General features: G+C 55.6%; 53 protein-coding genes and 1 tRNA gene (1 of these 54 cut by a window edge). 30 read left to right on the forward strand and 24 right to left on the reverse strand.

Features of this window, described 5'->3' with window-relative positions:
• Window positions 1–182: 182 nt before the first annotated feature.
• The 6 genes from cas2 to cas3g form a co-directional block, all read right to left on the reverse strand.
• On the reverse strand, window positions 183–500 hold the full coding sequence (gene cas2 / locus B5D61_RS17345; protein ID WP_078814696.1) for a CRISPR-associated endonuclease Cas2: 318 nt from the start codon (window positions 498–500) through the stop codon (window positions 183–185).
• 39 nt (window positions 501–539) lie between these two features.
• A complete protein-coding gene (cas4g/cas1g, locus tag B5D61_RS17350) occupies window positions 540–2,747 on the reverse strand; it encodes a CRISPR-associated endonuclease Cas4g/Cas1g (protein WP_425440072.1) in 2,208 nt (735 codons plus the stop codon).
• 329 nt (window positions 2,748–3,076) lie between these two features.
• Entirely contained in the window at window positions 3,077–4,726 is a 1,650-nt protein-coding gene (gene csb2 / locus B5D61_RS17355; RefSeq protein ID WP_078814698.1) for a type I-G CRISPR-associated protein Csb2, read from the reverse strand.
• Window positions 4,727–4,732: 6 nt separating this feature from the next.
• Entirely contained in the window at window positions 4,733–5,818 is a 1,086-nt protein-coding gene (locus B5D61_RS17360) for a type I-G CRISPR-associated protein Cas7 (protein WP_078814699.1), read from the reverse strand.
• Between the two features lie 29 nt (window positions 5,819–5,847).
• Window positions 5,848–8,616: a type I-G CRISPR-associated protein Cas8g1/Csx17 gene (gene cas8g1, locus B5D61_RS17365; RefSeq protein WP_176159496.1), complete on the reverse strand. Its 2,769-nt coding sequence runs from the start codon at window positions 8,614–8,616 to the stop codon at window positions 5,848–5,850.
• Window positions 8,617–8,621: 5 nt separating this feature from the next.
• Window positions 8,622–11,327, reverse strand: a complete 2,706-nt coding sequence (gene cas3g / locus B5D61_RS17370; RefSeq protein ID WP_078814701.1) for a type I-G CRISPR-associated helicase/endonuclease Cas3g — start codon at window positions 11,325–11,327, stop codon at window positions 8,622–8,624.
• 632 nt (window positions 11,328–11,959) lie between these two features.
• Between cas3g and B5D61_RS17375 the strand changes: the two genes are divergently transcribed.
• The 3 genes from B5D61_RS17375 (at window position 11,960) to rpoN (ending at window position 15,262) form a co-directional block, all read left to right on the forward strand.
• Window positions 11,960–12,035 (forward strand) — tRNA-Ile (locus B5D61_RS17375).
• 70 nt (window positions 12,036–12,105) lie between these two features.
• Entirely contained in the window at window positions 12,106–13,707 is a 1,602-nt protein-coding gene (locus tag B5D61_RS17380) for a hypothetical protein (protein ID WP_139373330.1), read from the forward strand.
• Between the two features lie 130 nt (window positions 13,708–13,837).
• A complete protein-coding gene (rpoN, locus tag B5D61_RS17385; RefSeq protein WP_078814703.1) occupies window positions 13,838–15,262 on the forward strand; it encodes an RNA polymerase factor sigma-54 in 1,425 nt (474 codons plus the stop codon).
• A 21-nt stretch (window positions 15,263–15,283) separates the two neighbouring features.
• Here rpoN and B5D61_RS17390 read toward each other — a convergent pair whose 3' ends face one another.
• Together B5D61_RS17390 and B5D61_RS17395 are read right to left on the reverse strand one after the other, a co-directional pair.
• Entirely contained in the window at window positions 15,284–16,546 is a 1,263-nt protein-coding gene (locus B5D61_RS17390; protein ID WP_245846557.1) for a Glu/Leu/Phe/Val family dehydrogenase, read from the reverse strand.
• Between the two features lie 165 nt (window positions 16,547–16,711).
• A complete protein-coding gene (locus tag B5D61_RS17395; RefSeq protein WP_139373331.1) occupies window positions 16,712–17,917 on the reverse strand; it encodes a hypothetical protein in 1,206 nt (401 codons plus the stop codon).
• A gap of 281 nt (window positions 17,918–18,198) precedes the next feature.
• Here B5D61_RS17395 and B5D61_RS17400 point away from each other — a divergent pair, with 281 nt between their 5' ends.
• Together B5D61_RS17400 and B5D61_RS17405 are read left to right on the forward strand one after the other, a co-directional pair.
• Window positions 18,199–18,852: a TPM domain-containing protein gene (locus B5D61_RS17400; protein WP_139373332.1), complete on the forward strand. Its 654-nt coding sequence runs from the start codon at window positions 18,199–18,201 to the stop codon at window positions 18,850–18,852.
• Window positions 18,849–19,985 (forward strand): hypothetical protein, encoded by a 1,137-nt coding sequence (locus B5D61_RS17405; protein ID WP_078814707.1) that lies wholly within the window; start codon window positions 18,849–18,851, stop codon window positions 19,983–19,985. The genes B5D61_RS17400 and B5D61_RS17405 overlap by 4 nt, the downstream gene beginning before the upstream one ends.
• Before the next feature lie 18 nt (window positions 19,986–20,003).
• On the opposite strand, the gene B5D61_RS17410 is transcribed toward B5D61_RS17405, so the two are convergent.
• The 3 genes from B5D61_RS17410 to B5D61_RS17420 are packed head-to-tail and all read right to left on the reverse strand — an operon-like array spanning window position 20,004 to window position 21,840.
• On the reverse strand, window positions 20,004–20,645 hold the full coding sequence (locus B5D61_RS17410) for a TVP38/TMEM64 family protein (protein WP_078814708.1): 642 nt from the start codon (window positions 20,643–20,645) through the stop codon (window positions 20,004–20,006).
• 6 nt (window positions 20,646–20,651) lie between these two features.
• Entirely contained in the window at window positions 20,652–21,398 is a 747-nt protein-coding gene (gene fabG, locus B5D61_RS17415) for a 3-oxoacyl-[acyl-carrier-protein] reductase (RefSeq protein WP_078814822.1), read from the reverse strand.
• A 58-nt stretch (window positions 21,399–21,456) separates the two neighbouring features.
• Complete coding sequence (locus tag B5D61_RS17420; RefSeq protein ID WP_078814709.1) at window positions 21,457–21,840, reverse strand: hypothetical protein; 384 nt, start codon at window positions 21,838–21,840, stop codon at window positions 21,457–21,459.
• A gap of 130 nt (window positions 21,841–21,970) precedes the next feature.
• On the opposite strand from B5D61_RS17420, the gene B5D61_RS17425 reads away from it, so the two are divergent.
• Window positions 21,971–23,074: an NHL repeat-containing protein gene (locus B5D61_RS17425; protein ID WP_078814710.1), complete on the forward strand. Its 1,104-nt coding sequence runs from the start codon at window positions 21,971–21,973 to the stop codon at window positions 23,072–23,074.
• Between the two features lie 6 nt (window positions 23,075–23,080).
• Here B5D61_RS17425 and B5D61_RS17430 read toward each other — a convergent pair whose 3' ends face one another.
• Entirely contained in the window at window positions 23,081–24,040 is a 960-nt protein-coding gene (locus tag B5D61_RS17430; protein ID WP_078814711.1) for an alpha/beta hydrolase, read from the reverse strand.
• A gap of 568 nt (window positions 24,041–24,608) precedes the next feature.
• Between B5D61_RS17430 and tnpA the strand changes: the two genes are divergently transcribed.
• Window positions 24,609–25,064, forward strand: a complete 456-nt coding sequence (gene tnpA, locus B5D61_RS17435) for an IS200/IS605 family transposase (RefSeq protein ID WP_078814712.1) — start codon at window positions 24,609–24,611, stop codon at window positions 25,062–25,064.
• A gap of 387 nt (window positions 25,065–25,451) precedes the next feature.
• Here tnpA and B5D61_RS17440 read toward each other — a convergent pair whose 3' ends face one another.
• From B5D61_RS17440 to B5D61_RS17450, 3 genes are all read right to left on the reverse strand, one after another.
• A complete protein-coding gene (locus tag B5D61_RS17440) occupies window positions 25,452–26,489 on the reverse strand; it encodes a Gfo/Idh/MocA family protein (RefSeq protein WP_078814713.1) in 1,038 nt (345 codons plus the stop codon).
• A gap of 148 nt (window positions 26,490–26,637) precedes the next feature.
• Window positions 26,638–27,435, reverse strand: a complete 798-nt coding sequence (locus tag B5D61_RS17445) for an ABC transporter permease (RefSeq protein WP_078814714.1) — start codon at window positions 27,433–27,435, stop codon at window positions 26,638–26,640.
• 53 nt (window positions 27,436–27,488) lie between these two features.
• Window positions 27,489–28,244, reverse strand: a complete 756-nt coding sequence (locus B5D61_RS17450) for an ABC transporter ATP-binding protein (protein WP_078814715.1) — start codon at window positions 28,242–28,244, stop codon at window positions 27,489–27,491.
• Between the two features lie 154 nt (window positions 28,245–28,398).
• Here B5D61_RS17450 and B5D61_RS17455 point away from each other — a divergent pair, with 154 nt between their 5' ends.
• A complete protein-coding gene (locus B5D61_RS17455) occupies window positions 28,399–30,450 on the forward strand; it encodes an FAD-dependent oxidoreductase (protein ID WP_078814716.1) in 2,052 nt (683 codons plus the stop codon).
• A gap of 178 nt (window positions 30,451–30,628) precedes the next feature.
• On the opposite strand, the gene B5D61_RS17460 is transcribed toward B5D61_RS17455, so the two are convergent.
• The 5 genes from B5D61_RS17460 to argB form a co-directional block, all read right to left on the reverse strand.
• Window positions 30,629–31,441, reverse strand: coding sequence for a QcrA and Rieske domain-containing protein (locus tag B5D61_RS17460; protein ID WP_078814717.1), 813 nt, complete (start codon window positions 31,439–31,441; stop codon window positions 30,629–30,631).
• A gap of 30 nt (window positions 31,442–31,471) precedes the next feature.
• Window positions 31,472–31,921 carry an acyl-CoA thioesterase gene (locus tag B5D61_RS17465; RefSeq protein WP_078814718.1) on the reverse strand — a complete coding sequence of 150 codons (450 nt, stop codon included), beginning with the start codon at window positions 31,919–31,921 and terminating at the stop codon, window positions 31,472–31,474.
• Window positions 31,922–32,019: 98 nt separating this feature from the next.
• The gene (gene argF / locus B5D61_RS17470) at window positions 32,020–32,919 is read right to left on the reverse strand and encodes an ornithine carbamoyltransferase (protein WP_078814719.1); all 900 of its coding nucleotides are present in this window, start codon (window positions 32,917–32,919) and stop codon (window positions 32,020–32,022) included.
• Between the two features lie 118 nt (window positions 32,920–33,037).
• Entirely contained in the window at window positions 33,038–34,330 is a 1,293-nt protein-coding gene (locus B5D61_RS17475; RefSeq protein WP_078814720.1) for an aspartate aminotransferase family protein, read from the reverse strand.
• A gap of 62 nt (window positions 34,331–34,392) precedes the next feature.
• A complete protein-coding gene (gene argB / locus B5D61_RS17480; RefSeq protein ID WP_078814721.1) occupies window positions 34,393–35,244 on the reverse strand; it encodes an acetylglutamate kinase in 852 nt (283 codons plus the stop codon).
• A 151-nt stretch (window positions 35,245–35,395) separates the two neighbouring features.
• On the opposite strand from argB, the gene B5D61_RS17485 reads away from it, so the two are divergent.
• The 19 genes from B5D61_RS17485 (at window position 35,396) to B5D61_RS17570 (ending at window position 49,976) form a co-directional block, all read left to right on the forward strand.
• Window positions 35,396–35,641, forward strand: coding sequence for a hypothetical protein (locus B5D61_RS17485; RefSeq protein WP_078814722.1), 246 nt, complete (start codon window positions 35,396–35,398; stop codon window positions 35,639–35,641).
• A gap of 25 nt (window positions 35,642–35,666) precedes the next feature.
• Complete coding sequence (locus tag B5D61_RS17490) at window positions 35,667–36,251, forward strand: hypothetical protein (RefSeq protein WP_139373333.1); 585 nt, start codon at window positions 35,667–35,669, stop codon at window positions 36,249–36,251.
• Between the two features lie 179 nt (window positions 36,252–36,430).
• Complete coding sequence (locus B5D61_RS17495; protein WP_078814724.1) at window positions 36,431–37,111, forward strand: SLATT domain-containing protein; 681 nt, start codon at window positions 36,431–36,433, stop codon at window positions 37,109–37,111.
• A 131-nt stretch (window positions 37,112–37,242) separates the two neighbouring features.
• On the forward strand, window positions 37,243–37,806 hold the full coding sequence (locus B5D61_RS17500) for a hypothetical protein (RefSeq protein WP_078814725.1): 564 nt from the start codon (window positions 37,243–37,245) through the stop codon (window positions 37,804–37,806).
• A 172-nt stretch (window positions 37,807–37,978) separates the two neighbouring features.
• Complete coding sequence (locus B5D61_RS17505) at window positions 37,979–38,467, forward strand: hypothetical protein (protein ID WP_078814726.1); 489 nt, start codon at window positions 37,979–37,981, stop codon at window positions 38,465–38,467.
• 41 nt (window positions 38,468–38,508) lie between these two features.
• A complete protein-coding gene (locus tag B5D61_RS26405) occupies window positions 38,509–38,685 on the forward strand; it encodes a hypothetical protein (RefSeq protein WP_176159498.1) in 177 nt (58 codons plus the stop codon).
• Window positions 38,686–38,715: 30 nt separating this feature from the next.
• Window positions 38,716–39,042, forward strand: a complete 327-nt coding sequence (locus B5D61_RS17510) for a hypothetical protein (protein WP_078814727.1) — start codon at window positions 38,716–38,718, stop codon at window positions 39,040–39,042.
• A 175-nt stretch (window positions 39,043–39,217) separates the two neighbouring features.
• The gene (locus B5D61_RS17515) at window positions 39,218–39,760 is read left to right on the forward strand and encodes a hypothetical protein (protein ID WP_078814728.1); all 543 of its coding nucleotides are present in this window, start codon (window positions 39,218–39,220) and stop codon (window positions 39,758–39,760) included.
• A 1,420-nt stretch (window positions 39,761–41,180) separates the two neighbouring features.
• Window positions 41,181–41,996 carry an FRG domain-containing protein gene (locus tag B5D61_RS17520; RefSeq protein ID WP_139373334.1) on the forward strand — a complete coding sequence of 272 codons (816 nt, stop codon included), beginning with the start codon at window positions 41,181–41,183 and terminating at the stop codon, window positions 41,994–41,996.
• Window positions 41,997–42,272: 276 nt separating this feature from the next.
• A complete protein-coding gene (locus tag B5D61_RS17530) occupies window positions 42,273–42,959 on the forward strand; it encodes a hypothetical protein (protein WP_078814730.1) in 687 nt (228 codons plus the stop codon).
• A 175-nt stretch (window positions 42,960–43,134) separates the two neighbouring features.
• Window positions 43,135–43,308: a hypothetical protein gene (locus B5D61_RS26410; RefSeq protein WP_176159499.1), complete on the forward strand. Its 174-nt coding sequence runs from the start codon at window positions 43,135–43,137 to the stop codon at window positions 43,306–43,308.
• Between the two features lie 169 nt (window positions 43,309–43,477).
• Window positions 43,478–44,017, forward strand: coding sequence for a hypothetical protein (locus B5D61_RS17535; RefSeq protein ID WP_139373335.1), 540 nt, complete (start codon window positions 43,478–43,480; stop codon window positions 44,015–44,017).
• A gap of 61 nt (window positions 44,018–44,078) precedes the next feature.
• Window positions 44,079–44,765: a hypothetical protein gene (locus B5D61_RS17540; RefSeq protein WP_078814732.1), complete on the forward strand. Its 687-nt coding sequence runs from the start codon at window positions 44,079–44,081 to the stop codon at window positions 44,763–44,765.
• An 88-nt stretch (window positions 44,766–44,853) separates the two neighbouring features.
• On the forward strand, window positions 44,854–45,390 hold the full coding sequence (locus B5D61_RS17545) for a hypothetical protein (RefSeq protein ID WP_217699009.1): 537 nt from the start codon (window positions 44,854–44,856) through the stop codon (window positions 45,388–45,390).
• Window positions 45,391–46,395: 1,005 nt separating this feature from the next.
• Complete coding sequence (locus B5D61_RS17550) at window positions 46,396–46,797, forward strand: DUF4430 domain-containing protein (RefSeq protein WP_078814734.1); 402 nt, start codon at window positions 46,396–46,398, stop codon at window positions 46,795–46,797.
• Between the two features lie 474 nt (window positions 46,798–47,271).
• Window positions 47,272–47,766, forward strand: coding sequence for a DUF4240 domain-containing protein (locus B5D61_RS17555; RefSeq protein WP_078814735.1), 495 nt, complete (start codon window positions 47,272–47,274; stop codon window positions 47,764–47,766).
• Between the two features lie 140 nt (window positions 47,767–47,906).
• Window positions 47,907–48,341: a hypothetical protein gene (locus B5D61_RS17560; protein WP_078814736.1), complete on the forward strand. Its 435-nt coding sequence runs from the start codon at window positions 47,907–47,909 to the stop codon at window positions 48,339–48,341.
• A 754-nt stretch (window positions 48,342–49,095) separates the two neighbouring features.
• Window positions 49,096–49,542 carry a hypothetical protein gene (locus B5D61_RS17565; RefSeq protein WP_078814737.1) on the forward strand — a complete coding sequence of 149 codons (447 nt, stop codon included), beginning with the start codon at window positions 49,096–49,098 and terminating at the stop codon, window positions 49,540–49,542.
• A 119-nt stretch (window positions 49,543–49,661) separates the two neighbouring features.
• Window positions 49,662–49,976, forward strand: a complete 315-nt coding sequence (locus B5D61_RS17570) for a hypothetical protein (RefSeq protein ID WP_078814738.1) — start codon at window positions 49,662–49,664, stop codon at window positions 49,974–49,976.
• A gap of 469 nt (window positions 49,977–50,445) precedes the next feature.
• On the opposite strand, the gene B5D61_RS17575 is transcribed toward B5D61_RS17570, so the two are convergent.
• Window positions 50,446–51,549, reverse strand: coding sequence for a metallophosphoesterase (locus B5D61_RS17575; RefSeq protein WP_176159500.1), 1,104 nt, complete (start codon window positions 51,547–51,549; stop codon window positions 50,446–50,448).
• Window positions 51,550–51,678: 129 nt separating this feature from the next.
• Here B5D61_RS17575 and B5D61_RS17580 point away from each other — a divergent pair, with 129 nt between their 5' ends.
• The 3 genes from B5D61_RS17580 to B5D61_RS17590 are packed head-to-tail and all read left to right on the forward strand — an operon-like array spanning window position 51,679 to window position 53,287.
• Window positions 51,679–52,290 carry a L,D-transpeptidase family protein gene (locus B5D61_RS17580; RefSeq protein WP_078814740.1) on the forward strand — a complete coding sequence of 204 codons (612 nt, stop codon included), beginning with the start codon at window positions 51,679–51,681 and terminating at the stop codon, window positions 52,288–52,290.
• A gap of 34 nt (window positions 52,291–52,324) precedes the next feature.
• Window positions 52,325–52,678: a rhodanese-like domain-containing protein gene (locus B5D61_RS17585; RefSeq protein WP_078814741.1), complete on the forward strand. Its 354-nt coding sequence runs from the start codon at window positions 52,325–52,327 to the stop codon at window positions 52,676–52,678.
• 30 nt (window positions 52,679–52,708) lie between these two features.
• Window positions 52,709–53,287, forward strand: a complete 579-nt coding sequence (locus B5D61_RS17590; protein WP_176159501.1) for a DUF1802 family protein — start codon at window positions 52,709–52,711, stop codon at window positions 53,285–53,287.
• A gap of 71 nt (window positions 53,288–53,358) precedes the next feature.
• On the opposite strand, the gene B5D61_RS17595 is transcribed toward B5D61_RS17590, so the two are convergent.
• The 3 genes from B5D61_RS17595 to B5D61_RS17605 all read right to left on the reverse strand — a co-directional run.
• Window positions 53,359–54,618, reverse strand: coding sequence for a hybrid sensor histidine kinase/response regulator (locus tag B5D61_RS17595; RefSeq protein WP_078814743.1), 1,260 nt, complete (start codon window positions 54,616–54,618; stop codon window positions 53,359–53,361).
• Entirely contained in the window at window positions 54,615–56,102 is a 1,488-nt protein-coding gene (locus tag B5D61_RS17600) for a sensor histidine kinase (RefSeq protein ID WP_078814744.1), read from the reverse strand. The genes B5D61_RS17595 and B5D61_RS17600 overlap by 4 nt, the downstream gene beginning before the upstream one ends.
• Before the next feature lie 161 nt (window positions 56,103–56,263).
• Window positions 56,264–56,995 carry the 3' portion of a class I SAM-dependent methyltransferase gene (locus B5D61_RS17605; RefSeq protein WP_078814745.1) on the reverse strand. The gene runs 228 nt beyond the window's last position, so 732 of the gene's 960 nt are visible here — the last part of the coding sequence; its start codon lies beyond the right edge, outside the window; the stop codon is at window positions 56,264–56,266.

The following is a 56,995-nucleotide window of genomic DNA, read 5'->3' on the forward strand; positions in this document are numbered from 1 at the left end:
TCAAGCTTTCCAGCATCAATTTGCGAGAGGTTGATAGCGGCTTGGTATGATCCTTGGGAAAAGGATACGGGGGATGGTGCCAATCGGTTGATGATCAACACGCGAGCGAAGCCAGGGGGCAGCGCGGTAACCTGGCGCTCGCGTGATTAAAAATGTCAAAGAGCAGGGAAGACGTGGGTGTTTTACACCACGTAGCAGGGCGCATCAAACCGAGAATAGGGCAGGCCTAGGGATGAGATCACCCGGTCGCCGCGTCCTTCGGCTGGGCCAAGGGAGACAAACAACACCTGATCCTCGTCATGCTTGATGACCTCTTTCAAGGTTCGCTGGAGCTGAACCAGCTCACGCGGGTTCAGATCGCATTCGAACACAGAAAATTGCAGATGGGTCCCATGGTCCTTGCAGATTTTGAAGACCTGCCGAAGCCTCTTGGCATGGGCCACGTCATAACACACCAGATACGTGTGGCGGGAGCTGGAGGTCGAGCTGCGGTCGGACATTGGGAGGCGGGGGCTCAAGGTGAAAAGAACGACCCGCCTTCAGCGCGTCACCATGGGAATATACTCAGGGATCTCACCTGTCAGCCAGCGGGCCAGCAGCCGAGCTTGCAGCTCCAGCACCCGCCGATAGCTCACTTTGTAATCGAACACCGGGTGTGTGATCAGCGAGTTCATCCGCTGCTCATAAGCATGGAAAAAAGCCTTCCGACCATGTTTGGTCAGGTTCACCGACTCACCCGCGCGCACAAAGTGTCCCGGGGTCACCATGCGATTGTTAATGGCCGTCAGCACGGCACTTTCCGCGATCAGCGGACGAAACTCCTCCATCAGATCCAGGGCCAACGCCGGGCGACCGTGACGCGGCTGATGATAAAAGCCCACATAGGGGTCAAACCCCACCGCGAGAGCCGCAATGGTGCAATCCTTGGCTAACAAACTATACGCTAGGGATAGTAATGCATTCACAGGATCCCTCGGCGGGCGGCGATTTCGTTGGGTGAAGTCAAAGGTGAACACCTCCTTTTCCTCCACCCGCCGAGCTTCCGTGGATCGGGAGATTTCCAAGCCCGGAATCTCATCGTCCAGATCCTCCTCACCCACCTTGATCATCCCAGCGAAGTGTTGGAAATAAAGCGCCGCTGCGGCTCCCTCATAGCCTAACAATTCATCCAACCCCCGAGCCCCCGCTACCCGACTGCCGATCTCCTTCATTCCCGTCACCGCCGCTTGCGGGGCCTGCACATGCAGCCGCATCAGCATCGTCCGGTGATTGCGGATCTTCGCCTGCACCATCTTCTTGGCCAGGGTCAGGCATTGGAGCGGATTGGCTGCGGTGGCAAATTGGCGGATGCGCGTATGCACATTCGTCAGGATATGCCCCCGGGTCAGTCCATAAAAATAGCCTCCTTGACTGAAATAGGCCAAGGGGATCTCCTCGCGACACAGTTCCTGGATCGCCTGGGTCGTGATTTGAATATTCCCAAACAACGCCACATGCGTCACGTCACCGAGGCGGATCTCATCGATCACACTGTCCCCGTCCTTGATGATCAGTCGCTCAGATTTGATACCTACGCGATGTCCCTGCGAGTTCAGATACAGCGCTCGTTCGTCATCGCGTGCCGCGATCAGTCGCCGGGGTGGCATCAGGCCTCGGGCTCTACGACTGGCGTCTGCGTTAGGGACAGCCTCAGCCCCGCGCTTCAGCAGTCGGGTTTCATCCGGCAAGCACACGGGCGCCAGGGAGCAGCGCACGCATTTCGGGCTGTGCACCAGCGGGGGCGGGATCACCTCCGAGGCCGCCACCTGCCGCGCTTCCACCAGCTTTTCCTCGATCCACTGTTCCAGCTCCGGCGTCATCAGCAGGGATACGCGTTGTTTCGTGCCCCGGTAATAGATCACCCCCTCATCACAGGCATAACCATTGTCGCGCAGGATCAGGATTTGCAGCCCCAGTTGCATCTTATCCGCATCCCACAGCTCGTTGCGCTCGTCGCCGATCCTGGGCGAGCCCGCTTTGTAATCCACCGGCGTCACCCGGTGCACCACATGCTCGTTCAGCCGCACATGCAGCAGAGCCGGGGCGTCATCGCTTGCCTTGTTCAAACCCTCGCCTTGGGGTGAAACCGACGCCGCAGGGGATGGCGTTGCGGCTTGGGGTGAATCTTGTCCTGCTGCGAGAGAGAAAAGATCCGGCCCCTCATCCCCACCGCTGCGACGGTTTTTGGTTGTCGTCTTCTTGGTTAGGTGGTCTGCGGGTCTCTCGACTTCCTGCGGAGAAGCTGCGTCGCCGCGAAGCGAATCTCCGCGCTCCTCTCGGGCCCAGCCTTCCTGAGGGATCACCGCCATCTCCACCTCGATCACATCCATCTTCGCCACCACGCCCAGCCGTTCTGAACTCATCATCGCAGAGCGGGAATGAATCACCTCCACCTCAGGCTCAGGAGTCGTTGTCGCCGTCGCATCCAGGGCAGGGGAGGCCTTCGTTTCGGAGGATTCCGAGCCAGCCTCACCCCCCGCCATCGCCTCCGCCTGCTCCGTGGCGGCGACCTCTTCGGCATCATCGGTCTCTGGAGTCGCCTTCTTTTTCTTCCTCGCTCGGGGCAGGGAACCGCGTCCGCGATTCACCTTCTCATGGATTGCCGATCCACGCTCCGTATCCGCATTGTCGAGGAAGACCCCCTCGACATGCTCATAATAAAACAGGCGCGGGCAATAGACGAACTCGTTCATCATCCGCGCCTTCATCGGCTCCGCCACTCTTACGGCTTCGGTCGTGCCCCGCTCCTTCCCAGCATCCGCCTCATGGCCGATCCCGCTTTCCTCATCCACCAGCCGCTGTCTGCCAAAGAGGTCCAGCTCCGGATGCTCCACCGGCAGAGGCAGCGGTTCATAGAGGTAATCCGCCTGCCACATCTCGGGCTGATGCGGAAACAGAGCTCGGGCAGTCCGGAAGTCGAGAGCACTCATAAGGGAATCCACCAGTGAGGCCTAACCATCGCCGCTGCCGAGATTCCCGTAAAGCAAAAGATGGTTAAAGTAGGTCAGTTGCGCCGCAACTGACTTTCGAAAGAAGATCAATCCGCAGGAACAAAAAGCCCGAGGCCGAAATGTGAGCTGTGGCCGAAGCTCGGCATGGGCAGAGTCACAGGTTCGTCAAAGGTGAGCTGCATGAAAAAACCGATACGGCGGTGACGGGCTCTGCTTGAATCGCTAGAGTTTTGATGGGTAGCGACTTCGATGGCTTGATCAAAAGGCATTGTCGAGAGGTCATCTCCTTCAGGAGCACGGACGATGTCCCAGGCTGGCATTGGCGGCAGCCTTCCTTGTGGCTCCTCAGTCAGTCCAGCCTGAAATGCGGGTAATCGTTCAATCGTCACCGGCTTGTCCAGTCCGGCTTGCCGAAGGCAGGTAACCAATTGCTGTTCAGGTGTGGCGTTCGCTTTAATCTTCGGATTACTTTTGTCTCCTCGATAGAAATGGAGCGGCGGAACAAACGGGGTTTCACTTCGCCAGATTCGGCTCATCAGTGGCGGGATTGTTTGATCGCCCACGGCCAGCTTGGCATCGGAAGGCGGTTCCATGCCCATCGCTGTGAGAACTGGATTGACGGGGAAGCGGCCATTGCCCCAGTTCAATCGGCGGATGCGAAGAAGCACATCCACTTCTGTACGGGTGAGGCCCATTGGGCACCAAATATGAAGGTCTGTCAGTGAATGATCCTGGGACAGCGGCAGGTAGAAGGCGTGCTGATGACCTTCAGCGACATCCTTACCGAGCAGGGCCGGGCTTTTCACTCCCTGCCCATGGACCTTGCAGAGGTGGTGATTAACTGCGGCTCGGAACAGCTCCGCCAGCGTAACGGTGAACTTGGTGGCAATGGGAACGCGGCATTGCAGAGAAAAGCGCAAGTAGCGGGCAACCTTGGGGCCGTCCGAAGGCTCTGGTTTGTCCGATTTCTTTTCACTTCGAGGCGTTTTTACCACCCAATCCTGAGGCCAGCCTTTCGGCATCTCGTAGGAGATAAGGCAACCACCATCCACCTGCATGTCCGTTGTGAGCATTTGGTTTACTAGGTGAACGGGAGCGTTCTTCGACTCAGTGCCGGAGTTTCTGCGCTGCCATAGGTCGGTGAGTTGAAAGTCAAAAGGATCTGCACAGAAAACGTCACGGCATTTGGGGGCGATACGTCGCTGCGGCTTATTGTCGGCTGAGAGACAGGGTTTGCACCATCCAAAGTCCCTCGGTTCTCTCCAGTCGTCCGTCGAAAGGCTTGCTGCGCAGATGGAATCGGCCCTACCAAAGTAAGATACATGCTTTAATAAAACCGTCAGCAGGTCCCTTTTAGGAGCGTCCAAAATCAGGTCATTCCAACGGAAGCAAATTGGTTGTGTAGTGGCGGCAAAGTGGTTCTCGTGTCGTGTAGTGCCGTAAGTGGCAGTCGCTTTGTCTCTTTTTCCATAGTTTGGCTGATAGTGAACGGTTTGGGCGAAGCTGACTTTGCCGATGCCGATGAGAGGAAGGCGTTGCCCTAGTGTTTCAATCAGTGCCTTCAATTCATCGGAATGAGCAACCCCAGGATGAGAGCGAAACCAAGCCGACGCAAGAGAACGAAGAAGTCGCCAAGGGCTAGGAGGCCATTCAGCCTCCTTCACTCGGCCTGGGTTCTGCCCCCAAGGATGTGCATGATAGCGATCCCAGTGGAGTTTGATCTGGATGGTAAGCATGACCGCTTAGAACTGGAGGGTTAGCGGAGAACGGCCTTTTGGTAAACCGGCTTTGGAGATGAGACTGCTATCATTTGCGAGAGAGGTGGCTGCGATGGCCTCGTATCCGAAGTCGCCTGTGGTAGAAGTGGCACCTTCGATTGAGTATTGTGGTGCAACCTTAGTTTCATTTCGCTTGATGCGCAGCTTGCACTCTGTCCGCAAACTCAGTTCATGTTTGAGCAGATCAAGGAAGGTGGCTACTTTCCAAAGAGAGATAGCAAGCAGTAGTTGGAGCCTGGGTGACTGATATTGGCCGGGTTTATCATCGGCTTCGAGGTGATCGAGACGTAGGGAGGCCAACAGGCCGACATCAATGGAGAATCTGGCTTCGATCTTTTTGGCTGTGATACGGGCTTTCTGGAAAATGGCCTGACCAGAGTCACTATCGACCTGACCGACGTTAAACTTGATGCCGGGGACAGTGACACGATTGCAGTTGAATCCAACAATCGAGGCATTAAGCGCACGGGGCAGGCGAAGTCCTACAAACTTGATTTGCTCGTTGGAAATCTGAAAACCGTGGATAAGGGACATGGGATCGAGTCCCATGACCAAAGGGAACACGTTCGGGATGTTTGCCACAGGCATGGACTTCCCCCCATCCGTCATAGCCAGGCTTGTCTTGATGTGATCTGCGAGAGTGGTTTCATTTCCATCCTGCGAGAACTTTGCTTTCCCTTTCGCGAGGAAGTCGGAAGCGAAACGATGACCATCAATCGTCGACGCCGTTGTAAACTCCCTATTGGTCTCTGCCTTCAAGTAAGGCAATCCATCAAAGGTGTTCTTCAAGCTACCGACGTATTTGTTATCAAAGCACACTTCCTCCAAACGGTTCGCCATGGAGGCTTCGGACTCGATGAGACAAATGAGACCATTCTTGCCGCCTGGATCGGGATACAAGACTGGGCCGAGGTCCGGAAAGCCTGTGGGTTGGATGAGGGAGCCTTCGTTGGAAGGTTCCAGTTCGGCTGTAATGAGTATGCGGCGGCAGCCTGCGGGGACGATGAAGCCTCCAAATTCAAGAAGTGTGGATTCGGTGGGGTTAGACATGGTGGATGTGATTATCGTTTGAGGTGAGTTTAGGCAGAGAAAGGCAGGGTAATAGCGCGGCGGAGCAGCCACTGGTCTTCCCAAGCAAGAGGGATACAGACAGCAGCAGCGAGGCGAGCGGGATCGACGGGTGAGTCTGTGAAGTTTAGGTCGCTTTGACCGAGACGGACGATGTAGCGCCCACTGAGGATTTCTTTTTCCTGGCGGGATTTGGCTCCCCAGGGATTGCTAACACCCCAAATGCCAATCCAGCGCAGCGCCTCGCTGACTGCCAGGGGCAGGCTGCTGGCGGAGCGTTGGCAGAGGTGGAAAATCGGTTGCTGACTGCGGCGTTTCTTCCAACGGGCGCAGTTCTTCCTTGGCCACCCGCATTCCAGTTCAAGTAGGGTGCGCAGGGCAGCGTAAGCTAGATGAAATGCTGGTGATGCTTTTGATTGATTGTCTTCTGCAAGATCAAACGGAGCTTCGTCCGCTGCAGTTTGTGCTTCTTCGATTTCCTTTTGGGCAACCACCTCTGGCTTTTCAAAGTGCCAGCCAATGAGACTGAGCGCTTCGATCCAACTGGTGATGAGGTGATCGTCCAGCTCATGATTCAGAAAGGCCACCACATCCGCCAATCGTGCCTGATGCACCCCATGCAAGGCAGGCTGGTCGTCTTTGAGCGAATCCATGTAACGGCGCTGAAGAACCATGCTGAGGTCGTGGCACAGATCGGAACCTGTCCAGACAGCTTGGTTGCCAGTTTCATCCAACTGCCAACGGCCATAGCTATAAGTGAGCGGAAGCAAGGAACCAAGCATGGGTTGTACTTTGGAGCGCGACCCTTGATCGTGCTGGAGCATCAAGCCAGGAATGGAGGCAATTGCACGAGCAATGCGGAACTCCGCAGCATGAGATTGATTTGGACGATCAAAGTCTGTCAAAAGCTCACGCCACTCGGCCATAGGTAACTTATCGAAGAAAGTGCCGATGCCATGGACCTTGTCGCGGAAGGATTTGGAGATGGCGAGCTGGCGGCAGGCTCTGAAGATTGACACTAGTAGCGCCATGCAATGGTAAGCCGTGGGATCAAGCGCTGCTGTCTCCATTGCTGCATTGATATCGGCTCGCACAGAGTGTGGACCATCCTTTTCGATTTCCCCAGTTTTCTTATTTCGGCTAAAATCAAACTGATCCATGAAACGGCTCTCATCAAATGGCGAGAGGGCGCGGTTTAGCACAGTAGCGGCTTTGTTGTGACTTGCCGCGATGAATCGTCCGGTTGTAATCCAGGGGACTTTACTGCCTTTCATTCTGAATCGGAACTCCTGCCAGCCTGCGAAGCCAGCATCCACCCCCTGAGAGTTCATTGCCCGGACGAATTCTGCGGAAAATCGGGCTTCCTTGCCTGGAAGTCGCGCTTGGGCATCGGTGATGAAACTGGCAAGTTCGTCGAATGTGGTAGGGCGATCCCAGAGCGGAAACCAGAGGGCGGAACTGGTGCCCGTTATTGTATTCTCATCATCCACCATTTCTTCGCCAGAATCGAAGACGAACGGGAAGGCCGCGAATCGCTTGGAGTTGGCCCCGAGTGTACGGGCGGCACCTCCCCGCATGGCGAAGGCTCCTTCAACAGCGAGAACGTAATCAAGCGGATAGATTGGGTAATCTGACTGGACCCACCCTGAACCAATGTTGTAGGATTTGAATGCATCGGGGAAGAAAGGCGAAGCACCATCCCTGGGAGGAGTGTCTTCTGAGGCTAACCCAAAGAGCGAGCCTTTAACATTGTTCTCGGCAGCCACTTTTGCAGCGAGGAAAAAGCCCCAGTAAGCTCTGAAAACTTCGCTATTTCCCGCTTTACCTCGATTCAGAAACAAGGGGCTATCTACGGGCCTTGTTGCAGCTCTTGTTGTGAAAACAGAATCGATGGCTTGTGATGCCGAGGCAGGAACTTTGTCCCTGAATTGCTCAAGTAACGCAGTTCCGTTTGTTTCATCCGCTTGGAAGTCCGCGAAACACTCGCGCCCCAAGTTAAGTGAAGTCAAAGCATCTGGGTGTGATGCTAGCTCGTTCGCCAGCAGAGCCATAACTGCCTTTTTACCTGATTCTTTGATCTGAACGGAATACTTAGCACCCGGCATTGGGGCTAGGCTACTAAGCGCTGCCTCATCCTTGAGGTCGAACGTAAATTCGCTTTTACCCGGAATGAACTTGCTAACGACGGAATCGGTAAATTTGATGCATCGCTCTAATATTGGGCGCTGAACTGACATAGCCTCGAAGAGCTTTGTGCAAGCTGCGTGTGACCATGAAATTTGGATCGCGGTTTTGGGCTTTTTTTGTTTCCCAACAGTGATGCTGATCTCGATGTCATCTGTTGGCTTCAATTCACACTGCGGCAGCTTTAACTCAAAAGCTTTCTCTGGCATGGCTGGCACTTCATCTCCTTCCGGTTTTGGAAAGCCGTGAGCGAGTAGTGCAGCTTTGTTTGCTTGCCAATAATCATGCCATGGTTTGGGGGCACAGCGGAAGATGATGATTTTTTTCTCATCCATGCCTCCACCTGTATTCCAAGGTGAGAACACAGGCGTTGGCTGATAATACTTCTCAAAGAACTCCACCAGTGCGTCCATGGTTGGATACTTTGGTGAACGAAGATAGAAGACGGCGTCATCAGAGTTCCACCAACCTTCCGCATTTGGATCGCGGTGCTCAGGAGCGGCGCATTTGGCGAGTACGCGGAGGATGCCGATGGCCTTGAGATAGTGACCGAGAATGTCGTGGCGGCACCCTGGGAGTGGAATCGAGTCGGACATGGTATTCATGCAGATGGTTTGTCCTTGGCGAGAATGGATGCGCGGATGTCTGCGGCACGGAACAAGGCCTCAAAGTAAGCTAGGCGAAATGGTCCGTAGCGTTCCAGAAGGCGGAGGACGCCACGCGTATAACTTTCATTGCCGTTTACATCCCGACGACCCATCTTGCGGCAATCAGTGAGGAGAGTGAAGGGGCCAAGCGTTTCAGAGCCGATTTCGACGGATTCGAGTACATCAGCATCTTTGATGCCTCGCACAGTCTCGGCATCTTTGGGTTCGGTGCGGTTCTTGGGCAACTCGTCGCGCAGAACTTTTCGCACATGGCCGTGGTGGGCCATGATGAGGTATTCTGCGAGGAGGCTGAGGATGTCTGCATCGCGTGATGGACCGAGACGTTTTTGTTCCGCTTGCCGGAAGGCCAGAGCCGAGGCGACCTCATGGGCCATGCCGGGCTTAAAGCTACGGCGGAGGCGGTTGATCTCACGTTTGAGTTCGCGACCAGTGAACTTGGGTTTTCCATCTGGGTAAACGAGATCGGGGCTATTAGACAAAGAGAACTTGGCTAGCGGGTGTGGTTTACCGGTGGTGTCGATTTTGGCGTCAGTCAGCGCTTCGAGGGCCGCGGTCTTCCATGCCGGGTGGTTCTTGCCGACATCGTGCCAACGGATGCCGCGTTCGCAGGCTTGACGTTCTTCGGACGAAAGAAAGTCTTCAGGTAGTTTACGAAGGATGGCTTCAAAGGCGGCTTGCACCTCCAGGGTGTGTTCTGCGATGCTTTGCCAGCCGTTTTCGAGGCTTGAGAGCATGTCTTCATCAGACAAGCTCGCGCGCGGCTCATAAAGGTCGCTGATAGGCTTGTCTTTATTGAAGACGCCTGTCCAACCATCCTCCACAGAGTATCCACCTGCTTTGCACGGAAGAAGGATTGTCATGCCTGGATATACATCACTGTCCCGCACACTGATCCAGCCCGACTCTTTTCCACGCCAAACCCAGCCTTGATTGAGGATGGCACGGGCCTCTTTAATCTTGCTGATGGAGACAGAACAGAGTTCCTGGCGCTGAAAGTCGGGGCGATAGTTGGAATCTGGCTCTGAACCATCCCATTCTTCATCGCTGCCGAGACGATTGCGCCAGAGAACCTGAAAATCCGTGTCTGCATCCGTGCCACGAACGAAAGGCGACACATCGGTAAACCCAAGGGAAAGGTTGGAGTCTGTATCGAAAAAATCGAGCAGTTCGTGACGCTGTAGCGAGTAGGGGCAGCGCTCAATGGAGGCCTGAACTTGCGATTGGATTTTTTCGATGTTTCGAGGAGAGGCGTCGGCTTTGAGGAGTTTTAGGGCATCGAAGGCGTCCAGAGCCTTTTCCCAAGAATACGGCAGATAAGCTGTGGTGGCTTTACCAATTGCCTCCGCAGACTCCTTTGCATTTCTCTTTGTTCCATCTCTAGGGTTAGGCGCGTCAATGCCGACCACAGTTGCTTGAGGAGTAAAGCCATGCTTTGCCGTATTGCCAAAACCGAACTCCCCGCCTCGGTTTAATCTGCCGAGCCGCTGCACTATGGAGGCCAATGGTGCGATCTCTGTCCACAGCAAGTCACTGGAGAGGTCAACACCCGCTTCAATGACTTGTGTGGCCACCACGATCTGCCCCGCTGGGCATTGAGCAAGGTGCTCTGCGTTCAGGCGTAGCACTTGTTCGCGCCGCTCATTCGGACGGAAGCGGGAGTGCATGAGCAATAAATCTTCTTTGTGGGACTCGCCGAGCACTGATTTGATGGCTGTGTAAACTTTGCTAGCACGATCCACCGTGTTGCAGATGATGAGGCTGCGCCTTGGAATAGCTGATGGGGCCTGTTGTAGCGTTTCCACCATTTCGCGGTGCTTCTGCAGAATGGTTTGAATGAGCTGTGCGTCAGGCTTTTCGCCCTTGCTGCCAAAGTTTTTGGATGGCTCAAGTTTGATGCTTTTAGTTGCCCCCAATCGCTCCGCAACTGGGCCGCTTGTGGCGTCCTTTTCCTCTTTGAGGTCAAAGAAGAAATCCTCTTCTCGGGCTATACCCCGCCATTCGCGAGTTTGTAAGTGTTCAGCGTTACCTGTGGCCGAGGCATACCAAGTGATAGATTGCCCGCCAGGGAACGATCCAAAAAAACCATCATCATTTTTTCGAAAAGCCTCAAGCTGACATGCTGTGCTGAGTCCCGGCCCCATCAACTGCGTCTCATCCAGCACCCAAAGGCAGTCATTGTTCAGCAGCCCAAAGTGCATGGGCCAGCGGTAGCGGCTCATGCCGTAGCCACGATTCAAAGCGCGGCTGAGCAGCATGTCTTGAGTGCCGATGAGGATGGCGTCTTTCTCGGGGTAGAGGTCCCAATCTTCGGTGTCTTCACCCCCCATGAGAATGTGCAAACCGACTTGACCCGTTAGGCCAAGGTTCGTCAGCCACTTTTGGGCTTCATCGCGGGTTTGCTCCACCAGCGTGCGCATGGGCAGGCAATAGACGAGGCGGCGGGGCCAGCTTGGGTTTTTGTTGTGAACGCGATTCCAAAGCCAAGCCAATATGACGGCGGCGGTTTTGCCTAAACCCGTGGGGACGGAGATCAGGCGGGATTCGCAGGGCAGGGAAGCGAGGCACTCTTGGTAATCGTAGCGCTGACGATCAACGCCGCTCGCTCTGGAGAAAAAGGTGGAGAAGGTTTCTGGCATCATCCGGTGTCCCTCTTGAAATGGCAATTTGCAGTGTTTGCTTGCAAAGTGTTCAAAAGAACGTTCTTGAACTCAAGTATTTTTTCACATCCTTTTCCATAAGGTTTTTCATTCTTGATAGGAAAAGCACGGGGATTGCCTGAGAAGATTGGGGCTTAGCTGTTTTTTGAGGCGTTTGGGGGCCCGTGGGGTAGGGTCTTGTTCATCTGCGAGGAATTTGATTTCTCGGGTCGAAGATGAGGGGGAAATCGAAAAATGAGCGGATGTGATCTGTCTTAGGAGGGGGATGGGGGGAGATCGGGGCGCTCTGCTGGCACCTTCACCAGGGGGGCTGGTGAGCGGGGGATAGGGGTGTTTGTGCGCTTCGAGCGGGTTTCTCAAAGAGCTCACGCTCAAGCAGTTAAGCAGGTCTGTGAGCCAAGAAGACGGAAAATGAAAAACATCACAGAACTCAACAAGACGATACCAAAGAGCGGGTGGAGTGAAGTGTCGGTGATGGGGGGCGTCTGGAGATGGCTAAACTTGGAGGGGCTTTTGAAACCCCCTTGCATAATGATGCTAGAGATGGTTTCTCTTGGCTTCAGAAGATCCGTTTTGTAAGAAGGGGGAAGAGTTTAGGCCATTCCTTTCAAAAAGCGCTTGTAGCTCAACGGTTAGAGCAGGGGACTCATAATCCCTTGGTTCTCGGTTCGAATCCGGGCGGGCGCACCAAACAAAAGGAGGGCTTCTAAGGAAAGCGGATGCTGGAAAGGCGAGGATTATGCGTCATAATCTCCGCTGAATGGTCAATGGTGTCGTTAGTCTGCGCTGCCCGGCATGTAGCCGCCCCTTCATCTCGCTGCCGCAGCGGGCTGAGGCGCTGGTGACGTGCCCGCATTGTGCGCGGAGCGCTCCGATGGTGACGTATGCGCCTGCTGCAGGCCCTCCGGGGCGGTCTGCGGCCAGTGTGCCCATTCAAAAACGAGTCATTCCCGCGAAGCCGACATTTCCTGCGCCGTCCGCAGGCCCTGGCATGGGAATTGCCGATCCGCCCAAGGCTTGGCCACCTGCGCCCGAGCAGCCGCCCCAATTTTCTCCGCAGACGCATCCTCTGTATCCACCGGCACCGGTGGCGCCCATCTGGCCTACAGCTCCGACCCTGCTTGTGCCGTCGTCTTTTGGTGTGGGAGCCTCGGAGACAGGGCCGATCTCTGCGCCTGCGGCTCACTGGATTCCTGGGGCGGTCGTTCCTGCTCCGGCGAGTCTGGCTCCGATGCCTGAGCATGCGCCTTGGCCGACTCCGGTGGAGCAACCTCATCCTTTGGCGGCTCTGCGCCAGGGGGCGACTCAGGTGCCTGGAAGCCGTCCCGAAGCATTGGTCTCGCCCCCCGGCGGGCACGATGGTAATCCGATGGCCTCCGAGCGTTTTGACTCTGAGGAATCGGGGTGGAGCCCGGCACGAGATGAGCGGAATGTGCCCTTGGGGTTATTTTTGCTGCTGGTAATGGCGGGCTTGGGTTGGCTGGCATGGCAGATGGCTCGTCCGGGAATGGTGGCCGAGTTTGCGGCACCTCGACCTCCGGCTTTGCAGGGAGCGGCTCTGCCTGCGGTGACACCTGACACACCCACCGCAGGAAAGTATGAGGTAGAACCCCCAACGGCTTTGAGTGCGCCGAATCCCCCTCAGCAATCGGAGGAGGCCAAAGCGGAGACGAGATCTACTGCTCCGGTGCTGGATCTTGTGGCGGCCAAGAGCGCTGCGGCGGAGCTTTTAGAAAAGCTTTTTCGTGCAGGAACTCTCGATGAGCGTCTCAAGCGGGTGGCGGAGGGTGAGGATCACCGTGCGCAAATCGCCGAATTTTTTCAGGGGCGTTCGGTGACTTTGAAGTCTCTGGGGCCGGCGGCGGTGGTGCCACGTTCATTGCCTGGACAAGAGCTGGTGCCGCTGATGGATGTGAAAACGAACCTGAATGCTGAATCAGGGGCGCGGTTGCAACTCGTGGCTCAGACGGACGGCTCTTTTCTATTGGGCTGGACGCTGTTTGAGGAAACGCATGAGAAGGGCTTCGAGAAATTTTTAGCCTCCAGGTCAGACGAACCCGTGTGGCTGTCAGTACTGGTGAAAAGGACGCATGGGGTGGAATTGACTGAAGCGGTCCGACAGGAACACTTCTGTGTCGCTCTCGAAGGAAGTGAAGCGGACGCGAGCCGTTGCCTCGCGGTGGTGCCCCTCGAGACTCCGCTGGCGCGGTTCTTTGAGAGGGAGGTGGAATGGGGGGAGGTGTATGTCTCGCGCCTATTATTGCAACACAGGGAGGTTGTGGGGAAAAGGGAAGTCGTGATTCTGGATTGCGAAGGAGCGGTGACGGGAGCGATTTTTCCCAGCGGACCTGCACGCCCGTAATCCTCCTGCTTTCTGCAAGATAGCGTGCCATTTTCTTTTTTTGTTCGGGTTTGGGTGAGAAAATGAGCGTTTGGCCTGATATCTGCTTGATAGTGTGGTGCGCCAATGAAAGGGGTGCCGCCAACCAACCATGGCTGATCAAGGACTTTACCAAACTCAAACGCAGAAGCTCGCTATCGGGCCTCAGATGCAGCAGAGCCTGCAGATTCTTCAGGCTCCCACGCTTGAGCTTCGGCAGATCATCCAGCAAGAGATCGAGATTAACCCCGTCTTAGAGCTTGAGGCTCCCGAGGTCTCTCTGGAGGATGCCGTGCCGGATGATCCTGACGATCGCGATTCAGGGGATCGTGATGAGTTGGATGCGCTGTCTCAGATGGATGAGGAGTGGCGTGAGTATTGGGCGCAAAGCCGGATGCAGACGGCCAATCGCAGCGCCGATGATCAAGAACGTTGGCAGTTCCTGATGGACTCGATCGTGGCTCCTACGACCTTGCAGGAGCATCTGGTTTCACAACTGCGCACGGCTGAGATTGAAGATCCGCTTCTGGTCAAGAATGTGGAGTTCTTGATCGGCAGCCTCGATGACCGCGGTTTCTTAAATTCATCGGTCGAAGACATGAGCCTCATGCATGGTGTGCCGATTGACGATCTGCATGCGGCCAAGGCCGTGTTGATGTCGTTTGACCCTGTGGGGGTCGGCTCGGATGATTTGCGGGAGTGTCTCCTGGTTCAGCTCGAAAGATTGGGCAAAAAGCACAGCTTGGCACATCGCCTCGTGGATCAGTATCTGGAGGATCTGGCCAACAAACGCTATCCGATCTTGGCAAGGAAACTCGGGGTGCCGCTCGAGCAGGTCTCACGTGCAGCCGATTTCATCAGCACACTGGACCCGCGTCCGGCCTCAAGGTTTAATCCCAGCAGCAACAATTACGTCAGCCCTGACATCATCGTCGAGCGCCAGGGCAGCGAGTGGGTGCCGGTCATGAACAACGATGACCTGCCGAGCCTGCGTCTGAGCAATGCTTACAAGGACCTTCTCGGGCAAGCGAGCAGCAGCGGTGAGGTGCGAAACTACATCCGCGATAAGATTCGCAGTGGTAAATTCCTGATTCGCTCCATCCATCAGCGTCAGCAGACGATCCATAAGATTGCGACACAGATTCTCGCCCATCAGCGTGAGTTTTTGGAGAAGGGGACAAGCTTTCTCCGCCCTCTCAACATGGCTCAAGTGGCCGATGAGGTCGGCGTGCATGAGACCACGGTCAGTCGTGCGATTTCAGGCAAATACATGGCGACGCCGCACGGTGTGTATGAGCTGAAGTTTTTCTTCAGCCATGGGGTGAAGACGGAGTCGGGTGAGGACCTTAGCAACACGAGTGTGAAAAATGCGATCGCTGATCTGATCAAGACCGAAGCTAAGGCGAAACCGCTGAGCGATGACAAGCTGGCCAAGCTGTTAGACAAGCAGGGGATCAAGGTGGCGCGCCGCACGGTGGCGAAATACCGTGAGGCGTTGGGCATCCTGCCCAGCCACCTGCGCAAGTCGTTCTCCTGAGGAGTCTTCGTGCGGTTTAGACTACGGATAGAGGCCGCGTGTTTGCTTGGCCTCCCACACGCGTTTGATCCCCAGGCTAAGCGCGGCGAAGCGCATGGAGACGCCGCGTTTTTTATGGAGTTGGAAGGTCTGGCCAAAGGCCTGCTCCAGAATGCGGAAGAGTTTGTCCAGCACCTCTCCCTCACCCCAGAAGAAGCTCTGGAGATCCTGCACCCATTCGAAGTAAGAGACGATGACGCCCCCGCTGTTGCAGAGAATGTCGGGAATGATGAAGATGTCAGGGCGTTGGCTGAGGATGACATCCGCTTCAGGCGTGGTGGGGCCGTTGGCACCTTCAGCCAGAATTCGGCATTGGATCCTAGCGGCATTTTCACCTGTGATTTGGCGCTCCAAAGCTGCGGGGATGAGAATGTCGCAGGGCAGCAGCAGTAGCTCGGCATTACTGACGGAAGTGGCCTCAGGGAACCCGACGACCGTTTTGTTTTTCGCCACATACTCATTGAGCGCCATCAGATCGAGCCCTTGTGGATTGTGAATGCCGCCGAAGGCATCGCTGACCGCAGTGATCTTGACGCCTTGCTTAGCCAGGGAGATGGCGGCAACAGAGCCCACATTTCCATAACCTTGAATCACGGCAGTCGCCCCGTCGGCAGGTATGCCGAGGGTGTCCATGGCGCGTGAGACGAGATAAGCGACACCTCGGCCGGTGGACTCGCGTCGGCCAAGGGAGCCGCCAAGTCCGACGGGCTTACCGGTGACTATACCAGGCACACAGTGACCCACCTGGAGCGAGTAGGTGTCCATGATCCAGGCCATGACTTGCTCATTGGTGCCCATATCCGGCGCAGGCACATCCAGTTGAGGGCCGATGAAGGGGATCAACTCCTGTGTATAACGGCGGGTGAGCCTTTCCAGCTCGCCTACGGAGAGTTTGCCTGGATCACAGCACACGCCGCCTTTAGCTCCACCATAGGGCAAACCGGTGAGGGCACATTTCCAACTCATCCACATGGAGAGGGCCGCGACTTCACCCAGGGTGACATCAGGATGAAAACGTATGCCGCCTTTGGTTGGGCCAAGCGTGAGGTGATGCTGCACGCGATAGCCCGTGAAAACTTGAGTGCTGCCATCGTCCATGCGGACGGGGATGGAAACGGTGAGGGCGCGTCGTGGGAGTTTGAGGCGATCTCGTAGATTGTCAGGGATGTCTAGAAAGTCAGCAACCAGATCAAATTGCTGGCAGGCCATGTGGAAAACGGGCGAATCGTAAACTGAGGGTATCATGACGTTATCATTTAACTAACGACTGTGCCCGTTGCCAAGGTCATTGATGGATGGCTTCGAGTGACTGGCAGTATGCAAAAAGTGAAAGAGCTCGATTAAAGGACAAAAAAAATGCGGGACTTTTCAGGCCCGCATTTTTTAAATACCTAGGATCAATAGGAATGACTATTCCGGCATGGATTGAGGAGAAGGCTCCGTCGTATCCGGCGGGTCATCATCGTTGTTATTTCCGCCCGGCCCAGCGAGACCCGCTCCGCTAGCACTCGGGGCACCGATCGTGACTCCATTGATGGTGGCGCCTTCGCCCTCGGCATTGTCGCCATTCACTTCGACGGTGGTACCGTTAGCACCTGGGCCAGCGCCTTCACCAGTGACGGTGACATTGCCGTTGGCATCCACGGAGATGACGAGGTTGGTTTGGCCATCGGACTCGACGGTGTAAACGGTGTTGCCGTTAGCATCCTTGGTGCTGGTCACGGTGACGCCACCGCCGCTGAAGGTGACCGATGCAGCACCTGTGATGGAAACGGAGTAGGCACTGAAACCTGGAGGGTTGAAGTCTGGCTCCCAGCGCAGAGCGATGTAACGGGACTTCACTGCTTTGCTAGGCTTGGCTTTCAGGAAACCAGAACCGGAGGAGTCTTCAGCACGTGCAACAGGCTCGCTGCTATCGAACACGGTGGGGTCGAAAGCAAGGCGTCCGCGCCAGTCTTCCTTCTCAGGCAGTGAGTCGAAAGCATACACGCTAAAACGCACCGGACGAGGGGAGTGAACGGAACCAAACTCATTCAGCGTGCGGACCTGACCCAGGTCATAAACGGCTGTGCGGTATTTCTCGTCGGACTCAGGGAATTCGAGCAGGTTGTTCTTCACGGCCTCGTTATTGGAGCCGAAAAGTTCGGGGCTGATGTAAAGCAAACGACCGCCACCGATGCCTGCAGCAAAGTTGACGGGAGCACCGGTGCCGTCCGAGTTTTGACTGACGGTGTAATTGGCGTCCGTGGTCGAACCGATGGCCTGGAAGCTGCGGATGACACCGCCGCGAACCAAGTCGAACTGCATGCGGAGATAACGGCCTTGAGCAGCACCGCCACTGAGCTTGATCATACGATCAGAGGCCGAAAACACAGCGTTATCGACAGGACTCCAGGCATTGCCATCGGTGCTGGTGGAGAGGGCTACTTTACCTTCGATGCCATCGCTGACGAAAGAGACGTCTTTGACCACGGACTGCTTGGCGAACTTCAAGACGGCTTCGCTCTTGCCCGCAGGAAGGTTCACAGGCTTGACGGGGTCACTCAGCAACAGGGCGTTGGCTGGATTCAGGCCTTTGGAATCATAGACGGTCGTTCCAGAAAGAAGGCCTGCCATGCTGACGGGCTTTTCATCCACAGAGGGCAGCCGGCTCCATTTGGCATGGCTCTGCAACGTCAAGGAAGCTAGTGCAACCAGAGTGAATAAGTGAGTTTGTCTCATGATAAGCAACGCTAAAGGTGGGGGGGTCAATAAAGCTTAACGCATTTATCGGACCAGAATATCAAACGATTTGAACCACAGTGGCGGAAGGGTGTAAACACTTTTTTCGTAAACAGATCGATTCAAGGGTCCAAGAATTGGATTGTCATCCTTGAATTTTAGTGTTTATTAAAAATATGAATTGTCCTCATTGCTCAGCCGTTTTGGCGTCTGATGCGGGCGAATGCCGAAACTGTGGTTTTAGCGTTCGGAGCATTCGTGCTTTGCTGGGGGCGGAATGGGTCCGGCTGGAGCGCCTGACGGATAATGGTAACTGCCTCAGCCTTAAAGAGCAGCGCCATCTGGAAATCATTCTCGACGAATTTGAGCGCACTTTTCCGCAGTGCTTCTTTGCCGTTTACCTTGGCGCTCTGCCACCCACGATCTCGGCTCGTGATCTGGGCTTCTGGCTGATCAATCACGGGGCCTTTCACACGCGTGAGATGGCCAAGAGGAATGACTTCGGCTGCGCCTTGGTTATTGACGATAGTCGTGAAACCTTGGCTTTGACGGTCGGATACGCTCTGGAAGGACATTTGAGCGAGGCTGAGCTTCAACGCATCCTTAAACAGTCCTGCATGCTTTTGGAAGGCCGTCATTTTGGCGCGGCGATTGAGCGTGTGGTCGAGCTGACTCAGCAAACGTTGAGCAAGGCGGCTCAACCGCGCCCTGAAACGGCGCCCAACAATTTAGGGCGGGTCAATGCGGATCTCGGGGAGATTGGCTTGCAGCCTCTACGGGCGGCGCATCGTCCTGCGCGCCAGGACGTCTCGCGAGGGCATCCGTCATGAATTCGATCCTCCAACGCACAAAGCTGCTGCCAATCTTCGTGATGGCATGCGTCTGCAGGGTCGGGGCGGATGAAGAGCCGCCTCTGCCGACCTGGGATTTTCCGCTTCGTGCGGATCAACCGCAGGAGGCGGGGCGGAATTTTTCGAACCTTCTTCCTGAAGGCTCAGAGTTGGAGTCTTCCAGTGAGTTTTATCTGGGCATGCCGGGAGCGCTGAAGTCACCGCCTCTACTGCTGGAGGATTCTGAGTTCAGTTCCAACGACCTCAATCTATTTCTCCATGGGGGCTTGCTCAATGTGCCAAGCGCGCCGAGCCAAGCCACAACCACACCGACGTCGCATCTGGCGTTACGTGAGATCCCCGAGGGCATGTTGGCTGCGTTGAAGTCGGGACCGCGCAATGAGTACTTTGTGGATCCGCAATCGTTGGTGACCGAGGTGCCTGCGGAAGATGTGCGCAGGCTTCTGGAGTTTCATGCATCTGAGGCGCGCATCATTTTGTATGTGGTGGCCATGGATCATCACCAGCAAGTCACCGACATTCGGCCTTTTCAGGAATGGATGGGGCGGTTGCGGCAGGATGCTCAGCATGAGGTTTGCTTGGCCCTTTACCCTGTGGGAGAACCTTGGCGGACTCGGTTCTTGGTCACTCAGGCGGTGAGTGATCACGCCTCTTTGAATGGTCTGACGGAGATGGCCGAGGATTGCATTGAAGATGCTCTCCGGGTGCAAGACCCTGATGCCCAACTTCAGCGCTTTGTGGTGCGTTTATCCACGCGCCTTTTTTGGTTGGAGAAGGGGCTTCCCGTTTTGGTATCAAATTCCGTCGATCAGGAAAAGACCGAGGTGCAGGAAGTGGGGAGAGCGGTGCCGTTACCCGCTCCCGCTGCGGATCTAGGCGATTTCAAATCCACGCTACAGAGTTTAAACTTGCCTTCCCAAAATGTGATGGGGCTTGGCGGAGTCGGTCTTCTTGCCGTTATGGGATTGTGGATGGCTCGGAAGCGTGCCCGACGTAAGCTCCCCCGAAAGGTGGTGTGGATGCTGCCCGAAGTGGAAGTGACCCCGCGACTTGGCGGAGCGTTTTCAGGCGGTGCCGGAGCGGCTGTGCAATACCGTCGATCCAGGAACTGAGTTGTGGGCAAAGCCGATTTACTTCAGCCAGCGGCGCGAGAGGGACCAAAGCAGCACGGGCAGAAGAGCGCTCAGGGCAATGGCCGCTCCAGGGCTGGCGTGACCGAGATGACCGATGGCCGCAAAAGCAAACCCGAGGGGAAGTGAGCCGCAGGCCAGCGATAGAACAAAAACGCTCCAGCGCATTTTCACCAGTCCCGCAAGACAAGAGATCGCTTCAGGTAAAACGGGCATCCAACGCGAGACCGTGACGACGATGCCGCCCCGGCGGGCAAAAAACGCGGCACCGCGCTCAAGTGCGTCCTCTCCTGCGATTTTCAAAGCGGCCGACCGCCCAAGCCAGCGGCAGAGGCCGTAGGCGACGATGCCTGAGGCAAAGGAACCTGCTGCCGCGATGAGGCCTCCCAGCAGCCAGCCATACATCCACCCGAGGGCGGACATGACCACCGTGCTGGGAATGGGGAGCGCGATGTCAGCGATCAGGAGGCCGATACCAGCCAGCCACGCCCAGGGGCCAAAGCTCTCCATCCACTGGCGAGCCCCTTCAAGGGTCAGCACCGCATCGAACTTCTCGCCCCAGATCATGAAAGGCACGATGATGCCTGCCAGGAGGAGACTGAGAAGCCCGATGAAAGCCCAGGTGCTGCGTCGTGAGGCCATGCGTGATTACATCACCATACCGCCATCCACGGCGAGGACCTGTCCCGTGATGTAGCGGGCTTCACCGCTGGCCAGGAAGGTCGCTGCGGCAGCGATGTCGTCGGCTTGGCCGAAGTCTCCGAGCGGGATTTTTTCCAGCACCGCCGTCTTCACTTTTTCATCCAAGACGCCGGTCATATCGGTCGTGATGAAACCGGGGGCGATGACGTTGGCGGTGACACCGCGGCCTGCAAATTCACGGGCGAGGGACTTGGTGAAGCCGATCAGGCCGGCTTTCGAAGCGGCGTAGTTGGCTTGGCCTGCATTGCCGATGAGCCCGATCACGGAGGCGACGTTGATGATACGCGCGCCTTTCTGCTTCAGCAGGCTGCGCTGGAAGGCTTTCACCATGTTGAAGGCCCCTTTGAGGTTGGTATCCACCACGAAGTCCCAATCCTCTTCACTCATGCGCAGGAGCAAGCCATCTTTGGTCACACCCGCGTTGTTCACCAGGATGTCCACGTGGTCGAAGTCGGCCAAGATCGTCTTGCCCAGTTCAGCAGTGGCGGTGCCATTGGCCACATCCACCGCGTAGCCCTTAGCGGCACCCGGGAATTGGGCGTTGATGGCTTCAGCGGCGGCTTGAGAATTCGCTTCGGTGCGGCTGATGATGGCGACCTTAGCGCCTTCGGAGGCGAATTTTTCAGCGATGGCTTTGCCGATGCCACGTCCGGCACCGGTGACGACTGCGACTTTGTCTTGGAGTTTACCCATGGCGGCATCATGCCGAAGGCGGGCTTTCTGGCAAGGGCGGACCTGATCCTGATCTTCGCTACACGCCATCGAAGATGCTGCCGATGACTGCACCCATGCCTTCCAGGGCCGCCTCCATCAGTTCGGCCGTGGAGGTGGCATCCAGACCTTTGACGATCTCGGCCAGCGTGCGGCGCACCCCCACGACGGCAAAGAAAAAGAAGAGAACCGCCAAGGTGGCTAAGCCCCAGCCAACAGCGGACTCCGATGGGTCAAAACTCAGATAACTGCCGTAGGCCGCAGCGGCTGAAAAACCGCCTAAAGTCCAGCGCCAGAGGGCAGGCAAGAGTTGGACCTTCACTTTGAGCAATTCTTCCTCCCCCAGAGGATGGCCTGCTTTCAAGGCGGCTTTGATGCCTGCTTTTTCAATGCGGGGAAGAAGCTTTTCGGCCTTGGGTGTCATGCGCAGGATTCAACCCACAAGTCTGGAGGCTGCCCATTCCAAAATCAGGTGCTCGTTTCCAACCGTGAGTTGGATTCAACATGAGATCAGCATTCCCTCTCGGAATCATCCACGCTAGAAAACGAACACCATGAATACCCGCCGCCACTTTCTCGCAGGACTCACCACGGCTGCTGCCGCCACTTTCACGGAGACTTTGCGTGCGGCACCGGATCCGAAGAAGGATGTCGTGATCGGGCACGGTCAGCATCGCTATCGCGTGATCAAAGACTGGGTGGCGCCGGGGCAGGGCAGGCATCATCCCATTTTAAACTGCCATGAAATGGTGCAGGTGAAGGACGGGCGCTTGTTCATGATCGGTGATCACTGGGACAATCAGATGCTGGTCTTCAAGCCCGATGGCACCATCGTGGAATCTTGGGGCAGTGTCTGGCCGGGAGGCCATGGGTTGACGCTGAGCCGAGAGAACGGAGAGGAGTTTTTGTTCGTGACCGACAGCGGTTTGTGGAAAAGTGGGGGTGGTGGTTATCGGCAGACGGGGCGGGTCTGTAAGATCGACCTCGCGGGGCGCGAAATCTTTAGCATCAGCCATCCCATGAGCGTGGGGGCCTATGAGCCCGACATGTTCTTTAACCCCACCGAAACGGCTGTCGCACCGAATGGCGATATCTATGTGGTGGATGGTTACGGGTCTAACTATGTGTTGCGTTATGATCGAAATGGTAAGTTCATCTCCCGCTTTGGTGGGAAGGATGGCGTCCCAGAGCAAGAGCGACTCAACAACGCGCATGGCATCGAGATCGATACTCGCAAAGGGGCTGATCAAGCGACGGTGCTGGTGACCTCGCGTGCGGATCATTGCTTCCGCCGTTTCACGCTGGAAGGGAAGTATCTGGAGACGTTGCCAGTGCCTGGTTGCAAGGTGTGTCGCCCTGTCATTTCAGGACAAGAACTCTATGCAGGGGTGTGCTGGTCGCTCGATCCGGTGCGCAGCAAGCTCCCGCAGAACCCTTCGGGTTTTACCGTGATTCTTGATCTGGATGGGAAGGTCATCAGTGCTCCAGGTGGAACCGAGCCTGTGTATGAAGCGGGGCAACTCAAAGCACTCACTCAGGCTCAGCCTGTGATCGATCACGGGCATGATGTCTGCGTGCTGGAAAACGGTGACCTGATCGTCTGCCAGTGGAACGCGTTTCAGACCTACCCGATCAAGCTGGAACGCATTGCCAGTTAGGTGGACTCAGCGGGAAGCGGACATTTTGATCTGCTTCACGTAGTCCAGCACATTCTCCTGGGTCAGGGTCGGTGGGCCGCTGATCCAGCCCAGAGAGGCGAGAAACTTCTCCATCTCCCTGACGGTATCGAAAAAGCGCTCTCGGGATTTGTTCAGACCAAAAAAGCCGTGGCCTTCACCTGGATAGATCACGGCCTCCATGCGCACACCGACGGCGTGGCACATGTCCTGGAATTCCTTGACCTTGTCGGGTTTCAAAATGCCGTCTTCGGAGCCGACCAGGATGAGGCCAGGCGGATCATCTGGGGTAGCCGCTTTCCATGGCGAGATCGGAGCTAGCTTAGCCCTGATTTCAGGGGTGAGTGTTGCGCGTTCTTGGCCATGCAGCAGCGCTGGATTGAAGAGCAGGAGTGCATTGGGCTTCGGAGATACTTTGAGGTCGTCTGATGGGTCATCAGCACCGTCCACCATCCCGACATAGGCGGCTAAGTGACCTCCCGCCGAGCCTCCTCCGGCGGCGATGCGATTCGGATCAATCCCCAGCTCACTCGCATGCGCGCGCACCCAGCGCATGGCCGAGCGCGCATCTGCGGCGGCTTTCAGCGGAATCTCTCCATCTTGCTGGATCAGCCGGTATTGCACCTGCACCACCACCATCCCACGGGTGGTCAGATGATGACCCTGATAATTGAATTGGGAAGCATTGCCCGCTTTCCATCCTCCGCCGTGGAAAAAGACGGCGGCGGGGCGTTTGTCTGAAGCCTGCCAATCCTGAGGCTTCATCACATAGAGGTGGAGATCTTTGCCTTCGATCGTTTTGTAAATCAACGACTCTCCCAGTGGCTGCTGCGGGCCCTTGCTGGCTGCGGCTGCCTTACGCTTGGGTTTCACATTCGAACTATCCTGTGCGGTGAGCCACGGTATCGCGCAGGCCAGCATCGCAAGGCAGAGAAAGGGGCGTTTCATGGTTGGAATGACTGTGAGTGACGGCAGCTGATGCCGTGTATGATAGGGAACGCGATTTTTTAGATCGAATTTCTTCGATTGGGGCAGCTCGTTTGGGAGGGTATCGAGCCGACAAAAACAAGCCTCGTGGTGCGAACCCCACGTGGTTTGGTGAAACGCTTCTCGTTAGCGATTAGTCCAGCTCAGCAATCGTCACCGGTTTGCCGCCCAGTTCAGTGCTCTTGTCGGAGGCGAAGATGACTTCAAAGCTGCGCAGGGATTCATTAAAGCTGGTGAGAGGCATGTCTTTGCCTCGGTCTAACGCGCCAAAGTAAGATGGCCAATTTGAGAGGGTATCCTCCTCGCATGCAGTCTGCGGCTTGTTTTGTGACGCGTTTGTTAGCTGGAACGATACGCCAAAGCCGCAGAGCGGCGACCGTGTCTTAGCCCGGCCTTTTAAGGCCGGGATGTGGTGCGTATCCTCTTGCCTTCTCGTGCATGTCGCAGAGCGACATCCGAACCGGCCGTTGTTTAAGGTGAACGCCATTGCACTCTCGCGAAAGTCAGGATAAGGCTCCAGCCGCATCCTATGGCCGATTCATTTCACAGCCTGACGTATCATCTGATCTGGAGCACCAAGAATCGGACGGCTTGTTTATCAGAGATGCTGCAACCTCGTCTGTGGGAATACCTCGCTGGAATCGCCCATCAGAAGAAAATGCAACCGCTGTGCGTTGGTGGTTGGTTCGATCATGTCCATGCGCTGGTTCGCTTGCCGCCCAATTTGGATGTGAGTAAGGCGATTCAATGGCTCAAAGGCCCTTCTTCCAAGTGGCTTCATGAAACCTTTCCACACGAGCTGGGTGCCTTTGAATGGCAAGATGGTTATGGCGCTTTTTCTGTCAGCCAATCGCAGGTTGGAGAGGTGTTCGAGTATATCAAGAACCAGAGACAGCATCATCGAACCAAAACCTTTCAAGAAGAGTTCGTCGCGTTTTTGGAACGTCATGGGATCGAGTGGAAGCCTGAGTATATTTGGGGGTAACAGGGACCTGATCCAGAGGGTGAGATCGTTGATTGGAGATATGGCGAGGGGTTCGGATGTCGCTCTGCGACATGACGAGGAAAACACGATTTCGTGTGCACAGACCCGGCCTTGAAAGGCCGGGCTAAGACACGGGTTGCCGCTCTGCGGCGCGGTCGATCGACAACCGAGACAAGAAAGAAAAACCCTCGTGAAGCGAACCTCACGAAGGCTTTGAGGATAGGGTGAACGAAGCCAGGCAGCGTTCGGGTCGTAACCCAGCTCGGATACGGGTTGCCGCTCTGCGGCGCCGCTTACGCACAACCCCATACGCAGAAAAGCCCCATGAGATCAGCGTCTCATGAGGCCTGCGGGAATCGAGTCGGAGCTCGTTCCTGAATTTTCTGTTTAGTCCAGCTCAGCAATCGTCACCGGTTTGCCACCGAGCTCAGCGCTCTTATCGGAGGCGAAGATGACTTCAAAGCTGCGCAGGGATTCATTGAAGCTGGTGAGAGGCATGTCCTTGCCCTGGTCAAGAGCGTCGAAGAAGGCTTGGAACTGGTTCTGATAGGGGTGATCATTCACGTCTCCAGAATCGAGCATGTGCATGGACAGGCTGCCCCAGGCTTTTTTGTCGGACTTCAGCTTGTTGGAATGGATCTTATTGTCCAGCAGGCTGCCCTGACTGCCCACGAGATGAGTGTGGAAGTAGTAGGGCTGCAGGCAGTCCACCACGGCGGCGGTTTTACCCACAGCCCCGTTTTTGAACTTCACCAGAGTGACGCTGGTGGTGTCATACTCATAGGGGGCGAAGATCTCGCTCTTGGACTTCGTGCTGAAGCTGGTGACGCTTTCCACTTCACCGGGCATGACCATGAGCAGGGCATCCAGAGCATGGCAGCCGGCGGTGAGAAGGGCGCTGCCGCCGTCTTTCTTACCGATGTTCCAGCGGAACTGACCATACCAAGGGCCGATGCCGTGGTAGTAGTCCACTTCGCCATAGTGAAGATCACCGAGCAGGCCTTGATCGAGGATGGCTTTGGTGGATTGGAATTGGCCCGAGAAGCGGCACTCGAAGCACACGCAGCCCTTCACGCCATTGGCGTTGGCCGCGGCGACGATCTCCCGCACTTCTTGCAGGGAGTTGGCCATGGGTTTTTCCAGGATGATGTGTTTTTTGGCATTCGCCGCAGCCACGGCCTGGTTGCGGTGCTGGCTGGGGTAGCTGGTGATGTCCACCACATGGATGTCAGGGTCAGACATCATGGCATCCAGGTTCTGGTAAGCTTTGATTTCACCCCCATGCTTGGCGCTGAGTTCTGCGCTGTCCAGCGGACGAGAGGAGTAGATGGCGGTGACCTGGGCCTGCTGGGTTGCATTGATCGCGTCAATGTGCGCAGTGGCTGCCCAGCCGTATCCGATGATGCCGACGTTGTATTTTTTCATGAGAGGGGGAATTGCACTCGGAAGTGCGGGGTGAAGTCAATCAATACCCATGCCATAGCCCCAGACTTTCACGCGTGATTCATCACGGGTGCCGGGAATTGATACTTCTGTGAGAAAGCCGGGGATTGGCGGTGAAAAAATCGGCGGACTACTGAGTGGCAAATTTGGTCAGCAGGCCACGCTTCCGGGTCAGGCGCAGGATCCAGAGGAAAAGACCACCAGCTGCGGCTAGGTAGACCAAATTCAGCGTAAAGGCCTGGACTAGCAGGGTTAGGTTCATTGTGCCAGTCCACATCACCTCGCGCATGCCCTCAAAAATGTAAGTGGCCGGGAATGCCCAAGCAATGGGTTGAGACCATGTGGGCATATCGGCCACGGGATAAAACACGGCCACCGCTGGCTGAATGAAAAACGGCACGGCCCAGGCCAGGGATTCGGCGGCCTGTCCCCAGCGCAGAATGAGGGCGGTAGAGATCATACCAAGTGCCCAGCCAAAGAGCATGAGGTTGAGGAAGAACGGCACCAACCACCATTCCAGCACAAAGACATTGAAGGCATAACCAAACCAGGCAATGGATCCCAACACGACACCGGTGACCAAAATACGCAGCACGCCTACGGCAAAGGTCGCCGCAAGATACTCCGAGGTGCGCACTGGGGCGACGAATACGTTGAGAAGATTGCGTGTCCAGACGTCCTCCAGAAAGGAGATGGCGACCCCTTGTTGAGCACGGAACATGATGTCCCATAGGATCATTGCGCCTAACAAGAAAAGGATATCATTGCCAAACTGATGGCTGCTGTTGCGCTGAAGGAATAGGGTTAAATTTCCCCAGACGAGTAGATCCACGACAGGCCAGAAGACCATCTCCACGAGACGCACGGGGTTGCGCGTGTAGAGAAAAATGTAGCGGAGCACCAAGGCCCAAATAACTCTCAAGTTCATATCGATTCAGCTTCCTGTTAATCCTGAAAATCTTGCCGTGTGGTCTGATGTGGTCACGCCTCCAGATCCCCACTGCGGGCGATCTTGATGAAGACATCCTCCAGCGATGTTTCGGAGAACTTCTGCACGATCTGATCGGGTGTGCCTTCGGCGACGATCTTGCCTTTGTGCAGGAAGATCACGCGGTCACAGACTTCCTCGATGTCGCGCATGTTGTGGCTGGTGTAGAGGATGCCGATGTCGCGGTCACTCTGCACCTTGCGCACGACCTTGCGCACCTTGTCGGCGATGTCCGGGTCCAGGCTTGCTGTGGGTTCATCCAGCATCAGCAATTCGGGATCGTTGAGGAAAGCCTTGCACAAATTCACACGGGTGGATTCACCGGCGGAAAGCTGGCCTGTGACGCGGTTTCTCAGATGACTGACTTCCAGCATCTCCAGCAGATCATTGATTTTCTGCTTGGGGTTCTTCACGCCGTAGATCTGGGCAAAGACGATGAGATTTTGCCAGACTTTGAGGTTTCCAGGCAGCGCGACATAAGCCGAGGAAAAGTTGGTCTTCTTGAGAATCTCGATGCGATGCTTTTGCAGAGGCTTGCCGAAGGCAAACAAATCACCGGAGGTGGGAAGGGTGAGGCCCAGCAGGCAATTCATGGCCGTGGTCTTGCCCGCGCCATTGGCTCCCAGCAGGCCTAGGATCTCTCCCCGGTGCAGCTTGAAGGAAAAACGGTCCAGGGCCTTCACTCCGTCGAATTCACGGGTGAGATCGCGGGCTTCCAAAATGACTTCGCGCGTGTCGGTGGCTGACATGGGGCGCGCAGATTGGCGGAGAAAGTGGGAAATGCAAGGGCTGGCCCTGACCTGTGAGGGTGACAAAGGAACTCCCGCTCTTTTATTTTGTCCAAAACCTGTCGCCCGTGGCCTTATGGCCCAACAACCTCATTCCTGACCCAACCGACCCACCATGAAAAGACTCTGGCTCCTTCTCGCCGCCTTCGTGGCGCCTTTACACGCCGCCACGGAATCCGATGTCATCGTTTATGGCGCGACACCTGGGGGCTTCTGTGCTGCGATTGCAGCGGCTCGTGAAGGGGCATCCGTGATTTTGCTGGAGCCGACGGATCATGTCGGGGGCGTTAATACCGGTGGTTTGAGCTTCAGCGACTCCAATCAGACGGTGCGCAGCACGGTGATGGGCCTCTTTGATGAATGGCATAGCCGGGTCGAAAAGGACTATCAAGCACGAGGGATCGAGCTGCCGTATAAGGTCAGCGTCAAAGATCAGAGCAAGTGGACCTATGAACCCAGCGTGGCCATGCGCATCACGCAGCAAATGCTGGATGAAGCCAAGGTGCAGGTGCTGACCCAGCGAGTGCTGAAGAGCACCGTGAAGGAAGGCGCACGCATCACCTCGGTGCAGACGACGAATGGCGAGTTCAAGGCGCGGGTGTTTGTCGATGCCACCTATGAAGGGGACCTGATGGCGGCTGCCGGGGTGAGCTGGACCATAGGACGCGAGGGGAAAAAAGCGTATGGGGAGTCCTACGCTGGGAAACAGTATCCCAAGACAAAGATGCCTATCAACGGCTTCGATGCCGAGGGTAAGCTGCTGCCTTTGCTGACCACCGATGATGCGGGCCCTGAAGAGGATGGCGATCAAAACGTCATGGTTTACAGCTTCCGTCTCTGCGTGACCAAGGAGGCAGCTAACCGTGTGCCTTTCCCTCAGCCTGCGAACTATGATCCCGCTCGTTTCGAGGCGGTGCGTCGTTATTTTGCTGTTGAAAAGCGCCCGCACATCCTTTGGGACCTTTACGAACTGCCTAACAAAAAATTTGATGCGAATAATGGCATCGGTAAACAGTTCTCCATGGGCTTGGTCGGTGCCTGCAACGGCTGGAGTGAGGCCGATGAAGCCGGACGTGCGAAGATCTGGGAGGAGCACAAACAATACACGCTGGAACTCTACCACTTCCTGACCACCGATCCTGCGGTGCCGGAGCATCTGCGCCAGGAGCTGGGCGAGTATGGTTTGTGCAAAGATGAGTTCCCCGCCTATGACCACTGGTCCCCGCAGCTTTATGTGCGTGAAGGTCGCCGTATGAAGGGCCTGTATGTGCTGTCTCAGAGAGACATCTTGGAGCAGCCGGAAAAGGAGGATCCGATTGTGATTTCTTCCTTCCCGATCGATTCCCACGACTGCCAGCGTGTGGCGTTGAAAGACGGCGGGGTGATCAATGAGGGCACCATCATGCCCGTGCGTATTCCTGGTCGCCGACATGGTTATGCCTATCAGGTGCCGTATCGCAGCATCCTGCCTGAGGCCAAGGAATGTGATAACCTGCTGGTGCCTGTGGCGCTCTCCTGCACGCATGTGGCCATCTCCTCCATTCGTGTGGAGCCGACCTGGATGATTCTGGGCCAGAGTGCAGGCATCGCGGCCGCTCTTGCCGCCAAGCAAGACACCACTGTGCAGGCTCTGCCTTATCCAGCGCTCAAGGAGCGTTTGTTGGCTCAGAAGCAGGTGCTGGATCTCCCGATGCTGCCTGAACTGCCACCGGAGCCGAAAGGTCCGGTGAGCATCGCTCCAGCCTCTTTGCCCGGGCTTGTTTTGGATGATGCCCAAGCCGAGTTGGTGGGAAGCTGGAGCAGCTCATCAGGCTTTAAGCCCTACATCGGCACGGGTTACATGCATGATAACCAAGTGGGCAATGGACGATCGAAAGCGATCTTCCGCTTCAAGGCACCTCAAGCGGGCGACTATGAAGTGCGCATGGCTTACTCAGCCCACGCGACACGGGCTCAAAAAGTGCCTGTTCTCATTGTGAGTGGTGGCAAAGAAACGACACTGCTGGCGGATCAAACGCAGCCGCTGCCCAGTGGTGAAGCCTTCCGCAGCATCGGACGCGTGACTCTTTCCCAGGAAGGGGAGAGTACGATTACGGTGAGCAATGCAGGCACGGAGGGATTTGTGATCATGGATGCTCTGCAACTGCTACCTGTGCTGAAGCCCTAAGGTGAGGCTGGCAGGAAGCTCTCAGAGGCTGTCTGAAAAGTCCCACGCAAGGAGCGTGACTTGCCAAAGTCACGGCTTAGGAAATGTCACGTTCTTCCTTTACACCGCGTCCCACGGCACTTGGCAAGTGCCGCTCCTTGAAATTGGACGTGCTGTCAGACTATTTTCAGACAGCCTCTCAGTAAACCTGCACGAGCAACTCCACGAGGTAAAACCCACGTTTCGCTGTCGAGGCCACCCACAAATGACGGGTGGCATCGGCACTTTGAATCACTTGAGACGTATTGATGGCGCCATTGGCTGTCGTGGAGAACATCACGGATGTGGGAGCGGTCTTCAGATCAGGAGTGTAGCTGAGTTTATAAATGCCTCCTTTTCGTGCAGGGAAGCTGAGGCGGAGACGCTTGTTGTTACCGCTGAATGACGCCAGTGTGACTTGGTTGACCTTGAGGTTTAAATTCGGAATCTCAATGTGCAGGTCCCCGTTTGCATACGTTGTGTTGTAGGTCGGCAGGTCTTCTTGGTTATCCATGGCGCCGGTAATGACTCGGCCTTGGATGTCATAAACGGACCCGTGGCAAAGGCATTCAATGGAGGGGACGCTGGCATTGGGATTGTAAGCTTCCACCGTGCAGCCTTCGTGAGTGCAATGCGCACTGACGACATGAAAAACATTCCCCGGAGCCCGGGTGACGAGGATCACCCCATCGGGCACACTCTCCCCAAAAATCGAGAAGCGCATGGAGCCATAGCTGTTTTGCAGCGCCGCATAGCTGCCGATCTTGAGCGTGATGATATTGCTGGAGGCTGTGGTTGGCGAGATATCCGCCAAGAGCTGGCCCTTCCATGCCGACCCGAGAGCCACGGCAGACCCTAAGGCAAAGCGTTTGACCCATTCACGCCGAGACAACAATTCCAGCGATGGGGGTGAACGCTCAGGCTTGGTCGCGTTGCAGGGCCGGAGGCAGGTGCGGCAGGGGGAAGATGACATTCACCCTGGATCATGCCGAAAGCGCAGCGCTTAGTCGAGCTTTAACAACTCTGGCGGAGCGACACTGATGCGCTGGCGAATGCGTTCGGGGATGGGCACCGCTTTCAGTTTGCCATGCTCATCTCGGCGGACGCTGGCAGCGACGAGTTGACCCACGGCGCTCAGCTCGCCGTTCTGTTTCCAGAAGCGGATGAGATAACGAATCGTCTTGCTGCGAATCTCCACCACGAGAAGCTCCATGGTGAATTCTTCTTCAAAGACCAGCGGGGCTTTGAAATCGCAGGAGACATGCACACGAGGCCAGCCGACACGCTCCTCGACGGGGATCTCGGCGGCTTTGTCCCAGATGGACATGCCTAAGGCCCGGAAGAAGTCATGCTCCACCCGCTCCATGTAGCGGAAGAAGTTGGAGAAATGAACGATGCCCGCCATGTCCGTATCGGCGAACTGAACTCGGTCGGTAAAGGTATGGCGGTGCATGAAATGAAAGTAGCCCAGTTGCGCTGCAACTGTTCGATGGAGAGGAGTGACGCAGAATGATGAAATGAAAGCCAGTTGCGGCGCAACTGGCCTACAATTTACGCTTCAGCCACGGCCACCAGCACGGCTTTCTGGGCATGCAGGCGGTTCTCGGCTTGGTCGAAGATGACAGGAGCCTGAAACTCGAGCACTTCTTCGGTGATCTCCTTGCCGCGATAGGCAGGCAGGCAGTGCATGACGATGGCCTCTGGCTTGGCGTGCTTCATCAGCTCGGCATTGATCTGCCAGGGGCGCAGGGTTTCGATGCGGCCAGCGGCTTCTTCTTCCTTGCCCATGCTCACCCAGACATCGGTGTAGATGGCGTCAATGCCTTCCACCGAGACCTTGGGATCATCCGTGATGGTCACGGTGTTGCCAGGGATCTTGGCCATGAAATCCGCCGCAGGCTGGAACTCTTTTGGTGCCCCGATGACCAGCTCAAAACCCAGTCGGGCACTGGCCCAGATCCAGGAGCGAGCGACGTTGCAGTCGCCATCGCCGAGGAAGCTGACGCGCTTGCCTTTCCAGCTTCCAAAACGCTCGTTGATCGTCTGGAGGTCGGCCAGGATCTGGCAAGGATGCTCATCGTCGGTCAGGGCGTTGATGGTGGGGATGCCGCTGTATTCGGCAAAGTCCACGACATCCTGCTGAGCGAAGGTGCGGATGATGGCTCCATCAATCATGCGGCCCAGCACACGCGCGGTGTCCTTGATCGGCTCTCCACGGCCTAACTGAATGTCGGCACTGGAGAGGAACATGACCTGACCACCGAGCTCGCGCACACCGACCTCGAAGCTCACCCGAGTGCGGGTGGAAGACTTGGAGAAAATCAGGGCCCATTGCTGTCCGGCTAACACCTGAGGAGACGATTTGCGGTTCTTCTTCAGGACGGCGGCTTGTTCGAGCAAATGTTCGATTTCGGCTCCACTGAGCTGCTCGATGGAAAGGAGATGTTTCATGGGGAAAGGGGAGTTTCTTTGAACAGAATTAACAAGATGACAGGATTAACAGGAAGTTCAGATTAGGATGATCGGATGTTGGAAAATCCCGTGAATCCTGAAATCGTGTCAATCCTGTCTAACCAAGGGTTGTCAGCTGATCGAGGGTCGTTTGGAAGATGCCGAGGGCTTCGGTGGCGTGGGCTTCCGTGAGGTTCATCGGCGGCAGCCAGCGCACGACTTTCGGCCCGGCAGGCACGACGAGGAGACCGGCATCCAGCATGGCTTTGGCCACATAGATGGAGGCGATCTTGCCAGAGTCTTTGACGGCTGCCTTCTGCATGAGGGCCTCCTCATTCAGCTCAAAGCCGATCATCATGCCAAAGGCGCGGATGTCCGTGATGAGGGGATGCTTCCAGGAAGCGACTTCACCGGCGATCTGCCTGCCCAGCTTGGCCGAGCGGGCCGGGAGGTCGTCCCGCAGGATGACATTCAGCGTGGCCAGACCCGCCGCGCAGGCCAGGGGACTGCCGCCGTAGGTGGTGCCATGGGTGCCTGGGCCGAGGAGGTCGCAGAGCTTACGGGCGTCATGTTCCGCCAGGGCCCGATCTTGGATCCAGAAGGAACCGAGCGGGTAACCGCTGCCGATGGATTTAGCCCAACTGATGGCATCGGGCTTGATCTCATCCCCAGGGACGATGGAGCGCCAGCCGCAGGTTTCCCCCGTTCTGCCAAAGCCGCACTGCACTTCATCCAGCAGCATCAGCAGGTCATGCTGTTGGCAGAGGGAGTTGACCGTGCGCAGGAAATCCGGCGTCACGGGATTGACGCCGCTCTCGCCTTGCACAGGCTCAAACAGGATGGCCACGGTTTTATCCGTGATGGCCTTCTTCAGCGCTTCAGCATCGTTGAAGGGCACATAGACAAAGCCCGGCACGATGGGGCCGAAGCCGCCATGAATCTTCTCCTGAGCCGTCGCGCTCATCGCGCCGAAGGTGCGGCCATGGAAGCTGCCGGTAAAGGTGATGATCTCATAGCGTGGGCTACCATCCGCCAGGGGCTTGGTGACGCCGTATTTACGGGCCAGCTTGATCATGCCTTCATTGGCCTCGGCGCCGCTGTTGCAGAAGAAGCACTTGCCGGGGATCTTCACCATCTCCTCCACGATCACGCGGGCCAGCTGAGCTTGGCCCTTGATGCAATACCAGTTGGAGACATGGATGAGGGTCTTCGCCTGTTCAGCGATGGCCTCCGCCACTTCCGGGTGGGAGTGTCCCAGGGGGCACACCGCCACACCGCCTGCAAAGTCGAGATACTTCTTACCTTCCGTGTCCCACAGGTAAGGTCCCTCTCCGCGCACCGGCCACACGGGAAACCGCCCGTAGTTAGGCATCACATACTGGTCCAGCCACGCGGGCTCAAAGTCATTCATTCTATCCATCTTGTTAATCCTGAAAAAAGTTGTCTTGGGTCACCCGTGTCGGATCGGCACGATCACAGGTGGATTTCGGTTCCGATCCCCACATCCGTGAAGATCTCCAGAATCAGTGCGTGAGGAATGCGACCGTCGATCAGGTGCACTTTCCCCACGCCACCTCGGAGGGATTCCAGGGAGGAGTCCACTTTCGGGATCATGCCTCCACTGATGATGCCTTCCTTTTTCAGGCCTTCGATCGCCGCCGGGTCCAGGCTGGGGATCAGGGTTTCGTTGTCCTTCGGATCGCGCATCACGCCGCGCACATCGCTCAGGAAAATCAGTTTGGTCGCCTTCATCCGTGTGGCCAGGGCACAGGCGGCGAGGTCAGCATTCACGTTCAGCGTCCTGCCACTCACTTGCTCACGGGCGACGGGGGAGACGACCGGGACGAATTCACCGGCCACCGCCGCTTGGATCAGACCGAGCTTGCAGTCATTCACCTCGCCCACCCAGCCGAGATCGCCCTTCATCTTTTCACCAGTGAAGACCTCCGTGCCGGGCACGCCCACGGCCTTGCCGCCAAAGGCATTGATCTTGTTCACGATCTCGGGGTTGATCACCCGGGCCAGGGTTTCTTCCACGATCTTGATCGTCTCCTCATCGGTGACGCGCATGCCATTGATGAACTTGGCTTCCAGACCGCTGTCCTTCATGGCCTTCGAGATGGCCTTGCCACCGCCGTGCACGATCACAGGATTGATGCCCACGGCTTCCAGGAAAACCACGTCCTTCAGGAAGGTATCCACCACCGCAGGGTCCTCCATGGCGCTGCCGCCGACCTTGATCAGAAAGGTACAGCCTCGGAATCCCTGCATGTAGGGCAAGGCTTCGAGGAGGACATCAGCTTTCTGGATCGGGTTGTCGTTCATTGGCAAAGGGGGAAAGGTGGGAAGGATAGGCACCCACGCGCAGCGTCAAGCACTTCCAGGGAAAATTCCTGAAAAGAATCCGGCTGATTTCGCAATCCTGAGCCGTTGTTTTTCACTCGTCATGCATTCCGCCTTCTGATTGACTGCCACCATGCTCCTGAAAGCTGGCCTCTTTTTGCTCTGCCTCCTCTGGGCGCTGCTCTGCCTGCGCTTCTACACGCTCATCTCGCGTGACAATGTCTGGCAGCGTCGCTTCATCGCGCTTGGAGCGGGGTTGGGCGCGGGACTGATTTACATCCTTGGCAGCATGATCCTCACCCTCCTGCGGACACCCTCTCCCGCAGAAATGGAACGCGAGGTGCAGCAGGTGGAGGATGTCCGCGTGCAGGGGCGGTGAAAGATGGTAAACTATTCTCTCCAAAATGAATCCAGCACATCGGACATGGAACGGCGGTGAATCAGATGACGCAGAGTTGTTAGCGGCGTTACCAGCAGGGCTTAGAGTGATGATCGCTCATCCAGCCGGGTTCATTCTCCGCTATGGAGCGATTCATTTCCGTGGATGCGTTGATCAGCCAGATTGGCACTCGCTTCGGAAGGCTTGGTATGGTGATCATTCATTTCATCGCCTTTATCCCTCCGTTTTCGAGACCGACATTCCTTTCGCGCAGGATCAGATGGGCGACCAGTATTTGCTCCGCAGCGAAGAGGTATTTCGGTTGGACGCTGAGACTGGCAAAGTTGATCGATTTGCTTCGGATCTCGAATCGTTTATGGCTGGCATCGATGGGGATATCGCCGCCTACCTGAACGTGGGTTTGGATCATCAGCTTGAGCCCGGATTCCTGCTCCTTGCCTACCCGCCCTTTTGTATGGCCGAGTCTAGCGGGGGCGCTTCCTTGCGACCGGTGCCCTCAGGCGAGTTGATCCTCTTTCATGCAGACCTCGCGGCCCAGATTCGCGATGTGCCAGACGGCGGCAAGGTCATCATCACCGCCACAGAATGAAAATGGGAGAACAAGGCGTGGATGGCAACCCACTACGCTGCCCCAAACCTTTCCACCCTTGATTTGACGGGCCTTCCGGCTCATTCATAACTAGGAAATGAACTGCTGCTTATTCTTTTAAACTGATATGCAGCATACTCATTCCACTGTTCGACCAACAAACAGAAATCATTGCTAGTATGCCAAAAAGTAGCGATCATTCTACGCAGCTTGTACCCACGGACTCCAAGCAGGTTCTAGCAAGCTACTTGCAGGAGAACGACTGGAGCAAGGAACTGAACTACAAGCTATGGGTTACGAAGGGCTCACGATTTTGTGCCGCTCAGCGCCTTGAGAAGATCTCAGACGCATCCACGACAGCGATCACGTTTCTGACAGCTTATCTGATCATCATTGGTCTCGTTCCTGTATTCATGCCGAGTGTGAACGAGAAGGTTCCTCCTTCGTTGCTTGGGCTTAGCTCCGTCGGTATCTCCATTCTCGTTTTGGCATACAGTCTCCTAGAGTCATCTCGTCGTTATGCATTACGATCCTATCTTTACCACGATTGCGCCATTCAAGTCGGGAAGCTCTATGATGCTCTCCGGCAGGCAAAGGAACTCGAAGAGGACAGCACCAAGAGGGCCTCAGCTATTCGACAGATCACTCAGGATTATGAGCGAACACTTGATCGCTACGAGAACCACACTCCGATTGACTACGACATCTTTAAGACTCAGAAACCTGATTACTTTAAGTTGAGCTTCAGAGAGCGCTGGGGGACGTACTTGCGAGCGTATTACCAGACCACCTTCAAATACCATCTTCTTATCGTCCTACCACCCATCACCGTGGTAGCGCTCTACTGGCTACTTGAATGAGAACCCACGCACAACGAAGGCCGAACAAAACGCTTGAGGCAACGGCTCGTAGCAGTCGGTCACTTGAGCGGAGTCTTGCGCTCGCCGTCGCTTGATCCGAGAGGTTCGCCCAACGCAGCGCGCTACCCGCTATGATACGATTCCTTGCTATCGCCCTGTTTTTTGCATTGGGTGCTGTCACAACGAGCGGGGGAGACAAAGCTGCTCCTGAGCCGAAGACCGCTTGGACACCTCCCGCTTATGCCAAGGTCGTAGGATACCGATTTCGTATTCCGAGCGAGGACTCCAAGCGGCCTATCCCGAGTGGCTTCACCCTGCTACGCAGCGGGCGGCTTGATTCCGCTTTGCTCGAGAGGCAGAAGACGAAGGCCGCCGACTTGAAGCCGGAAGACATTCATACGCTCACTTCGGCTATCAACGCTAAAGAGGTTGTTTCGCCAACTGCTTGCTACGACCCACACCACATCTTTGTTTTCTACTCAGATACGGGTGTGGTGGTTGCCGCTATCGAGGTGTGTTTCGGCTGCACTGGCGTTTCGGCGTTGCCCGACGTCGCCGAGCCACGTTGGTATTGTCACGATTTCATCGCACTCGCCAAGCTCACAAGCAGGCTTGGTCTGTGGGATGAGTCTCGCACACTCCAACAGTGGATTGAGCATCACACCGAGAAAGAGTCCGCGCCCAAGAAGCCATGAATAGCAGCCGACACATAACCAAGGGGCGGATAAACACGAAGCGAACGAGCCAGAGTAGAAAGCCCTCACCCGCCATGATTCGAAAGCGTCATGATGATTCCACCCTTAACCCACAGTCGAAGCCGCGCCCTCGGTCAGGTGTGAGAGGACTTCGACGTTCCACTAAGAATTGATGCACAAGATCGGAGTCATAGGATTCGTTGCGTTTGGCGCTCTGGCGATCGTTCTTGCGATCGCTCATGAATATACGTGGTGGAAGAGACGAGGCTGGCGGAGGCGCCGCGGAAGGATCATCGGTTTCACGGAGGATCGTGACAACGATGGGGTTACTTACAATCCCAAGATTCAATTTGAAGATGCGCTTGGGCTCACCACTTTCGTGTCTAAATACGGATCAGGAAAGCAGCCTATTATCGGAGAAGAGGTGGATATTCTCATCGACGAAAGCGGTGATGCCGGTGAGCAAATCACACCATCCAACAGAATCCTCTTTACCCTCATGCCGATGATCTTTGGTTTGCTTTTCATCATGGTCGGAGTCACCCTTGAGCCGTTAAAGTTGACGGAACAAGGCAGCGCAGGACAACCCGTTACCCGATCCGAATCGGATTCGACGGGTGGCGACAAACCTCAACCAGAATCGGAGGCGCACTCCCGTTAGCGGGTGCCAGGCCTTCGACGTCCGGCCAACAAACAGAGTCTATGGCAGATGCGATCACTGTAAGCACCGATGAGTGGAGAATTGAGTTCCCCTCGGATTGGCAGCACAAGAGTTCAAGGCAGGGCTCGGATTACTTCGAGACGACCGACGGAAGCAACGGCTCGGTTGCACTCAGTCCTTATCAGCGGGGTCTTGTGTTTACCATCTCCACCGATTAGACGTTCGACTAAGAGGAGAAGCATATCGTTATGAAGCTCACAGCCTTGCGCCTTTCAGGGATCATTGCTGCGCTTTATGGGGCCGCATTTTTCGGGCTTGGAAACCTGCGCACTCGCACATCGTCGTGGTGTCATGTCCGTCTTGAAACCGACACATCGTCATTTGAGCATCGCTTTCACACGTTCGTTGTTCCGGTCGCGATCATTCCCTTCAAGCCCTATCTCTGGATACGCGACTCATTGGAGGTAGGTTTGGGGCCTTGGGATTACCTTTTTGCGCCCATGTCTTTGGGCCTTCTCCTGTGGTTTCCACTTTGGGGGCTTCCACAGATTGTGGCGTCATTGGCAGCGGACTGAAGGGCCAGCTGTCAAACCTTATCCCTAGCCTAGCTTCAACCCTCAATGATAGCTTGCGACATAACAACCAGGGCCGAACAAAATGTTGAGGGCAACGGCAACCAGCCTTCAAGTAGATGCTTGACACCACCGTCCCACCTCTCTGACGTTCGTCAAATCAACCGGATCGTGCACCATGAAAACTCAGATCGCCGCCATTCTTATTCTCCTCGGTTTATGCTCTTTGAGTTTTGCAGCGAATGATCGGATTTCGTGCCTGGACCTTGGAGATGGCCTTGCTGCACAGGTCGGCTACGATGGTGGGTGCAAGTTCTTCTATCTTCCCGGCCGTGAGCTTCCGATCTCCATCCCCTACGCGACTTGGATTTACGACGCGAGGGTTTCACCGGACCGGCTTGCGGTGATGCTGGTGCTATGTGTCGAGCGCTATAATATTGGATCAGACTATCTTTGCTGTTTGTATTGCAAGCGATCTGATACCTCAGCCACAGCCACTTGGACTGCCAAGTTTGTTCTCCATGCGACCAATCTAGACCTCATGTTTGATCGTTGGACAAAGGTTGATAGCATCGAGGCGCTGGCTAGTGATGGAACGGCTACTTTGAGGATAGCCAGAGGGGTGGCTCGAGTTCCACCCTACCTCATCGCTCGAAGTTCCGAGGTCTGGAATGTGCTTGAAGAAAAGCGCACTGCGCAACTCGGTAAGGAAGAGCGATAAAGAAATGACCCAGGACCAAGAGAGGACGGTTTCATCCCTCCAGGAGAGAATGTGTTTCTCTTCGATTTCCCACAGATTCAGAAAGGCCCGCCGATTGACCCAAACCCAAAATCTGCTGGCTTCCCTGAATCGGTTGGAGATTCCTCCCTCCAAGATGGTCCATCTCAGGACCCGACGAGCCCTGGCTCATGAAACTCCAGCGGAGGCCAAAAGCGTCGAGCGCCAAGGGCGAGGGATTCCTTAGCCCAGGGTGCAGCCCTGGGAATAACCCGCCCCGAATCTTGGGGAATGAGGTTGAGCCCTGTAAGGGCGACGCTCGACACCGCATCCCGATCCAGAGTCGAGTCCCGCCCCTTCAGGGCTTCATGTGAAACTGAACGGCACGTGTTTGCCGAGTTCCTGGGGTTGCACCCCAGGCTGAGGGATGTCGCACCTTTGGTGCTCAAGCCGCTCACGCGGCTGCAGATTTCATCATGTAGACGATGTGCTTGTGGAGCAGTCTCGCTCGTTCGCCCCCCAGTCGCACCGCCTGAGCTTGAGTCTGAACGCCCCGCTTTCTTCAACAAGGGCGTGAGGCCATCCTGGCTTCGTGATGACGGCAAGATCACCGCAGTCGCGGGACAGCTGACGCCATCGCACCTTGGTAGGGAACCGCTGCGCTGGGTCCCTGTTCTGCGGGCGAAGGAGGCGGGACAACCATGGACATCGTTTGGCCTTTCAATACCGCTTGGGCTCCGCCCCTCCTTCGCCCATAAGCTTCGGACGCGACGCAGCGCTTCCCTACCGATGAACGCGACGAGCCATCTGCCTGCCTCCAATGTCGCACGGCCAAGGCACCAGTAACCCACCTCTCCGATCTTCCACAGATTCAGAAACGCCCACTCAAATCCCCATTCTGCTGGCCTCCCTGAATCGGCTGGAAACTTCCCCCCTCGCCCCAAGCCCCCACCTCCGCCAAATCCCCACCCAAGCCCCCGATCGGAGGCCAGCAAGAGCATCGGATCATAGCGCAGGCGTTCATCGAAGGTGACCGAGTTGAATCAGTGGAAAATGCAGAACAGGTTTTGAATAGCCTGTCATAAGCCGTGGGTGAAACCAGGGTAATGCCCGAAATGTGAATAAAAAACCTAAGACAAATTTGAAATCGAAGGAACCACCCATGAGCCCAGCATCGAGCCGCCCCATCAAACCCATCGCAGCGATGCCACTATCCATTCTCCCCCATCCCTGACAACTCCTTCCATGCAATTTTTAGTCCTGCCTTCATAAAAGGTTTGGTAAAATCTCCAGGATCGATATTTTGCACGGAGTATGGATGGCTTTCTGGCTCAGCCATGATCTGGAAATGGGAACCGCTTCTTGTCAGATGAAAATAGTAGCGCGCTAATTGAACTGTTCTGCAAAAAATATCCGTTACGGTATGATTGAAGAAATTACGATTGATTCTTGGGAATCCCTAAATCTAGCCTTGTTCGCGGACACTGAGAATAAGCGGACTCATCGGTTCAGGTCTAACTTCGCTTATCGAGGTGTGTCTAATAAGGACTACTCTCTAAAGCCAGGAATTGCTCGGCTTACTCCTCCTTACCCTGGGATGGAGGAAAATTTGCTAAAGCAGTTTAAAAAGTATGCGGCTCGTGACGTCGTTGAGCGAGACACCGACTGGCATTGGTTGACAGTTGCCCAGCATCACGGCTTGCCGACCCGTCTTCTTGATTGGTCATATTCTCCCTTGATTGCGACTCACTTTGCTACGGCAAATCTCGTTTCGCGAACCACTCCCGATGCAGCAATTTGGAAGGTCAATTTTGCCCAAGTGCATGAACTTCTTCAGGCAAAGGAAACAAAGGTGTTGAGGGAGTATGGCTCGAAGATTTTCTCAATCGATGCGCTATGTGTAGGAATTCCTAGCATCGAAGCACTGAACGGACATTCTTCATCGTCGAACGAAGTGGCTGTGTTTTTCGAACCACCATCAATTGATGACCGAGTAATCAACCAATTCGCATATTTTTCGGCGTTAAGTGACCCCTTTCTGGCATTTGATGATTGGTTAAAGCATCCGACCGTAAGCGCCAAGGTCGATGCGAAGAAAATCATTATTCCATCGGCGCTCAAATGGGAGTTCCGAGACAAGCTCGATCAGTGCAATATCAATGAAAGAGTGTTAATGCCGGGTCTTGATGGGCTTTGCGCGTGGTTGAAGCGCCATTACACTCCCTTATCAAAGCCGTAGGAAAGCAAGGCTTTGCTCTCAACAATACATGCCCTAGCGAAGGAAGCTGGCGCCGCTGGAGTTGAGTTCAGTGATGGGGTCGATTCGAGTCTCAAGTATGCTAAATCACTGAATTACACGGCCTCAGATCTTCTTAATGCTACCTTCAGAAATGTGTTTTTTCATATTGCTGCCGAGCAAGGAGAAGAATTCTGGCGCGGCATCATCGACTAAAAAAACAAAAAAGAACAAACCACATCGTCATAACCACTATGCCTAACTTCGAAGCCTAGTACCATGACCATCTTTCAGCGAGTATTGTCGTTCTTTGGAGGCCGTTCACAACCTGAACCGAAGGGGCAGTTTGATGATGCAACGGCAGAAGAGCTGCTTTCCACGGCGGAACGATTGATGTTAGATTCCGTCAGATCGTATAAGCCTCAGAGGGCGGACAGATCGTCGAGATTTGCACAGGCTGAGTATGCACCATTCATGTTCTTCTGGGTGCAGCACTGGCATGATCAGCAGCCTGAACCAATCAGGGGCTACGACGTTCTTCTCAAGCTGCTCATATCGAAAGCTCAGGATGGAGCGTTAGCGATTCGGAGCTACCACAGCCTCAACTTTAACAGAGGTTGGGATCCCGACCTCTGGTTCGATGATCGCCTTCGCATTTATCGCAGTATTATAGCCGCGGAGTCACAGAAGACTGCTGGAACTGGGCCGCCGAGTATCTTCAAGGCTTGCTACATGCTCGCGACTCTGTCTGCACGTTCGAACAGCCTTGAGATTCTCCCGAGTGTGAAGAGTTCTGGAGATTTGCTCGATTTATGTTTGTCACAGCACATTTTTCCGGACGCATTGGAGCAATTCGACCTTTACAGCCACGCCACAGCTTCTCTTGGCACAACAATCCCTTTACTCGTTGAGGTCGTGTCAGAGATTCACCTCCGGAGATTAGCGAACCTCCATTCCAAGAAATGAAGAAGATCGGAACCACCACAACTGGCAGCGTGATTGTTGAGATGACGCCGCAGGAATAGGATGCGCTGCAGCAACTCCAGGCCGGAGGCTCTCCGCCTCCGGCGAAGGTGGCGAGCGATCCGGAGGTCGCCCCACGAATGAATCATGCCGAGAGGTCGCTTACTTGGCGGAGCGATTGAAGAAACTCAGCCCGAAGAAGAGGGAGGGAGTCGTTCGGTCCATCGAGGCGATGTTTCAGTTCAGTGGCGGCATCGAGTCCGCCGAGGTGGAGAAGATCATCGCCACGCTCCAGAAGCAGACGTTTTTCTCCATGGCTCCCGAGGGGCGCGTCAGCTATGCCCAGGCCTAACAAGCCGTGGCTGGGCACTTCCCACGGGCCCTTCTGTTCCCGATGTTTCCACGCCACGACCACCGCAACCCCGCGTCCGACGCTGGCTCCCGGTCGTGGGGTTGCTCACACTCAATCCTTCGCCTAACTAGACGCTACGATGACACTTCAATGTAACCGAGACCAACTCATGAAAGGCCTCAAGGCAGCAGCGGTAGTTGACGCTTTATTGGCCAAAGAGGATTGGCTAAGGAGGTATCACTACGTTCAAGATTTCCAGCCAGGTATTGATCTTGCGACATTCAGCAATGGCGGCGGGGATGATATGCACATTGTGTTCTCTCAAAGTGGTGTGCTTATCAAAGGCTTTGATCACGAATCCAGTGTCAGCCCCTATTGCAGAGATGATCATTCGCCGTGGCCCGGCATTTTTGATGGGGTCCCTCCGGAACTCCTTCACCTTCTCGACGATCCCGCCATTCGAAAGGATGACATTACGTTTCTCTTTTGGCTTCCGTCTTCCGAACGCAAATGGTCCAGAGGGCCCGTGGACTTTCCCGAAGGGGAAAATGATGGGTCTGAGTGGCTTCTTACTTTTCTTCCCACAAGTGCGGAGAATTACATTGCTGGTGCGAGAGACTATTTCGGGAAGGACTTTCAGAAGATTGATCCTTTGCTCATTGGCCAATACTTTAAGGCCGAACAAAACGCTGGTGGTAACGGCTCGTAGCCGTCGGTCGTGTCAGCAACGTCTTGCTCTTGCGGTCGCCGGATCTCAGACGTCCCAAGACATGAATATCGCACGCCAGACCTTCTTTTGGATCTTTCTCTTTCTAGGTGGCGCGTGGATCGTCTCTGCCGTGACCTGCCGGATCAGCCTGCCGGGACCGGAGGCAGTCGGTCGTTTCTCATATTCGTTTCGCTACACCCTTGAGTCGTATTTCCATGAAGCTCTGGATGATGAGATGATTGACGTTGTGACGATTGAAGGGAAGGCACCGGGCCGCTTCACGGTGGACGGCTGGAAAGCACCTCAATATCAGGAGGTGAGCATGAAGTGGATGATGTTCTCCGGTGCCAGCGGAGGTGAGACCGAAGGAGCGTGCTGGCTAGATCTGAGCAACAAGCAGATCGTTCATGGGGACGAGCGCCTTCCCCTTGAGCAGAGCACCCTTCGCTCGCTCTTCGGGTTGAAAGCGAAGTCAGAGCCGAGTGATCTGTTCCTCAATGACCTTCAGGCGAAGCTTGAGGCTGCTGCGTCGGGCACCATGCCCCGTCCACAACATCACACATACTCCTTTGAGGAGCCTCCAACACGAGGAAGACTGCAGCACTTCGCACAGGGAGTCTCTGTTCAGTTCCCAGTCTTGGTCTGGGCGGGGATTTGGCTTTTCCTCGTGCTTGCAACCGTTATCATTAAGATGGCTCACAAGGCCTGCTATCAACACCCGCCCCGCTCCGAGTTCAATCCGTCATGACCCTTTCACCTTTAACCCAGAAGTCAGAGCGCGCCCTCGGTTAGGGGTCCTGTGTCCTTTGACGTTAGGTCAGAAAATGCTTTCCAAGATGACCCAAACGATTCCAGGAATCTTCCTCGGGGAGCCAGTCGCTGAGACGGAAGAGATTTATCGGACCTCTGATGGCAAGTTTAGGATTCATCTCGGACTGTTCCGAAAGCACGAGGAAGAGATTCTCTGGCTTAAGTTTATCCACAAGTCATTCATGACGAACGCATCGTCGGGGATCGGGATCGAGGTCGATTCATTCCAGCATTTTGCAGACTCTTTGGGGGTAGCGATTAGCAGCGAAGCGCGCGGTGCCGGAACTCCAAGACGACTTCCCATCTTTCCACGGATCGTCCTGGCGATCAACGAGGGGATCTCTCAGTCTGCCTTCCTGGGTGAATACAGATCCAGAAGAGCGCCGAAAGTGGTGGTTCGATTCTTCTCGTTCAAGAATCGGCGGGCGGGGAAGCGGGTGGTCTTTGAGCACAAGACATCGGGAGATGACACCTATGAGGTCATGGATGCCGAGGTCTTATCGCTGATCCAGCGCGAGATAGAAATCCGCCAAGGCAGAACAAGCGTCCCTCCTAACGCCTGACCCGCCTCCAGTTTCAGCCGCCATGACCGCTACAACCTCAACCTCGCGTCCGACGCTGGCTCCCGCTCGTGGGGTTGCTCACATTTTGAACGTTCAACTGAAATGAGTCGTCTGACAGTAAGTCACTATCTTCATATCTATCGACGCAGAAGGAGCATGGCTGAGCGTGGTTTGACGCATCCTGCGCCGCAAGTTTTTCGCCAGGTCTGTGCGCTTGTCGAAAGATTAGAGACGTTGAGCCCGGACTCAGAAATTCGCCTCGATCATCTTGATGGGAGAGTCGATTTTATCGAAGTGAGCAGTTCCCAAGTGGTTGGGACCATCGACTGCCCCGAAAAGGAATGAGAGGACACGCTGCGCCGCCTCCTCTTTGTCGGTGGGCGAAGGGGGTGGGAAGACGATGGACATCGATTGGCCTTTCGACACCGCTTTGGCTCCGCCCCTCCTTCGCCCTCCAAGCTTCGGACGAGACGCAGCTCGTCCCTACCCACGTCGTAGCTAGCGAGTGTGACTCGCCTCTTGTCTCGACGCGCGCAGTCGCCCGACCGGGGCGCGTGTAGGCTGAGCGAAGCGAGGCTACTCGCCACTAGTTGCCTACAAGGTCGCACGGCCAAGGCCCCAGCGATGTTCACGCCCCCCGCCTTTCTCAGTCTTCCTCATCCTAGGAAAGTCAGGTCAGTAGGCTCCACCCTACTCGCGCTCCGGTCCCTCGGTATGCGTCATCGCTCGAGAGGGTCATGTATTAGGGACTTAATTTCAAATATTTATACTTCCCTCCATCCTTTTTTTAGTCTTGCCTTCAAAAAGGTTTGGTGAATGCTCCAATATGGGTATTTTGCACGCCGTATGAATCGTCTTCCGGCTCATTGATGACCGGGAAACGAACTGATTCATATCCATTCAAAATTATATGGAGGAATAAGAATAACGTTTTAGGAAATTTAAGCCAGTGTCTAGTGCCAGATAAATTTTGTCCGGAGCCAAACCCAAATAGATCAAAATAAAATGAACACTGTTACAGTTACAATCATCGGTGGACCAAGCATTGCCGTTCCTTGGATCCAAAACATGAATGCGCAGCAAGCACTGGAAGGAGCATACAATCAAATCAACAACACAAGCCAATTTACGTTTTCTCTTCAATATTATGGCGCACAATTTGGCTACTTAGTCATGATGATAAATGAAACATATGATTCTTTCATTTCCTCTGCCGCACCGTTTTTTTACTGGGCATTTTACCTGAACGGAGTGACCTCTCAGACCGGAATTGACCAGACTGTGTTAAACGCAGGGGATACTATTACATTTGCCTTTGAGACGTATTCCGCCGAGACGCATCAAGCATCCACTTTGGGGATCAAGCACTCTCGCCAAATGGATGCCAGCCAAAAAAGTAATGCCTAACAAGGCAGTGGAGCCAACGAGCATAGCTGAGCGAGGTTTAACGCATCCTTCGCCCCCCAAGCGTCGGACGAGACGCAGCTCGTGCCTACCCACGTCGTTGCTAGCGAGTGCGACTCGCTTCTTGTCTCGACTCGCGCAGTCGCCCGACCGGAGCGCGTGTAGGCTGAGCGAAGCGAGGCTACTCACCCCTTGTTGCCTACAACGTCGCACGGCCTAGGCCCCAGCGATATTCACGAACACCCCGCCTTTCTCGGTCTTCCCCATCCTAGGAAAGTGAGGCGAGTAGGCTCCGCCATACTCGCGCTCCGGTCCCTCGGTATGCGTCATCGCTCGACAGAGTCATGCCTCCACCGACTTAATCCCTGAGCCTGAGGGTTCCCTCCATCCTCTTTCTGGGCTCACCTTCACAAAAGGTTGAGTGAACTTTCAAGGATCGCTATTTTGATACTGTTAGCGGCGAAAATACCCCTGCCTATGACCGAAGATGAATTCTGGAAGCTCATTGAAAACAGCCGCAAAGAGTCGGGCGAGTGTGAGGCGCAGGCGGCAGCACTGGCTTGGTTGCTGTCGGCTCAATCAGCACAGGAGATTCAATCGTTCGATGACATTTTCGCTGCAAAACGTGCGGAGGCCTACCGCTGGGATCTGTGGGGTGCGGCCTATCTAATCAACGGCGGGTGCTCCGACGACGGCTTCGAGTATTTCCGCTGTTGGCTCATCGGGCAGGGGCGCGATGTTTTCGAGAATGTCCTGAAGAATCCCGATTCCTTGGCAAATCTGCTGTCGGGTGATGAGGATGATGTGGAGTGCGAGGATCTTTTGTATGTCGCTGATCGAGCGTATGAGGATCTGATTGGAGATCCATTGCCACCGCGCACGTATTCAGGGCCACTTGAGCCGCAGGGTTCCGAGTGGGATGAAGATGATTTGACCGAGATGTTCCCGCAGCTAGCTGTCAAATTCTCGTAAACCGCCAAGGCAGAACAAGCCGTCTCTCCTAACGCCTGACCCGCCTCCAGTTTCAGCCGTCATGACCGCTACAACCTCAACCCACAGTCGAAGCCTCGCCCAAGGAAAAGGGGGAGAGGATTTCGACATTCGCTGAAGAAATGAAGCCGTTCCCCGAGCTTGAGGCGCTTCTCGAAGATAAGTTCGATGGAATCGTCACCATGGTTTTCGAGCCGCGTGCTTGCGACGGGAAGACTTGGGATGTCGTCGATTCGTTCGTCTCAGCGCATGGCTTTAGGCCCCTGCATAATCGCTGGAATCTAATTGATGAGGCAACCGCAATCGCGATGATTTCTGAGATGCTCCACCGCAGTCTGGCCTACCGCGTGGAAATGATGAGCGAGAAGACTGCGGCGCATTGTGCCGAGGCTTTTCGAGAGCTGTTTGATCGGTTCTCCATCACCTGCGTGTCCAACGGATACATTAACGCGGACGGCATGGGTTGGACACCAATTACAGATTCGACCTTTGAGATGGCTGTTGCGATTTATGATGCCAACAATATCGGGATGATCTGCGTGGAAGACGAAGACTAGCAACACGATAAAGCAAACAAGGTGCTACCGTATTCTCACCCCCTTGATTGGACGAGCCTTCTAGCTCATCCATAACCGCAAACGGATAGGGCAGCACATGGGTTGCTCTGTTAGGCGGACTAGAAATGAAAACAACTCGAACCATTTCCCTCCGGGTTTACATCACGCTCTGGGGCATCGCTGCTCTGGCTCCATTTTTGCTGTTCTGTTTTTCGCCTCTCGCAGCAGCTATTCTCGGGGTGATAGTTGCGGCATTTTGGACGATGCTGATGCCGCACAGCTGTATGAACGGAGCTTTTATTTGCTTCCCTCTAAGTTTAGCTCAATTGGGCCTAGGTGCCATGTGGGGAATTCGAATCTACACCGAAATCAGGAATCTAAACGGAGCCTAACCAAGCCATGGGGTGAGATGTCGTCGCCTCAGGCACTTGCAAGGGATGTTCCCCCGCCTGCGAACTGGTCTGAACAAGTCGCTTGAAGACTTTCACAGGTGGAGGTGTCGAATAACTACCTTGAACACCTCGGAGCGAAGCCACCACCGCCTTAATCCCTGATCCTGAAATTTACTTGCGTCCTCTTTTTAGTCAGGCCTTCACAAAAGGCTTGGTAAAACTTGAGGGATCGATATTTTGCTCGGAATTTGGACGGGCTTCGCAGCTCATTCATAACCCAGAAATAACCGCTGTCTATCGCTCGGATATCGATATTTCAGCACACTCATGACACTGTTCGCTCTAGAACCAATCCCTTTGCCATGTCGAATTCGAAGTTATTCCCTAACGGGGAAATCACCGGACTACGTTTAGAGGCGTTCGGACTCATTCTCGTTCTCGTTGCTGCGATTTGGCAGTGCTTTTTTACAGACTGGTTTGCGCGAAATAATCAAGAGTGGATAGCATATACGCAGGAGAGCGTTAACATCTCATCGTTGGCAGCCATCGGAAATCTCGGAGAGGCACTGGTGATCGATTCACAGGAACAACGTGCTAAGTGGCGGGACGACATTAAAAGTATCGTCTCTAAAGGCGTTGAGGATACCATTCATGAGCGTGAGAAGAGGAACGCTCTAAAAAGTCGGCAGGAGCACTCATTTGGAATAGCTCGAGCGATACTGGCATTTGTCGGAGCTGGATTAGTGGTATGCGGGAAGTGCTTTATCGTCTCCCACAAAGCTTCTATGCTAGCCACAATTCCAGAATGATCCAGACCATCGACCATTGAGCCGAACAAAGCGCTGGTGGCAACGGCCGTCTGTCGTGTCAGCAGAGTCTTGCGTTCGCCGTCGTTGCAGCTTAGACGTTAGGTGAACAAACGAGTCCCATGACAGCACTTCAAACAGCCTGTGCCAAGATACTGAGCGAGCTGGAATTTGAGAAGCCGCAGGAGCACGCGTTTTATTTGCTCGTTACTGAGAAGGAGCAGACTGCGGTCTTCCGTTCTGGCTGGTTCTTCCCTGTTTGGTATCTGGCCATTGGTGCCGTTCTCGTGTTGATTGCTTTGCTTGCGGGGATTTTATCTCTTGAGCAGACTGGTAAACTATGTGGCAGTATTAGGGCGAACAAAACCAGGGAGCAACGGCTGGTAGCAGTTGGTCGCATGAGCGGAGTCTTGCTCTCGCCTGAGCCAAAAAGATAGGCAGCAACGAACATTCCGTGAGCACCAACACACAAGAACGACAGTTTGTTTGTCCCGAGTGCGGCAGCACAGTTGCAGGTGAGCGGCTGTCAGTCTCGCCAGCATCGTCAGACACGACGCCCTGGAGGAGCGCGTTTTCTCGCACCGTTTGCTCCGCTTGCCGCCGAGTCATTCCGACAGGACTTGCCGAGTGTTGGAAGGGGGAGACCATCGAGGAGGCACGAGAGATTTGGAGACAGTTGTTTCGGCAGCACAAACTGAGTGGACCGCAGGATGACGCCTAACCATGTGTGAGGCTGTTGATCAAAAGGAGGCAGTTGGGCCGCTCATCGGCCCGGGTATTTGCTTCGCCACCAGGGGAAGACGGCGGACAAAGTGTCCGCGCTCCTCTCGCGCCAGGTCCGCCCAGCGGCGGAGTGGCGATATGACGATTCAATACACTCTAACCACAGGGCGAAGATGAAAGCGGTCAGACGATCACCTTACCGTCCTGTTTTTTGACCAGACGATGCAGCACGCCGCCGTTGAGGGCGTGATGGGAAATCGTCAGGGAATGGGGCTCGATCTGAATGTGGGTGAAGCCATTGAGGTGATCGCCATAAGGCATCTTGCGCTCTTTATTGGTCAGTTCACGCACGCGGGCACCGCCGCCACCGGAGAGGATGAAGGAGGTGAAGAGGCCTTCCAACTCCAGGTGCTGCATGTCGTGGTCATGGCCGCAGAGGTAGGCGTGGACTTTGTGCTCCTGGAAGAGTTTTCCCCATTCTTCAATCAGGGGCTTGGTGTCGCGGTGGATGCCGTTGGAATACAGCGGATGGTGGCCGACGACGACGGTGAAGGGGGCGCGAGGTTTGGCCAATTCCGCTTTAAGCCACTCGTTTTGCTTGGCGTGCTCCTTCTCGCTCATGTGGCTTTGGATCTTGCCCGTTTTCTTATGCTTGGTGCCGCTGATGACGGGGAAGTTGGTATCCACGGCGAGGAAGGTGACGAGGGGTTCCGGGCTGCCGAGATCGACGCGATACCATTTCTCCGGCATGTGCCAGCGCACGCCTTCTTTCTTGGCATAGGCGAGCTGCACCTTCTCCCCGCCGATGTTGTCGTGGTAGTCGTGATTGCCCAGCACGGCCCATTGGGGACCGGGGAAGATGCTGCGGGGATACATCTCTTCGATGTCGGTCTGCCAGCGCTTGGATTTGACGCTGAAGGCATCTTTGGAGCTTTCCTTGTAGTAGCTGTCTTTCGGCTTGGCTTTGGGGCCGTCCTTTTGCTTCTCCAATTCTTTAGCCTCCTTCCACGCTTTTTCCGCACGGTCCTTGGCGGCGCGCTCGATGGTGGAGCCGTAGATGTTGTCGCCCAGCATCCAGAGACCGGCGGGTTGGATCTTTTTGCTCACGACAAACTCCCGCATGGCTTTCGCCACGGCTTTTTGATCCGAGCCTCCCGTGCCGAAGTCGCCGATGGCGAGCAGGTGAATGGCCTTACTGGCGACCTTGGCCTCGGCCTCGGACTGGAGATTGAGCGACAAGGCTGCGCTGGAGCAGAAAAGGGTCTTGAGGGCGCGTCGGCGATTCATTGAGTCCATGGAGGAGAAAAAAACGTAGGCTAAGAAGATGTCTTTCGGGCGGCTGCCCCGTGAGGAAGCATTGGACACAGACGCTCTCGTGCAGCATGTTGATTCTTCTCTTTCACGCTGTTTTTTCTGATGCCCCCCATCCCCCTTCGCGCGCTCAGTTTTTGTTTCGTGGCCCTTGCCTTGGCTTCCTGCGTTTCCACCACTGGGCCCCGCGGCGGACAGACCCAGTATCTGGAGGCGTTTGATCCGAACAGCGTCCCTCACTCAGCTCTCTACAATCAGGACATGGATTCCTATTGGGATGGTGATGGCATGGTCGGCGCTCCGAGCATCGTCATCGATATCAGTGATCAGAAGGCTTATTTCTACAAAGGCAACTCCTTGGCAGGGGTGTCCGCCCTTTCGACCGGGGACGAAAAGCATCCCACCACTCAGGGGCGGTTTAAAATCACCGAAAAGGATCAGTGGCATAAATCGAACCTCTATGGGGACTTCGTGGACGGCGCTGGCAATGTGGTGGTGGCGAATATTGATGTGACCAAAGACAAGGCACCTCCGGGAACTCGTTTTGAGGGGTCTAAAATGCATCACTTCATGCGTTTCGTGGGCGGTATCGGGATGCATGAAGGGTTCCTGCCCGGGTATCCTGCTTCACACGGTTGTGTGCGTATGCCAGGGCACATGGCGGCCATTTTCTACAATAATGTGGAGAAGGGGACCCCGGTGACTGTCCGCCCTTGAGCCTGATCCTCTGATCCTTTCGACTCTCTCCCGTATGCCGTCTGCTCCATCAGATCTGCCTTTGGAAGTCAGTGTGGATGAGGTCAGTTATCTGCTGGACAGGCCCGGTGCACCGAAGCCTCGCCTTGTGGATTGTCGGGAGCTGGATGAATGGCAGATCTGCCATCTGAGCGGTGCGCAGTTGGTGCCGCTGTCGCAATTTGGTGAATTGGCCCCTCAGCGTTTCAGTCAGCCGGCTGAGCACGTCATCATTTACTGCCATCATGGCATGCGCAGCCTGCGGGCGGCGGAGTGGCTGCGTCAGCGTGGATTCACGCAGGTGCAGTCGATGCGAGGTGGGATCGATGCATGGGCGGAACTTGTCGAACCGGAAATGCCGCGTTATTGAGGTGGTCACGAACCCCTCAAGACTGACATTTTGAAACACGATCTTCCTTCCACCGCAGTTGGCTTCAAAGAATGGGCCTACGTCTGTGAATCCCTCGTGCAGGGAGTGCAGAGTTTGATTCTCCGCAAAGGCGGCATTCATGAAGGGCGGGGGGGCTTTGAGTGGAAACACCGCCAGTTCTTTCTGTTTCCCACTTGGTTTCATACTCAGGGAGAGCGCCTCACCTGGGTGCCTGAGAATGCCGAGAGCTTTCCCCCCGAAGACGAGCGCACGAGTGTGGAGATCGATGGCTTTGCGACCCTGGAGCAGGTGTGGAAGGTGACGGACTGGAGCCAGATGGAAGAGATCGCCCCGCTGCATGTTTGGAAGGAAGAGATCGTCAAAGAGCGCTTTGTGTATGACGAAGAAAGCTGTCTGCATGTGGCGCTGGTGCGTGCTTATAAGCTGCCTGAGCGCTGGAGCTTTCCTTACTCGAAGAGTTACGGAGGCTGCCGCTCCTGGGTGAATCTGCCGGAGCAGGGGCTGAGCCTGCTGGAAAAGGCAGTGCCTGCGATGCCGGATGCCGAGTGGGACGCCGTGGCCCGTCAGTTGCGAGACCTGCTCAACTGACAAACTGGCTGAGGCCAAGCGTTAGGGCCGCATGGCTTCAGTGTCTCTGCCCTCGTTACTCGCGGGGTTGATCAAGCGGCGAGTTCTTCCCGTTGCCGCCACCGCTCTTCATGTTGGGTGGCGCGTTGAAAAAAATCGTCGGCCTCCTGAGTGTTTTGGTTTGGGTCGAGCGGGAGCCGCATCGTTAGCTCCAGCCCTTGAGGTTCCAAGCGCTTGGCTTCGATGCTGCCGCCGTGGAGATGCAGCGTGACGTAGCAGGCCATCATATTGACGCCGAAGTCATCGGGCTTGCGGCTGCGGGTGAAAAACGGATCGAAGAGATTGGCAGCTCGATCCTGAGCGCCCCAGGCCCCATTGTCGGTGAGGACCATCACGGCCTGTTCTTGTCCGGTCGCATCTCTCTGCATGGTGGCCCGGATACGCACATAATCGCCCGGGTGCAGATGGGTGATCTCCTCGATCAAAAGCAGGCGCCAGAGTTGGCGGAAGCGATCACCATGCACCAGCAACGCTGGCAGGGTCGGCGAGACATTGTATTCCACGCGAATGTTTCTCTCCTGGAAGTGGGCGAGATAGGCGCTGATGCTCTCCTCCAGTAAAGTGCCCAGATGGATGCTATCTTTCCGTTCCAGCTTCCGGGAATGCGAAGCGTGGGCCAAATGATTCAACAGGGTCTGAATGCGCTCGATCTGGGCTTGGGCCTGATGTTGCGTTTCGACCCAAAAGTTGGCATCCCGAGGCGGTCGTCCTTCGATCTCCTCCATGAGTTTCATGGGCGCGAGGTCGATGAAGGCACGCACCACGGTGAGAGCGTTACGCAGGTGATGATTCAGCCCTTCCGCCATGATCCCCATGCCTGCCACGCGGTCGGCCATGAGGGTGCTGCGGATGTTTTCGGCATTCTCCGTGAGCAGGGTTTCACGCTCCATCAGCGTGGCGTAGTATTCCATGCCCTGTCGGAGGACTGATGCCAGTTGCTCAGGATCCAGCGGCTTATGAAGATAGCGATAGGCGCGGCCTTCATTCACGGCTTTCACTGCGGTCTGATAGTCTGTGAAGGCCGTGACTAAGATGCGCACCAGATTGGGATGCAGACGGCGTGCACGGTCCATCAATTCCACACCGCTTTCCCCCGGCATGCGCTGATCCGTGAGTAAGATGCCGATTTGATGGCCATACGCTTCCAGAATGCGATAGCCTTCCGCCGCATTGGTGGCCGTGTGGATGATGAATTCATCCTCGAACATCTGACGGAAGTAGTGGAGGGCTTTCTCCTCATCGTCCACGTAGAGCACGTGGTATTTAGGGGGTGACGTGGGGGGCGCATTCATACGGCAGCAGGGGCGGCAGCGGGTTTGAAGCGAAGGGTAAACTCAGTGAACATGCCAGCGCGGCTGGCGGCGGTGATCGTCCCACCCATCCCCTGCATCATGCGGTAGCAGAGGCTTAAGCCGAGGCCCATGCCCTGGCCGACTTCCTTGGTGGTGAAGAATGGGTCAAAGATACGTTGGAGATGGTCTTCCGGGATGCCCGAGCCATTGTCGCGGATGCTGAGCAGGAGGTCATCCCCATCCCGTGTCGCCCGCAGCGTGATCTCCGGAGACTCCTGGCCTTCCATGGCATCCAGGCTGTTTTGCAGCAGATTCAAGAGGATCTGGATGATGTGATTTTCATCTCCCAGCGCCACAAAATCATCGGGAATGTCGGCCTGTAAAATCGCCCCTGCATCGCCCACTTGTTTGGCCATCAGACGGGAGGCCTTGGCCTGGGCGAGGTTCAGACTCACCGGGCAGGCCCCCTTATTCTCAGGATGGGCAAAGGTGCGCAGATCCGCCACGATGGAAGCCACCCGATCCACACCCTCGCTGATGTCATGGAGAATTTCGGTCATGGAATCGACCGTCTCATCGGGAAGCCCCCGAGTTTTCTTCTTTAAGACGTAGAGGGCGGATTTGACGAAGTTCAGCGGATTGTTGATCTCGTGAACGATGCCTGCGCTCAGGCGGCCGATGGAGGCCAGCTTTTCACTTTGATTGAGCTGCGCCTCGGTTTCACGCAGGCGTTGCAGGGTGCTGGAGAGTTCTTCGTTACGCCGGGTCAGTTCCTCGCGCTGAGCTTCTACCTTGCATCGGTTGACAAACTCACGCAGACGGATCGCATGATGCTGGCGGCTGCCGCAGTAGAGGATGACGCAGGTCAGCAGGATGAAGAGGGTGTTGTTGATGAACAGACCGATGGATCGGAGGTCGCCGTCAAACTTCAAGTTAGGCACTGTGGCGGCGAGATAAAAGGCCAGCACCAAGGCGACGGTGAATCCGATCTCGCGGAAGGTCCAATGGAAGACGAAGGACGTGCCGATCAAGCACAGCATCAGCCCGGCATAGTAGCTGGAGGCCCCATCGCCACTGAAGTAGATCATCAGGCAGATGGCCAGAGCTGGCAGCAAGGGCAGAATCACTGGATACACCCGATGAAAACGGGCCGCCCAGGGCCGATCCAGCGCTAAAAGTAGGGGAATACACAACGCGGAGCAGAACACCCGGAGGAGGAGGAAATCCCAAAACTGACTGGGATAAGCCAGCCAATCCAAGATCGCGCAGAAAGGCACGAGAACCATCACGAACCAAGCGCCGAGCTTGGCATTTCGGAGATTGTGCTCTTGAATTTCACCTTCAAATCGGGCGGACTTTTCAGCGGCAACGAGGATTTTCGGATCCACCTGCGGTGCTGCCTGCGGGGCCACCACCACGTGACGGCTCGCTGGCGGGAAGTGCAGCGGAGCCGTGTTCGGGGGGTTACTGGCCAGGGCGATCACGATTGTATAATTTATGTAAATTATACTGAGTCGAGAAAATGTGGCAACCCTTTCTTTTAAGGAGGCTCAATTCGTTTTCAAACTTGATAAGAACGGGCATTTTGCATGAAAAAGGCCTCCAAGCCGCTGCCTTTAAAAAGCCTAGCCCCCCTGCAGCGTCTTTAGCAGCGGATGTGTAAGAAATAGTTTACCCCTTCCGCTTCCCACTGCACTTCGGTTTGATCCGGGGCTGCGCCTGCACGTTCCGCTAGAGCGAGCAGAGTTTCCTGGCTACGATGAACGAGTTGCCAGCGCCCAAGAAGCTCCATGTAATCCCGGCTGGGATTGAAGTCGGAGAAATTTCCCACCACGACTTCGCCGCCAGGTTGGGTCACGCTCATCATGGCTTTCAGCACATGAATGAAAAGCCGATCGCTCAAGTAGTCAAAGAGACCGGCGGACCAGGTCAGGTGATAACCCCGGGTCGGCACGAAACGCAGGACATTGCGGTGGTGAAAACGCAGGCGTTCCGTCCAGGGGGCGCAGAGACGTTGGGCGTAGGCAATGGCATGGGCATCCATGTCCACACAGTCCATTTGCAGGTTTGCCTGCGGATGGTTGAGGTAAAACTCATGCACATCCCGGCTCGGGCCGCTGGCTACGTTGAGCACCTGCAGAGGTTCTGGACCGCTGTGTTGCTCCAGATGTTTCTGAAGCAGGTCCTGGAAATAACCCTTGCGATTTCTGACGGCCACCGGCGCGGCTTGGCTATGAAAGTAGAGATCCCAGAGGCGCAGGCTGGGATCGGAATGGGTCTTGCGGGTGTAGATGTGGTCGATGATCTCAAAGTCACCGCTGTAGCCATACTTCTGCGCGAGTGCCTCCGCCTGCATGGTGCCTTGCAGATGCTTCTC

Origin of the sequence: Prosthecobacter debontii, assembly GCF_900167535.1 — a bacterium.
GTDB lineage: Bacteria > Verrucomicrobiota > Verrucomicrobiia > Verrucomicrobiales > Verrucomicrobiaceae > Prosthecobacter > Prosthecobacter debontii.

Bases quoted from the DNA above. Each gene is read 5' to 3' on its own strand.
- B5D61_RS17540 (WP_078814732.1), top strand. From the start codon at position 44,079: ATGAATATCGCACGCCAGACCTTCTTTTGGATCTTTCTCTTTCTAGGT.
- B5D61_RS17455 (WP_078814716.1), top strand. From the start codon at position 28,399: ATGAAAAGACTCTGGCTCCTTCTCGCCGCCTTCGTGGCGCCTTTACAC.
- B5D61_RS17445 (WP_078814714.1), bottom strand. From the start codon at position 27,435: ATGAACTTGAGAGTTATTTGGGCCTTGGTGCTCCGCTACATTTTTCTC.
- B5D61_RS17420 (WP_078814709.1), bottom strand. From the start codon at position 21,840: ATGACACCCAAGGCCGAAAAGCTTCTTCCCCGCATTGAAAAAGCAGGC.
- B5D61_RS17450 (WP_078814715.1), bottom strand. From the start codon at position 28,244: ATGTCAGCCACCGACACGCGCGAAGTCATTTTGGAAGCCCGCGATCTC.
- B5D61_RS17395 (WP_139373331.1), bottom strand. From the start codon at position 17,917: ATGGCAGGCCTTCTTTCTGGAACGACCGTCTATGATTCCAAAGGCCTG.
- B5D61_RS17410 (WP_078814708.1), bottom strand. From the start codon at position 20,645: ATGGCCTCACGACGCAGCACCTGGGCTTTCATCGGGCTTCTCAGTCTC.
- B5D61_RS17485 (WP_078814722.1), top strand. From the start codon at position 35,396: ATGCTCCTGAAAGCTGGCCTCTTTTTGCTCTGCCTCCTCTGGGCGCTG.
- B5D61_RS17425 (WP_078814710.1), top strand. From the start codon at position 21,971: ATGAATACCCGCCGCCACTTTCTCGCAGGACTCACCACGGCTGCTGCC.
- cas2 (WP_078814696.1), bottom strand. From the start codon at position 500: ATGTCCGACCGCAGCTCGACCTCCAGCTCCCGCCACACGTATCTGGTG.
- B5D61_RS17360 (WP_078814699.1), bottom strand. From the start codon at position 5,818: ATGTCTAACCCCACCGAATCCACACTTCTTGAATTTGGAGGCTTCATC.
- B5D61_RS17400 (WP_139373332.1), top strand. From the start codon at position 18,199: ATGAATTGTCCTCATTGCTCAGCCGTTTTGGCGTCTGATGCGGGCGAA.
- B5D61_RS17515 (WP_078814728.1), top strand. From the start codon at position 39,218: ATGAAAACTCAGATCGCCGCCATTCTTATTCTCCTCGGTTTATGCTCT.
- B5D61_RS17560 (WP_078814736.1), top strand. From the start codon at position 47,907: ATGAAGCCGTTCCCCGAGCTTGAGGCGCTTCTCGAAGATAAGTTCGAT.
- B5D61_RS17510 (WP_078814727.1), top strand. From the start codon at position 38,716: ATGAAGCTCACAGCCTTGCGCCTTTCAGGGATCATTGCTGCGCTTTAT.
- B5D61_RS17475 (WP_078814720.1), bottom strand. From the start codon at position 34,330: ATGAATGACTTTGAGCCCGCGTGGCTGGACCAGTATGTGATGCCTAAC.
- B5D61_RS17465 (WP_078814718.1), bottom strand. From the start codon at position 31,921: ATGCACCGCCATACCTTTACCGACCGAGTTCAGTTCGCCGATACGGAC.
- B5D61_RS17585 (WP_078814741.1), top strand. From the start codon at position 52,325: ATGCCGTCTGCTCCATCAGATCTGCCTTTGGAAGTCAGTGTGGATGAG.
- B5D61_RS17495 (WP_078814724.1), top strand. From the start codon at position 36,431: ATGCCAAAAAGTAGCGATCATTCTACGCAGCTTGTACCCACGGACTCC.
- B5D61_RS17430 (WP_078814711.1), bottom strand. From the start codon at position 24,040: ATGAAACGCCCCTTTCTCTGCCTTGCGATGCTGGCCTGCGCGATACCG.
- csb2 (WP_078814698.1), bottom strand. From the start codon at position 4,726: ATGCTTACCATCCAGATCAAACTCCACTGGGATCGCTATCATGCACAT.
- B5D61_RS17500 (WP_078814725.1), top strand. From the start codon at position 37,243: ATGATACGATTCCTTGCTATCGCCCTGTTTTTTGCATTGGGTGCTGTC.
- B5D61_RS17545 (WP_217699009.1), top strand. From the start codon at position 44,854: ATGACCCAAACGATTCCAGGAATCTTCCTCGGGGAGCCAGTCGCTGAG.
- argF (WP_078814719.1), bottom strand. From the start codon at position 32,919: ATGAAACATCTCCTTTCCATCGAGCAGCTCAGTGGAGCCGAAATCGAA.
- B5D61_RS17380 (WP_139373330.1), top strand. From the start codon at position 12,106: ATGGTCAATGGTGTCGTTAGTCTGCGCTGCCCGGCATGTAGCCGCCCC.
- B5D61_RS17530 (WP_078814730.1), top strand. From the start codon at position 42,273: ATGACCATCTTTCAGCGAGTATTGTCGTTCTTTGGAGGCCGTTCACAA.
- B5D61_RS26405 (WP_176159498.1), top strand. From the start codon at position 38,509: ATGGCAGATGCGATCACTGTAAGCACCGATGAGTGGAGAATTGAGTTC.
- B5D61_RS17595 (WP_078814743.1), bottom strand. From the start codon at position 54,618: ATGAATGCGCCCCCCACGTCACCCCCTAAATACCACGTGCTCTACGTG.
- tnpA (WP_078814712.1), top strand. From the start codon at position 24,609: ATGGCCGATTCATTTCACAGCCTGACGTATCATCTGATCTGGAGCACC.
- argB (WP_078814721.1), bottom strand. From the start codon at position 35,244: ATGAACGACAACCCGATCCAGAAAGCTGATGTCCTCCTCGAAGCCTTG.
- B5D61_RS17405 (WP_078814707.1), top strand. From the start codon at position 18,849: ATGAATTCGATCCTCCAACGCACAAAGCTGCTGCCAATCTTCGTGATG.
- B5D61_RS17505 (WP_078814726.1), top strand. From the start codon at position 37,979: ATGCACAAGATCGGAGTCATAGGATTCGTTGCGTTTGGCGCTCTGGCG.
- B5D61_RS17555 (WP_078814735.1), top strand. From the start codon at position 47,272: ATGACCGAAGATGAATTCTGGAAGCTCATTGAAAACAGCCGCAAAGAG.
- B5D61_RS17535 (WP_139373335.1), top strand. From the start codon at position 43,478: ATGAAAGGCCTCAAGGCAGCAGCGGTAGTTGACGCTTTATTGGCCAAA.
- B5D61_RS17460 (WP_078814717.1), bottom strand. From the start codon at position 31,441: ATGTCATCTTCCCCCTGCCGCACCTGCCTCCGGCCCTGCAACGCGACC.
- B5D61_RS17520 (WP_139373334.1), top strand. From the start codon at position 41,181: ATGATTGAAGAAATTACGATTGATTCTTGGGAATCCCTAAATCTAGCC.
- rpoN (WP_078814703.1), top strand. From the start codon at position 13,838: ATGGCTGATCAAGGACTTTACCAAACTCAAACGCAGAAGCTCGCTATC.
- B5D61_RS17565 (WP_078814737.1), top strand. From the start codon at position 49,096: ATGTCGAATTCGAAGTTATTCCCTAACGGGGAAATCACCGGACTACGT.
- B5D61_RS17575 (WP_176159500.1), bottom strand. From the start codon at position 51,549: ATGAATCGCCGACGCGCCCTCAAGACCCTTTTCTGCTCCAGCGCAGCC.
- B5D61_RS17550 (WP_078814734.1), top strand. From the start codon at position 46,396: ATGAACACTGTTACAGTTACAATCATCGGTGGACCAAGCATTGCCGTT.
- cas4g/cas1g (WP_425440072.1), bottom strand. From the start codon at position 2,747: ATGAAGGCGCGGATGATGAACGAGTTCGTCTATTGCCCGCGCCTGTTT.
- B5D61_RS17570 (WP_078814738.1), top strand. From the start codon at position 49,662: ATGACAGCACTTCAAACAGCCTGTGCCAAGATACTGAGCGAGCTGGAA.
- cas3g (WP_078814701.1), bottom strand. From the start codon at position 11,327: ATGATGCCAGAAACCTTCTCCACCTTTTTCTCCAGAGCGAGCGGCGTT.
- B5D61_RS17390 (WP_245846557.1), bottom strand. From the start codon at position 16,546: ATGATACCCTCAGTTTACGATTCGCCCGTTTTCCACATGGCCTGCCAG.
- B5D61_RS17490 (WP_139373333.1), top strand. From the start codon at position 35,667: ATGAATCCAGCACATCGGACATGGAACGGCGGTGAATCAGATGACGCA.
- B5D61_RS17580 (WP_078814740.1), top strand. From the start codon at position 51,679: ATGCCCCCCATCCCCCTTCGCGCGCTCAGTTTTTGTTTCGTGGCCCTT.
- cas8g1 (WP_176159496.1), bottom strand. From the start codon at position 8,616: ATGTCCGACTCGATTCCACTCCCAGGGTGCCGCCACGACATTCTCGGT.
- fabG (WP_078814822.1), bottom strand. From the start codon at position 21,398: ATGGGTAAACTCCAAGACAAAGTCGCAGTCGTCACCGGTGCCGGACGT.
- B5D61_RS17440 (WP_078814713.1), bottom strand. From the start codon at position 26,489: ATGAAAAAATACAACGTCGGCATCATCGGATACGGCTGGGCAGCCACT.